Origin of the sequence: Jannaschia maritima (assembly GCF_030973515.1) — a bacterium.
GTDB lineage: Bacteria > Pseudomonadota > Alphaproteobacteria > Rhodobacterales > Rhodobacteraceae > Jannaschia > Jannaschia maritima.
Genome location: NZ_JARGZA010000018.1, coordinates 1 through 54823 on the forward strand (window position 1 = coordinate 1; position 54823 = coordinate 54823).

Consider the following 54823-nt stretch of genomic DNA (forward strand, 5'->3'; position numbering starts at 1 on the left):
CCCGCCGACTTCGTCAGGGCCGTGACCAGGGGGCCGGGGCCGCCCTTCTCCGGGTTCGCGCCCAGCACGAGGATGCCGATCTCCGGGTCCTCGCGCACCTGGGCCAGGATCTCCTCGACCACGACGCCCTCGCGGATCACCAGGTGCGGCTCCAGGCCGTGCCGGTCGCGCATCCACTTCGCGAACACCTCGAAATGGGCGACGATGCGCTCGCGGGCCTCCTCGCGCATGACCTCGCCCACGCCGATCCAGTGCTGGAACTCGTCGGGCGGGATGACCGACAGGACCTCCACCCCCGCGCCGGTCTTCTCGGCGCGCATGGACGCGAAGCGCATCGCGTTCAGGCATTCGCGGGTGTCGTCCAGGACGACCAAGAACTTGCGCATGTGGGCTCCCCCCGAACGTCACGCCACCGGCGACATTGGCGATGCCGCGCCGCGCATCACGCGCGGGCGGGACGCGCGGCCCATCGCAGCGCCGCGCCGCCCAGCCGGGCCGCGGCGATCGCCCCCGCCTGCAGGACGCACAGCCAAGCCAGCGCCAGCGTGCCCGCCGCCATCCGCGACAGGCGGACCGTCGCGCGGAACACGCGCGCGCGGCCCAGCACCGCCATCGCGCGCGGCGTGGCCGCCCCCGCGGCGTCGGCCACGCGCGCCAGCCGGGCGGCATCGGCGGGTCCGTCCACGTGGCGCATCAACGCCAGCGCCCCGGTCAGCCCCACCGCGTCGCGCACCCGCCCCATGTCCCCGGCCAGCGCCCCCAGCGTCGCCACGTCCCGGGCGCGCGCGGCATCGCCCACCGTGCGCACCAGGCCGGGCGTCAGCGTGCCCATCCGCCGCGCCGTCCGCAGGAGGGCCGCGCCCGCCTTGACCGTGGCGCTGCCGCCGCCCGTCGCCACCAGCGCGCCGGTCGCGCCCAGCCCGACGGCCGCGAAGCCCGCGTCCAGCCCGTCCACAGGCTCGTCCGCGATCCAGGCCATGCCCGCGCGGCGCAGGGCGTTCGCGTCCCCCAGGGGCGACATCTCGAACGGCACGGCGCAGACGGCCAGCGCGGTGGTCGAGGGACAGGTCGCGATGTCCGCCATGCAGGCCCCGCACGCCTTGGCCTGCACCAGCCAGTCGTCCCGCGACGCGACCAGGGCCTCCGCCGCCGCGCGGGGGACGCCCTGCAGATGCAGATCGTCCGCGAGCGACAGCAGCATCGCGGCGCGGTCCGCGTCCCCCGCCGCCACCGCGCGGTCCAACTCCCCTGCGACCCATCGGGGGGAGGCCCTCAGCCGCACGGCCCGTTCCAGCGCGAGGGCGAGGTCCGTCCCGGACCGCTCCACCCACGGGGCGGCCAGCGGGTTCGTGGACAGCGCCCAGAGCGTCGCGGCCAGCGTGGCCCCCAGGGGCGAAAGGCGCAGGAGGACGCGCAGGACGGCCCGCACCGCGCGTCAGCCCCCGCCCAGGGCCCAGTCCCAGTACATCTCGCGCACGCGCCGGGTGACGGGACCCACCTGGTAGGACCGGTCGTCGAACGCGGTCACGGGCGTCACTTTGGTCAGGTTGCCCGACAGGAACACCTCGTCGGCGTCGCGCACGTCGTCGAAGGTCAGCACCGTCTCGTGCACCCGGACCCCGTCCGCGCGCAGGTTGGCGATGTGGCGCGCCCGCGTGATCCCCGCGAGGAAGGTGCCGTTGGCGACCGGGGTGAAGACCTCGCCGTCCTTCACGGTGAACACGTTGGACGTGGCCGATTCGGCCACGTTGCCCATCGCGTCGGCCACCAGGGCGTTGCCGAACCCCTTGCCCTGCGCTTCGGCCAGCATGCGGGCGTTGTTGGGGTACAGGCACCCGGCCTTCGCGTCGCAGACCGCGTCCTCCAGCACGGGGCGGCGGAAGCGCGTCGTGGTCAGGGTCGTGGTCTTGTCGGGGGCGAACATCCGCACCGCTTCCAGGCAGATGGCGAAGCCCGTCTCCGCGTCCGACGGCACGAGTCCCAGCTCGCTGCCGTGGATGCCCCAGTACATGGGCCGGATGTAGATCGCCTCGTCCGGGGCGAAGCCCGACAGCCCGTCATGGACGATCTCCACCATGGTGGCGGGGTCCATCGTGGGGCGCAGCATCAGGGCCTCCGCCGAGCGGTTCACCCGCGCGCAGTGCCGGTCCAGGTCGGGGGTCACGCCCTCGAACCGCCGCGCGCCGTCGAACACGCTGCTGCCCTGCCACGTCCCGTGGTCGGCCGCACGCATCACGGGCACGTCGCCGTCGTGCCAGGCCCCGTCGAACCAAGTGCGGATGGTGGTGCCGAAGGCCATGGCGACGTCCCTTCCCTTCGCGAGTCGGGGGCAGCCTAACCCCATCCGCGGGGCTGTCCACCGCGCGCCTTGCCCCGGCCCCGCGTCCGCGTCATCACGTGGCACATGGACCCCTATCGCGATCCCGACGACGCCGCGCGCGCCACCGCCGCGGGGCTGACCGCAGCCCAGCATGGCGCCCTGGCCACCCTGCGCGACGGCGCCCCCCTCGTGACGCGGGTGGCCTGTCTGTGGGTCCCTGGCCGGGGGCCGTCGCTGCTGGTGTCGGACCTGTCGGACCACGCCCGCGCGCTCGCCGCCGACCCCGCCTGCTCGATCCTCCTGGGCGACCCGGGCGAACGGGGCGATCCCCTGACCCATCCCCGGCTCACCGTGTCGGGACGCGCGGTGGAGGACGACAAGGCGGCCCTGCGGACCGCCTGGGCGGCGGAACGGCCGAAGACGCGCCTCTACTACGACTTCACCGACTTCCGGGTGTGGCGGATCGAGGTCGCCGATGCGCTCCTGAACGCGGGCTTCGGGCGGGCCTATCGCCTGGCCGCGTCGGACCTGCCCTGACGGGCCGCGCCGCCGTCGTACTGGGCTGCGCCCTGCGCGCCGGTCGGCCCAGCCCCGCGATGCGGCTGCGGGTGGCTCATGCGGCGGTCCTGTTCCATGACCGTCGCGTGGACCGGATCGTCGTCACGGGCGGCGGCGGCCCCCCGTCGGAAGCCGAGGCGATGCGCGGCCTCCTGCGCGCCGCGGGCGTGCCGGACGGGGCCGTGATCCCCGAAGGCCGGGCCGCGAACACATTCGAGAACCTGATCTTCGCCCGCGCGCTCCTGCCCCCGGACACCGCCGTCACGATCGTCAGCAGCCGGTGGCACCTGCCGCGCGCCCGTCTGATCGCCGCGATCCTTGGCTGGCGCGTCGCCGCCTCCGGGCCCCGCGGCACCGCGCCCCGGCCCGCGGCGATCCGCGCCGCCCTGCGCGAGGTCGCGGCCGTGCCCCCTTCGGCGATGCGGGCGCTGGGGTGGCGGCTTCGGGGGACGGGGAAGGGGCTCTGACGGCGCGGACCGCGCCGCCGGCGGATCGTCGCGCAGGAAACCGGATCATCCCCGGGCCCGACCCGGGGCCCTTCCCCCGCCTCCCCCGACGGCGGCGGGCCGGCCCGCACCCTCACCCCCCGGCGGCGGCTTCCGCGCGCGCATAGGTCACCGTCGTGTCCCCGTACCGCCGCACGTCCAGCACCGCGAGGCCCGCCACGGGGTCGGGCGGGCCGCGATCCTCCCAGACCACCGCCGCGCCCGGCGCCAGCCATCCGTTCGACAGCAGCGCCGCCAGCGCCGCCTCGCCCAGCTTGCGGCCGTAGGGGGGGTCCAGGAAGACCACGTCGTGCGGGATGCCCGCGCCCGGCCGGGTCGCGTCCCGCGCCACGATCCGCGCCGTGTCGGGGGGCACGCGCAGCAGCGCCATGTTGGCCCGCAGCAGGGCCAGCCCCGCGCGGCCCCGTTCCAGGAACAGGGCCGTCGCCGCGCCCCGCGACAGCGCTTCCCACCCCAGCGCGCCGGTGCCCGCGAAGGCATCCAGGACCTTGGCCCCCTCCAGGTCCACCGCCAGGGGGCCGTGGGCCAGCGTGTTGAACACCGCTTCGCGCACGCGGTCGGTCGTCGGGCGCAGGTGGGCGTCCGCGTCCCCCGCCCCCACGGGGGCCAGCCTGCGCCCCCGCCACCGACCGCCCACGATGCGCACCGCGCTACAGCAGCGACTTGATCGGCGTGGCCGGGTCGCGCAGCGCGTCGCGGTCGGGCGACCGCCCCGCCTCGATCAGGCGCTTGCCCACCATGTAGTCCCGCGGCGCCGCGATGGCGTCCACGGCCAGGAGGTCGGGCCCGGCGAAGTACCAGTGCGACCGCGCCCCGTCCGCGTCGCGCACGACGACGTTGTCGAACCCGTCGTTCAGCCCCGCGATCTGCAGCTTCACGTCGTACTGGTCCGACCAGAACCAAGGCTTCGCCGCATAGGGCGCGTCCGCGCCCAGGAGGTTCGCCGCCACCGCCTCCGCCTGCTCGATGGCGTTGGGCACCGATTCCAGGCGCAGGCGGCCGTCGCGCCACGGAAACGACGCGCAATCCCCCGCGGCCCAGATCCCGGGCGCCGAGCTGCGGCCCATCGCATCCACCGCGATCCCGTCGTCGAGCGCCAGGCCCGCCCCTTCGGCCAGCGCGGTCGCGGGCGCGATGCCGATGCCGCAGACCACGGCGTCGACCTCCAGCACGGTGCCGTCCGACAGGTGCGCCCGCGCCACCGCGCCGTCCGGCCCCGCTTCCAGGCGGTCCAGCGCCGCGGCCTCGCGGATGTCGACCCCGTGGCGGCGGTGCAGGTCGGCGAACCATGTGGCCGTGTCCCAGCAGGCCACGCGCGACAGCAAGCGCTTGGCCGCTTCCAGCAGGGTCACGCGCATCCCCGACTTGCGCGCGACCGCCGCCGCTTCCAGCCCGATATACCCCCCGCCCACCACCAGCAGGTGGCCGCCGTTCCGCACGTAGGGGGCGAAGGCGTCGATGTCGTCCAGCGTGCGGATGGTGAACACGCCCGGCAGGTCGCCGCCGATCGCCGCGGGCAGGCGGCGCGGCACCGACCCCGTGGCCAGGACCAGCGCGTCCCACCCTTCCGCCCCGCCGTCGTGGGTCAGCGTGCGGGCCCTCGCGTCGATCGACCGCACGGGGTCCGAGACCCGCATCTCGACGTCGAGGTCGGCATAGAACGCCGCCGGACGCAGTTGCAGCCGGTCGCGCGTCACCTCGCCCAGCAGGTAGCCCTTCGACAGGGGCGGGCGCTGATAGGGCAGGCGCCCCTCGTCCCCCCAAAGGGTCAGGCGTCCCCCGAAGCCGCCCTTGCGCAGCCCCTCGACCAGGGTGGCGCCCGCCTGTCCGGCCCCCACGACGGCGATGTGATCCACTGCGCGCATCCTCCACTGGCCCGGCCGTTCCCCGCGGTATAGGGGATGCCCCGAGCGACGCAATCGATGGAGTGCCCCATGACCATAGCGCAAGGCGACCGCCTGCCCGAAGCCAGCCTGATCCGCATGGGCGACGGCGGGCCCGAACCCGTGACCCTGTCCTCCGTCACCGCCGGCAAGACCGTGGCGCTGTTCGGCGTGCCGGGCGCCTTCACCGGCACGTGCAGCAACGCGCACATGCCGTCCTTCGTGAACAACGCCGACGCGCTGAAGGCGAAGGGCGTGGACGCCATCGTGTGCGTCGCCGTGAACGACCCCTTCGTGATGCAGGCCTGGGCGAAGGACACCGGCGCCGATGGGGCCGGCATCCACATGCTGGCCGATGCGGACGGTGCGTTCACGAAGGCGATGGGCCTCGACTTCGATGCCCCGCCCGTAGGTTTCCACGGCCGCTCCCGCCGCTTCTCGGCCTTGGTGGAGGACGGCACCGTCAAGACCCTGTCCGTGGAGGAGAGCCCCGGCGTCTGCGACGTCTCGTCGGGCGACGCGATGCTCAAGGCCCTCTGACCCCGACCCGGGCCCACGACGCGGTCCGCCCCGGCGGACCGCCGGACACCACCCCCCGATCGGAACGGCTCAGCATACCGTCACGCCAACCGCAGACGGTGATTTCGCGTATGCACGGGGGGTGTACGGGGGGTGCATGCCCCGGACGGTGCCCTTCAAGCCATCGGCAGGTGCCTGGCGCGGGCGCCCCGTTCGATGGCCGCGGCATGCAGCGGGTCGAGGTCCAGCTCGTATGTCAGCTCCCGCAGGAGGCGCAGTTCGGACTGCCGCACGTCGCCGTCCGCTGCGGCCACGTCGCAGGCCAGCGCATACGCCGTCTCGAAGTGGCTGGGGGGCACGTACTCCCTGATGAGGCTGTATATCTGCTCCAGCCCGTCCTCGTCCTCCAGCAGGTCGAACACGATCTGCGCCACCGCCTCGATGCGGTCGTCCTCGTAGGCGGCGAACAGTGGCAGGTGGTTGACGATGGACTGGATCGTCAACAACTCCGCCGTGCGGATGTTGGCGTCCGACGCCGACACCGTGATCATCAGCGCCACCAAGGCGTCCTGCGGCGAGAAGGCGCTGTCCGGCGGCAGGTTGGTCATCGTTCACTCCTCGTTGACCGTGCCGATTTATTGACCCGGTCCCCGCCCCACAATAGGGGCGGCGGCCTACGCGACATTGGGGATTCCTTCCATGACCGACCTGCGCGACGCCGCCCTGCAATCGAAGGCCTGGCCGTTCGAGGAGGCCCGCCGCGTCCTGAAGCGGCTGGAGGCGGACCCCAAGCCGGAGGTGATCTTCGAGACCGGCTACGGCCCGTCCGGCCTGCCACATATCGGCACGTTCGGCGAGGTCGCGCGCACCACGATGGTGCGCCGGGCGTTCGGAGCTATGTCAGACGTGCCCACGCGCCTGATCTGCTTCAGCGACGACCTGGACGGCATGCGCAAGGTGCCCGACACCGTGCCCGACCCGGACGCCCTGCGCGAACACCTGCAGAAGCCGCTGACCGCGGTCCCCGACCCCTGGGGCACCCACTCCAGCTTCGGCGATCACAACAACGCGATGCTCAGGCGGTTCCTCGACACGTTCGGCTTCGAGTACGAGTTCGTCAGCGCCACCGAATTCTATCGCTCCGGCCGCTTCGACGACGTCCTGCGGCGCGCGGTCGAACGCTACGACGACCTCATGGCGATCATGCTGAAGTCCCTGCGCGACGAACGGCGCCGGACCTACAGCATCTTCCTGCCGATCCATCCGGAAACGGGTCGCGTCCTCTACGTGCCGATGAAGCACGTCGACGCCGCAAACCATACGGTGACCTTCGACGACGAGGACGGGCGCGAATGGACGCTGCCCGTCACGGGGGGGCAGGTGAAGCTGCAATGGAAGCCCGACTTCGGCGCCCGCTGGGCGGCGCTGGGCGTCGACTTCGAGATGTACGGCAAGGACCACTCGACCAACACGCCGATCTATGCCGGGATCTGCCGCAGGCTGGGCGTCCGCCCGCCGGAGAACTTCACCTACGAGTTGTTCCTCGACGAGAACGGCGAGAAGATATCGAAGTCGAAGGGCAACGGCCTGACCATCGACGAATGGCTGACCTACGCCACGGCTGAATCGCTGTCCTACTTCATGTACGGCAAGCCCAAGACCGCCAAGCGGCTATGGTGGGACGTGATCCCCAAGGCAGTGGACGAATACCATGGGCAACTGCGCGCCTATCATGCGGCCGACGATGTGGCGAAGCGGCTGGCGAACCCCGTCTGGCACGTCCACGGGGGCGACGTGCCCCGGTCCGACATGGTGGTCCCGTTCTCCATGCTGCTCAACGTCGCTTCCGTGTCGGGGGCCGAGGACGCCGCGACCCTGTGGGGCTTCATCCGTCGCTACGCCCCCGACGCGTCGCCCGAGGCGAACCCGCAGATGGCCCGCGCGGCGGAAGGCGCGGTCCGCTACTATCGGGACTTCGTGAGGCCCGCGAAGGTGTTCCGCGCGCCCGACGATCGCGAGGTCGAAGCGTTGGAGGATCTGCGCGATCGGCTGGCGTCCTATGACGGGCCGGTGGAGGACGAAGCCCTGCAAGCGGTCGTCTACGACGTCGGACGCGACCGGTTCGACCCGCTGCGCGACTGGTTCAAGGCGCTCTACCAGGTGCTGTTGGGCGCAGACCAGGGGCCGCGCTTCGGGGGGTTCGTCGCGCTCTACGGCGTGGACGCCACCGTGGCGCTGATCGACCGGGCGCTGGCCGGCGAATTGGTCGCAAGCGCGGACGGTTGATCGGGAGGGGCCGCCCGCTAGGCTTTCCCCTAGGACAGTTGGAAAGGGGACATGCCATGCGCTCGATCATCCTCGCGGCCCTGCTGACGGCGGCACCCGTCGCCGCCGCCGCCGACGAGACGGCCATCCGGGGCGTCATCGACGATCAGATCGCCGCGTTCGAAGCCGACGACTTCGACGGGGCGTTCGCCTATGCGGCGCCCAACATCCGCAGTCTGTTCGGCTCGCCATCCAACTTCGGGCGGATGGTGCGCGACGGCTATCCGATGGTGTGGCGCCCCGGATCGGTCGAGTATCTGGGCGCGGACGACCGCGGGCGCCTGTGGGATCAGGACGTGATGATCACCGACGACGCGGGGCGCCTGCACCGGCTGCGCTACAGCATGGTGCGGACGCCGGACGGCTGGCGCATCGCGGGGGTGCGCATCCTGGCCGAACCGGAGGTCGGCGCCTGACGATTTCGTGTCCGTCGTTAACGCGCCGTTAACCATTCCGGCGCTAAGGTCTTTCAAGGATGGAGAAAGCGCCATCCCAGGCAGTTCGAAATCGCTGCCGTCACTCACGGACCGGGGCGTCGTCGATCCTCCCCCACGGCGACGCCCCATCCCTGGGCCCCCTCCCTCCGCTTGATCCCGATTCCCCGGTATGGGAACAGGGCGTCCCATCCCTGGACCCGGGCCGTTCGATGGACAGCGACTCCACCTTTCCCGCCGACCCGATGCCCGTCCTCCGACGGGTGTTCGGCTTCGACGACTTCCGCCCCGGTCAGCGCGAGGTGGTGGACGCGGTGATGGCAGGCGGCGACGTCATGGCGATCATGCCGACGGGGGGCGGCAAGTCGCTGTGCTATCAGTTGCCCGCGTTGTGCACCGACGGCTTGACGGTCGTCATCTCGCCGCTGATCGCGCTGATGCGCGACCAGGTCCGCGCCCTGCACGAGGCGGGCGTCTGCGCCGGCGCCCTGACCTCGGGCAACACGGACGAGGAGACCGACGCCGTCTGGGAAGCCATCGAGGGCGCGCGCCTGAAGCTGCTCTACGTTGCGCCCGAACGACTGGCATCGGGCGGGACCGAGCGCCTGCTGCGTCGCGCGAACTGCACCCGCATCGCCGTGGACGAGGCGCATTGCGTCGCGCAATGGGGCCACGACTTCCGCCCCGACTATCTGCGGATTGGGGATCTCCGACGCGCCCTGGGCGTGCCCCTGGCCGCCTTCACCGCGACGGCGGACGCGGAAACGCGCGACGAGATTGCCGCGCGCCTGTTCGACGGCGACCCGCAGGTCTTCCTCTATGGCTTCGACCGACCCAACCTGGCCCTGGCCTTCGCCGCCAAGGACGGACCGCGGCGACAGGTCCTGTCCTTCGCCGCCGCGCGCCGGGGGCAGGCGGGCATCGTCTATTGCGGCACGCGCGCCAAGACCGAGACGCTGGCCCGCGCCCTGGCGGACGACGGCCACAGCGCGGCGCATTATCACGGCGGCATGGAGGCCGAGGATCGCCGCGCGGTGGAGGGGCGGTTCCAGCGCGAGGACGGGCTGATCGTGGTCGCGACGATCGCCTTCGGCATGGGCGTGGACAAGCCCGACATCCGTTGGGTGATGCATGCCGACCTGCCCAAGTCGATCGAGGCTTATTACCAGGAGATCGGGCGCGCAGGCCGCGACGGGGCGCCCGCCGACACGCTGACGCTGTTCGGCGCCGACGACATCCGCTTCCGCCGCCAGCAGATCGATGAGGGGCTGGCCCCGTCCGAACGCAAGTCCGCCGACCACGGGCGCCTCAACACGCTGCTGGGCCTGGCGGAGGCACAGGGCTGCCGGCGACAGGTCCTCCTGCGCTACTTCGGCGAAGGCGATGCCCGGCCTTGCGGCAACTGCGACCTGTGCGCCAAGCCGCCAGAACTGTTCGACGGCACCACCGCCGTGCGGAAGGCCCTGTCGGCCATGCTGCGCACGGACGAGCGATTCGGTACGGGCCACCTGATCGACGTCCTTCTGGGCGTCGAAACGGACAAGGTCCGCCGCTTCGGCCACGATCGTCTGCCGACCTTCGGTTGCGGGTCGGACATGCCCAAGGCGCAGTGGCAAGCTGTGTTCCGGCAGATGATGGGCCTCGACCTGGTGCGCCCCGATCCCGAACGTCACGGCGCGCTGCGCATGATGCCCGCCGCCCGCCCGATCCTGCGCGACGAGGCCACGATCACGCTGCGCAAGGACGCGATGGCGCGGGCGGAACGCCGCCCCGCCGTCAAGACGCTGGTATCGGAGGAAGACGCGCCCCTCCTGTCCGCTTTGAAGGCCAAGCGCCGCGCCCTGGCCGAAGCGCAGGGGGCGCCTGCCTACATCGTGTTCAACGACCGGACCCTGATCGAGATGGCCGAGCGCCGCCCCGCGACCCTGGACCAGATGGCGGGCATCACCGGCGTCGGCGCCGCCAAGCTGGAGAAGTACGGCGCCGCCTTCCTGTCCGTCATAACGGGCGAGGTGCCGGATCCCGTCCACCCCGCGCGGCGCAAGCTGGCCGGGCGGTCGCAGGGCGACGTCTACGATCGCCTCCTGGCGGCGCAGACGGATCTGATCCGGGGCAGCGACGGAACGGAGAAGCCGCTGTCCTGCTCGTCCTCGCTGTTGGCGAAGGTCGCGGGCGCGCGGCCCGACCGGGGCGACGTGGACCGCGTCCTGGGGCCGCGCTATGCGGACCGCTTCGGAGCGGCGTTCACCGCCATCCTGCAGGAGGCGGCGGAGGCCTGAGCGTAGGGGGATGGACGGAGCCGTCGATCCCGGACGGCCCGCGCCGCACGCCCGAACCGGCTAGATCGAGAAGGTCAGGTGGTTGCGACCGTCGGCACGTTCGTAGGTCATGTCGTCCACGAGGGTGTGGATGATGAACCACCCGAACCCGCCTTCGGGCATGGCGTCCGCGTCGACGGTCACGTCCGGGGCCTGCGCGCCCTGAAGCAGGTGCAGGGGCAGGGGACGGCCGTCGTCGGCGATGGCGACTTCCGCCCGGTCGGCGGGGTTCATGCGGATGATCATCTCGATCCAGCCGTCGGTCCGATCGGCCATGCCGTGCTCGACCGAGTTGTTCAGGACTTCGCCCAGAACGATGACCAGGTTGTCGCGCCGCTCGACCCCAAGCGGGCTCGCGCCCAGATCGGCCTGTGCACGCGACAGGGCGCCGCTCACGCCCGCTTCCGTTCCCGCGAAGCGGTCCCGGAACAGCACCCGGCCGCCGAGCGTCATGCGGCGTCGCGCGGTTCGAGCGCGGCATGCCGATCCACGTGCAGCACGAACACCTTGTCCATCTTGGTCAGCGCCAGCACCTTGCGCATGATGGGGCCGGCGCCCGCAAGCTCCAGCTTGCGGCCGGGGATCAGCTTCATCACGCCCACGAGCGCGCCCAGACCGGAGGAATCAAGGAACTCGACCTGCGTGACGTCGAGGACGACCCGTCCGGGATGGTCCGCGGTCGCGGCCCGCACGGCGTCCTTGAATCCGACCGCGCCGGCCGCGTCGATGCGCGGGGCGTTGACCGTCAGGACGATGACGTCACCCTCGATTTCATGATCGACCCGCATGCGGCCCTCCACGGCGTTGGACCGGCGGCGTGCCGGCGTCGGGGCGATCTAGGGGCCGAAGGCTTACGATTTCGCAAACGAGGTCGTGCCTGCCCGGGGGTCGGGCCGATCGGCTGCGCCATCGGTGGAATTGCGCGTTCGCATCCGCGCTTATCGCGCGGCCCGCGTCCGTGTCCTATCCTGTTCCGGGGTATTTCGGAGCGGGCGCATGGAAGAGTACGACCGGTTGAAGGCCAAGCTGCAGGAGCAACTCGGCAGCGAGGACGACGTGACGGCGCGCATGGCGACGATGGCCACGATGCTGCATGACTCGGATGGGCGGTTCGACTGGACGGGGTTCTATCGCGTCGCCTCGCCCGATCGGATGGTGGTGGGCCCCTATGCCGGCCCGGTGGCGCGGGTCTCGATCTCGACCGATGACGGGATCGTCGGATCCTGCCTGCGGACTGGCACGGCGCAGATGGTGGTCGACGGGTCCGCCGACGAGATGCGCACCGATGCCGGGCCGTCGGTCCGCTCTTCGCTGGCCCTGCCGGTGAAGGACACGCAGGACGACACGATCGCGGTCCTGGCCCTGGACAGCGACGAGCGCGACGCCTTCGACGAGGTCGACGTTTCCGGCCTGACGGACATCCTGGACCACGTCTTTCCCCGGTGAACGACGTCTCGGGGTTGCGCGCGCTGATGGCGCGGCACCACGCCGCCGGCGTGGTGCGGTGGATCGGCCTGCGCCCTGCCAGACGGGCCGAGGTGGTGTCCGTCGATCGCGCGACGATCCGGGCGCGGGGGCTCGACGGCGACCGCCATCCCAGCCCGGGCAAGCGGGCCGTCACGCTGATTCAGGCCGAGCATGTCCCCGTGATCGCCGCCCTGTGCGGGCGGGACGTCGTACCCGCCCTGCTGCGCCGGAACCTGGTCGTGTCGGGCCTGAACCTCGCCGCGTGCAAGGGGCGCGACGTCGCCGTGGGCACGGCGGTGCTGCACCTGACGGGCCCCTGTGCGCCCTGCTCGCGCATGGAGGAGGCGTTGGGACCGGGCGGCTACAACGCGGTGCGCCACCACGGCGGCTGGTGCGCGTGCGTCCTGGCGGAGGGTGTGGTTGCAATCGGCGATGCGGTGCGCCCGCTGTGATCCGCGATGCCCGCCCCGCCGACCGCGACGCCATCGTCGCCCTGCAGGTCGCCAGCTGGCGGCAGGCCTACGCCGCCTTCCTGTCGCCGGACTATCTGGCCCATGGGTTGCCGGACGATCTGGCGGCGATGTGGGCGCCGCGACTGGCGGGGGACGAGATCGCGCTGGTCCACGAGGACGGCGACGCCATTACGGGCATGATCTGCTGCCTGACCGATCGCGACCCCGCCTATGTCGACAACCTGCACGTCGATGCGTCCCGCCGCGGCGGGGGGATCGGCGCGGCGCTGTTGCGGGCCTGCTTCGATCGGCTGCGCGACCGGGGACGGACGGCTTGCGCGCTGACCGTCTGGGCGGGGAACCACCGGGGGCTTCGGTTCTACGAACGGATGGGCGGCGTGGCGGGCCCGGAGCGCGACGCGATGCTCGTCGGCCATCCGATCCGCGACATCCCCATCCGCTTCGCGCTCTAGCTGCCGGTCGCGGCGCGCAGGCGGTCCAACAGGCCCGGACCGGCATAGCCGTCGGGCGTCAGGCCACGCGCGGCCTGCCAGCGGCGGACCGCGTCAAGGGTCAAGGGCCCCACCTTGCCGTCCACGCCGCCCGGATCGAAGCCCGCGCCTCGCAGGCGGCGCTGTACCTCGCGCCGTTCCGCCCCCGTCAGGGCACGGTCGCCGCGGGGCCAGCCCGCCTGCCAGCCCGGTCCGCCCGCGATGCGGTCCGACAGGTGTCCGACCCCGATCACGTAAGCGTCCGCCGGGTTGTAGCGTTCGATCACCGCGAAGTTTGGATAGCGCGCGATGGCCGCGCCCTTCGCCCCCGCGGGCACCAGGATCGATACGCGGTTGTTCGCGGGCAGCGGCGAGCCGTCCGCCCGGCGAACGCCGCGCTCGGTCCAGAACGACGCGGGCCGGACCGTCACCTCGCCCGTCAGCGCATAGTCGAACCCGTCGGGCAACTGGACTTCCATCCCCCAGGGCTCGTCCGTCCGCCAGCCGAAGTTCGACAGGTAGGCCGCGGTGGAGGCCAGGGCATCGACGGGGTCGTCGGCCCAGATATCGCGCCGCCCGTCACCGTCGTGGTCGACCGCGTGGTCGAGGTACGACGTCGGCATGAACTGGGTGTGCCCCATCGCACCCGCCCAGGATCCCCGCATGGCGGCGGGGGTCACGTCGCCCGCCTGCAGGATGCGCAGGGCGGCGATCAGTTGCGCTTCGAAGAAGCGCGCGCGGCGGCCTTCGGCGGCCAGGGTCGCCAGCGCGGACAGGGTGTGGGTGTCGCCCCGGAACGTCCCGTAGGCCGATTCCAGCCCCCACACGGCGACCACGACCTCCGCCGGGACGCCGTGCGCCGCCTCGATGGCCTGCAGCGCGTCGTGGTGGCGGGCCAGCGCCTTGCGCCCGTTGGACACGCGCAGGTCGCTGACGGCGCTGTCCAGATAATCCCACAGCGTCTTCGTGAACTCGGATTGGTTGCGGTCGCGGCGCACCACGTCGGGCACGACGCGCACGCTCGCCACCGCCGCATCGAAGGTGGCCGCATCGATGCCCGCCGCCAGGGCCCGCGGCCGGAACGCGCGGGTCCAATTGTTCAGGTCGGGCAGGTCCGGAACGGCGGCGGCGCGCACCACATCCGGTCGGGCCTGGGGCCGCGGCGACGTGTCAAGGGCGTTCCCCGTCCCGGTCGCCAGGATCGTACATAGGATCGTCGTTCGGATCATCGCCGCCACCCCTTCCCGTGTTCCCCACTTGCACGATGCCAAACGCGGGGGCGTTGGGGAAGGGGGCGCGCGCGTCCTATCGCCGGCGTGCGACCCGGCGCGATCCCTTGCGCTTGACGGGGCGGGACCGCGCGTTGCGCCGGGGCCGGGCCACCGCTTCGCCGTCGGCCGACAGCAACTCCAACGTCAGCCCGCCCGTGACGGGCAGGGCTTCGGCCAGGCGCACCGTCACGGGCTGGCCCAACCCCAGGGTCAGGCCGCTGTCGGCGCCGGTCAGGGTGTTCGCCTCCCGGTCGTAGCGGAAGTATTCGTTCCCCAGCGAGCGCACGGGGATCAGGCCGTCGGCGCCCGTCTCGTCCAGCTTCACGAACAGGCCGAAGGGCTGGACGCCCGACACCCGGCCCGCGAACTCGGCCCCCACCTTGTCGGCCAGGAACGCTGCCAGGTAGCGATCCGTCGTGTCGCGCTCCGCCATCATCGAACGCCGCTCGGCGGCCGAGATCAGCTCGCCCGTCCGTTCCAGGTGCTCGACGTCCCCTTCGCTCAGACCATCGTCGCCCCAGCCGTGCTTCGCGATCAGCGCGCGGTGGACGACGAGGTCGGCATAGCGGCGGATGGGCGAGGTGAAGTGCGCATAGGACCGCAGCGCCAGTCCGAAATGGCCGAAGTTCCGCATGCCGTAATAGGCCTGCGTCATCGCCCGCAGGGTCGATATGCTTATCAGCTCGGACAGCTCCGTCCCCGCGGCGTCGTGCAGCAGCTTGTTGAGTTGCGCGGGCCGCAGCACCTGGCCCTTGGCCAGTTTGAAGCCCGACGCCTCCGCCGTTTCGCGCAAGCTGTCCAGCTTGTCTTCCGGCGGCTCCTCGTGGACGCGGTAGAGCAGGGGGGTGCCGTGCAGGGTTTCGGCGGCGGCGACGTTCGCCAGGATCATCGCCTCCTCGATTAGGCGGTGGGCATCCAGGCGGTCGCGGAAGGCCACGGAGGTGACGGTGCCGTCCTCGTCCAGCTGGATGCGCCGCTCGGGCAGGTCCAGGTCCAGCGGCTGGCGCTTGGCGCGGGCGCGCTTCAGCGCGCCATAGGCCGCATAGAGGGGGCGGATCACGCCGTCGAGATAGGGGGCGGTCCGATCGGTCGGCGCGCCGTCGATCGCGGCCTGCACCTCCTCGTAGTGCAGGCTGGCCGGTGACCGCATCAGGCCGCGCGCGAAACGGTGCGACAGCTTCTGCCCAGCGTCGTCCAGCACCATGCGGACCGCGATGCATGGCCGGTCCACGCCTTCGTGCAGCGAGCACAGATCGCCCGACAGCGCGTCGGGCAGCATCGGCACGACGCGGTCCGGGAAGTAGGTGCTGTTCCCACGCTCCCGCGCCTCCGCGTCCAGGGCGCTGCCCGGGCGGACGTAGTGGGCGACGTCGGCGATGGCGACCCACAGGACGTGGCCGCCCGGGTTCTTCGGGTCGTCGTCGGGCACCGCGCAGACGGCGTCGTCGTGATCGCGTGCGTCGCTTGGGTCGATGGTTATCAGCGGCAGGTTGCGCAGGTCTTCCCGCCTGCCCAGGTCTGTTACCGGCTCCGCCTGCGCCACCTCGTCCAGCACGGCGTCGGGGAACGTGTCGCGCAGGCCGTGCTCGTGGATGGCGATCAGGCTGACGGACTTCGCCGCGGTCGGATCCCCCAGGCGGGCGACGATGCGGGCCTGAGGCAGGCCCATGCGGCCCTTGCCGCCCGTCTGCTCCGCTTCCACCAGCTCGCCGTCGCGGGCGTCTTCGGTCGCGCCCGCGGGGATGCGCCATTCGCGATCGTCGCCCTTGCCCACGGGGATCAGGCGCCCCCCTTCCGAACCCCGGCGGAACACCCCCAGCATCCGGCGCGGGCCGGACGACAACTTGCGGATCAGGCGGCCGCGGTGGGTGTGGTCGTTCCCGCCCTCCACGGACTGGACGCGGACCAGCAGCCGGTCGCCTTCGGCCACGGCCGGGTCGCCATCGGCTGGGACGAACAGGATGCGCGGTTCTGGCGCATCGCCCTTCCAGTCGTGGGGGGCCAGGAACACATCGCCGTCGCGGTCGACCTCCGCCACCTTCAGGACGCTGACGGGCGGCAGGCGGTTCGGGTCTTCGAAGGTCTTCTTGCGCTTCGTCAGGTGTCCCTCGTCCTGCAACTCGCGCAGGACGCGCTTCAGGTCGATGCGCGCGGCTCCCTTTACGCCGAAGGCCCGGGCGATGTCGCGCTTCGACGTCTGGGCGGGGTTGTCGGCGATCCATTGCAGGATCTGCGGCTTGGTGGGGATCGGACTGCTCATGCGGGGGCAGCTAGCACGCGGGCGGGGCGGGTCACAGGCCGCGGCTCAACGACCGAACAGGCGCTCGATGTCCGCCAGCTTCAGTTCCACGAAGGTGGGGCGCCCGTGGTTGCAGGTGCCCGCCTTGGGCGTCGCCTCCATCTGGCGCAACAGCGCGTTCATCTCGGGCGCGGACAGGTGCCGGCCCGTGCGGACGGAGCCGTGGCAGGCCATGCGCGACAGCACCGCGTCGATCCGTGCCCGGACCGGCGCGGCATCCCCCCCGTCGTCGATCGCATCCATCACGTCACGCAGCAGGGCGCCCGCGTCGCAGGGCCCCAGGATGGCGGGCGTGGCGCGCACGGCGACGGCGCCCGGGCCGAACGCCTCCACCTCCAGGCCCAACCTCGCCAGAGGCAGGTCAAGAACCGCCGCCGCGCGGTCGCCCAACTCCACGATCTCGGGGATCAGCAGGGCCTGCGCCGGGACCCCGTGGTCGGCCTGCGCCTTGAGGCGTTCGTAGAGCAGGCGTTCGTGGGCGGCGTGGGCATCCACGATGACCATGCCGTCGTCGGTCTGCGCGACGATCCAGTTCGCGTGCAGCTGCGCCCGCGCCGCACCGAGGCGGCCCACGGGTTCGTCCGGGGACGAGGGCGCGTCATACCGGGCGGCGGCCTCCGCCATGCCGGACAGGCCGGGATCCTGCATCGCGTAGGCGGCGGACCGGGCGCCCGCCCCGGGCCGGTCCATCTGGTACCGGGGGGCCTCGGGCCGGGGTCGCATCGCCCCCAGGGCGTCCCCCGCCATCACGGTCGACCCGCGCAGGCCGACTTCCGCCAGCGCGTGCCGCAGCGCACCCACGATCAGGCCGCGCACGTCGCCGGGGGACCGGAACCGCACCTCCGTCTTGGCGGGATGGACGTTCACGTCCACCATGTCCAGCGGACAGACGAGGTAGAGGGCCGCGACCGGGTGGCGGTCCTTCGGCATGACGTCACCGTATGCCGCGCGCAGGGCGCCGGTCAGCATGCGGTCGCGTACGGGGCGGCCGTTGACGAACAGGAACTGATGGGTGGCGTTGCCGCGCCCCTGCGTCGGCAGTCCCGCATGGCCCGACAGACCCAGGCCGTCCCGGTCCGCGTCGATGGGAAGGCTGTCGGACGCGAAGCCCGCCCCAAGGATGCAGCGCAGGCGGGTCAGGCGGGCTTCGGCCCCTCCTTGAGCGTCCGCCCGCAGCAGGATGCGGGCGCCGTCGGTGACGTCGGTGACGACGAAGCCCACCCCGGGCACCGCCATCGCCAGCCGGCGCATCATGTCGGTGACGGCCATCGTCTCCGCCCGCGCGGTCTTCAGGAATTTCAATCGCGCGGGGGTGGCGAAGAACAGGTCGCGCAGCTCGACCACCGTGCCGGGCGCGCAGGCCACGGGGCGGACGTCCGACGCCATGCCGCCCGATAATTCCAGCACGGCGCCGTCCGCGTCCGCGACGCGCGACGCGATGCGCAGGCGCCCGACCGCGCCCATGGAGGCCAGCGCCTCGCCGCGGAAGCCGAAGGTGCGGATGGCGGTCAGGTCCGTGCCGTCGATCTTCGACGTCGCATGGCGCGCGACGGCCAGGGGAAGGTTGTTCGCGGCGATCCCGTGGCCGTCGTCGATCACGCGGATCAGGCGCCGGCCACCATCCGCGATGTCGACCGCGATGCGCGTGGCGCCCGCGTCGAGCGCGTTCTCCACCAACTCCTTCACCGCGCTCGCCGGACGCTCCACCACCTCGCCCGCGGCGATGCGGTTCACCGCCGCCTCGCCCAGGAGGCGGATGGCGGCGGGGCGCGGGGGGGCGGCGTCGGCGGCGTTCATGACGGGCAGGGTAGCACCCGGGCGTCACCCCGTCAGGGGGCGGAAGGGGTTGTCCACAGGAAAGGGCACCGGACCGGCGCCCTCAGCCTTCCGGCAGGGTCCCGCTTTCCACCCCCTCGGGCTGTCCGACAACGAGGAAGTGCAGATCTTCGGGGCGCATGATGCGCCGCGCGACGCGCTGCACGTCGTCCAGCGTGACGGCGTTCACCCGGTCGTTGCGCGTCTCGATGTAGGTGGTGGGCCAGCCCTGCGACTGCATCCCCACGAGGATCCCCGCGATGGTGCCGTTGCCGTCGAAGCGCAGCGGATAGGCCCCGGTCAAGAAGGTCTTCGCCCGGTCCAGCTCCTCCTGCGTGATGCCGTTCTCGGCGATGTCGGCCCATTGGTCGCGCACCACCGCGATGGCCTCCGCGACGCGGTCGTTGCCGGAACTGAACTGCCCCAGATGGGACGCGCCGTAATCGCGCGGCGACAGGTAGCTTCCGATCCCGTAGGTCAGGCCGCGCTCCTCGCGCACCTCGGTCATCAGGCGGGAATCGAAGCCGCGCCCTCCCAGAACGTGGTTCATGACGAAGGCGGGGAAGAAGTCGGGATCGTCCTGCATGATGCTGTCGTGCCCGAAGATCACGACCGATTGCGGCGTGGGGAACTCGGTGACGGTGACGCCGCCGTCCAGGGCATAGTCGGCCATCGGGATGTCCACCGCCTCGCCCTCGGGCAGACCGCCCAGCAGCTCGTCCAGCACTAGGCCCAACTCCTCGGCGGTGATGTCGCCCGTCGCGCCGACATGCATGCGCGACCTGACAAGCGTGCGCGCATGCGCGTCGACCAGGTCGTCCCGCGTCAACCCGGCGACGGACTCGGTGGTGCCGTCCACGGGCCGGCCATAGGGATGGTCAGGATAGGCCAGCTCGGACGCCTTGCGCCCCGCGATCGCCGACGGGTCGTTGTTGTCCTGCTCGATCACGGCCAGGACCTGCTCGCGGACGCGCTCGATGGCGTCCGGATCGAAGCGGGGCCGGGTCAGCGCGTCGCGCAGCAGCGCCACGCCTTCGTCGCGGTTCTCCGTCAGGAAGGCGGCGCTGACGTTCACCCCGTCGTGATACGCGTCGAAGCCGAACCGCGCGGCCAGCCCTTCCACGGCTTCCGCGAAGGCCTGGGCGTCGCGCTCGGCAGCGCCCTCCTCCAGAAGGGCCACCATCAGGTTGGTGGCGCCCACGGCGTCGTCGGGATCCAGGACGGCCCCGCCGTCGAACCGGATCTCCAGGGCGACGAAGGGAATGGACGATTCCTCGACCAGCCACGCCTCGATTCCGCCGGGGGAGGTCACCTCCTGTATCTCGACTGCGGCGTGGGCGCTGACGGGCAGGGCCAGGGCGGCCGCGGCCACCAGGATGCGAAGGGGATGGATCATTGCGTCGTCTCCTGCGGGTCGGCGGGCCGGGTCAAATACCCCGTGACCGACGTTTCCGGCCGCAGGACGGCGCGGGCGGCGGCCACGATGTCGTCGCCCGTCACCGCGTCGAGGATGCCGGGCCAGGCGGCCACGTCGCCCACGCCCAACCCGGCGGTGACGGCGTTGCCATAGGTGCTCGCGCGCTCCTGGAGGCTATCGCGGCCGTAGATCTCGGCCGCGCGGACCTGCGCCTTGATGCGGTCCAGCTGCACGGAGTCCACCCCGTCGGCGATCAGCGTCTCGATCATACGGTCCATGTCGGCTTCCGCCTCCGCCAGGGTGCGGTCGGGCGTGGGCACGACCAGGAGGCCGAAGGTCGTGTCGTCGAGCGACGTGCCGTTGTAGAACGCGGAGGTGTAGAGCGCGGTGCCCTCCTCCTGCTCCAGCGTGCGGCCCATCAGCGACGTCTGGGAGGAACCGCCCATCACGGCGGCCAGGAGCGTCAGCGCGGCCGCGTCCTCCTGCGCGCCGGGGTCGCGCTCGGGCGCCAGATAGGTCCGGATCACATAGGGGTTCGACACCCGCGGGTCGGCGTATTCCAGCCGCCGGGGCGCCAGTTGCGGCGGCTCCTGCGGACGCATTCGCGGGCCGATCGCCGGGTTGGCGGGAACGGGGCCGTAGTGTCGGCGCGCTAGGGCCTCCACCTCCGCGGGGTCGACGTCGCCCGCGACGATCAGGGTCGCGTTGTTGGGGCCGTAATGGTCGGCGTAGAAGTCCAGCGCGTCCTGCAGGCCCAGCTCCCGGATCTCGGCCTCCCATCCGATGATGGGAATGGCATAGGGGTGGTTGAGGTACTGCATGGCCTGGCGCTGCTCGCCGAACAGGGCGCCCGGATTGCTGTCGGTGCGCTGCGCGCGCTCCTCCAGGACGACGTCGCGTTCGGTCAGCACCTCCCCCTCGTCGAGGCGCAGGTTCGCCATCCGGTCGGCCTCCATCTCCATCATCAGCCCCAGCCGGTCGGCGGCCACGCGCTGGAAGTAGCCGGTGTAGTCCTGGCTGGTGAAGGCGTTGTCCGTGCCCCCCTGCGCCGCCACCGTGGCGCTGAACTCGCCCGGTTCCAGCGTTTCGGTCCCCTTGAACATCAGATGTTCCAGGAAGTGCGCGATGCCCGACCGTCCGGGCGGCTCGTCGGCGGCGCCGACATCGTACCAGACCATGTGGACGACGACGGGCGCGCGGTTGTCCTCGATCACGATGGCGTCCAGGCCGTTGTCCAACGTGAAGGTGGACACGGTGTCGTCCCCGAACGCGGCAGGATCCGCAGGGGCGTCCGTCTGCCCGGCGGCAGGCAGGGCGGCGGCCAGCAGGGCCGCGGTCAGAAGGCGTCGCAACGGCGTCTCCGTGGTTTCGAATGGGATCGCGTCTTCGTTAGGGCAGATAAGGCCGGGACACCCGGGTTTCCAACGGGGGGGCGGTGCGCCTGCTGGTCACGGTCGCGTGGGCACGTCTGGGCGGGGGACCGCACGAATTGTGTCAAGACGCCAGAACTGTTGATAAACTCCCGCGCATGCCCGATGCTGCCGGCGGGTGGACCGTGACCTCGTGGGGTATCGCAGGCGCGGTCATTGGGTTGCAGCGAAGGGGTGCGTGATGTCCGATCATCACGACGATGGCCATTGGAGCCGCCTTCTGGTGGCCGTTGGGGCGCATCGAGACCGGGACGCGTTCGAATCGCTGTTCGTCCAGTTCGGGCCGAGGGTGAAGATGTTCCTGCTCCGCACCGGCTTGACGGAGGGGGCGGCCGAGGATTGCATGCAGGACGTCATGGTCGCGATGTGGCGCAAGGCGCATCTGTACGACCCGGGGCGGGCGCACGTGGCGACGTGGCTGTTCACCATCGCGCGCAACCGCAAGATCGACCTGATCCGCCGGATCCGGCGCCCCGAGCCGGAGGATCTGCCCTGGGGGCCGGAACCCGATCCGGCGCAGGCCGACGTCATGGCCATGCAGGAGGACAGTCGCCGTCTGGCCGACGCCGTCGCGCAGCTGCCCCCCGCCCAGCGGGAGCTGATCGAGCACGCGTTCTATGGCGAGCTGACCCATTCCGAGATCGCCGCCACGACCGGTCTGCCGCTCGGGACGATCAAGTCGCGGATCCGGCTGGCCATCGATCGTCTCCGGTATGCCATGGAATCCGAGATCGCCCACGCTACGTCACGACGCGGAGACGAGAACGCGGGGTAAGCGTGCGATGTCCGTGACCCATCCGATCGGCGACGAGATCCTGCTGGGCTATGCCGCCGGCGGATTGCCGGCCGTCTATGACCTGCTGGCCGCCTGCGCGGTGTCGTTGGACGACGACGCGCGCGTGCGCTTGGGCGTGTTCGAGGCGATGGGCGGGGCGCTTCTGGCGCGCGAGCAGATCGCCCCCCTGCGCCACGACAGCTTCGAGGGGGTGTTGCGGCGCATCGGCGGCCTTCCCCCGGAGGAAACGGTGGATCCCGGACGCAAGGTGCCCATGCCCGACGCCGTCCTACCCCGGCCGCTGCGCGAGCGTCTGGGCGGGGATGCGGCCGATCTGCTTTGGACCTCCTGCGGTCTGGGACGCCGGGAGGTGGCCCTGGACCATGACGTCGACGGGGGGGGTTGCCTGATGGCGATCCCCGGGGGCGTGGTCGTGCCCGCCGTGGACGAGGACCGCACGGCGCTGGTGCTGCAGGGCGGGTTCCGCATCGGGGCGGATCGCTATGGTCGCGGCGACGTGGTCGCCCTGCGCGACCCGGACCACCGCGCCGTGGCGGAGGACGGACCCGACTGCATCTGCCTGGTGGTCGGTGACGGTTCCGCACCCATTCCGTCCCTGGGTCGCCGCCTGCGGGACCGCCTGCTGGCGGGCTAGGGGCGCGGCCGGTTCGGCACGCGGGCGCCTGCGGCGATCTCGCTCCCGGCTACCATGCAACCGAATCGACCCCGAACCGCGTTCGCCTGGGTCCCCCCGGCCCTGGAGCGCCCCGCGATGACCCCCGCACCCATCGACCCCCGCGACCACGACCTCCTGTTCGGTCGCGATGCATTGAAGCCCGGCGACGCCGTCGTGCACTTCGAGCATGGCCTCGCCCGTTACGACGGCATCGAACGGTTGGAGGTGGACGGTGCCGTGCACGAGCTGACGGCGCTGACCTATCGCGACGACGGACGGCTGAAGGTGCCTGCGCGGGAAGGGCGGGATTTCTGGGCCTATGGCGCCCCCGCGGCGGAGGTGACGCTTGACCGGCTGAAGGCAGGCGACTGGATCCGGCATCGCGATGCGATGATCGCCGAGCTGCGCGAGGCGGTGGACGCGCTGATGGCCGAGGATCGGGCGCGGCGGTCCCATGAGGCGCATCCGGTTCCCCGCGACCCCGATGGCCTGCAGGCCGTGGTCGACGGCTTCCGGTTCGAGCCGACGGAGGATCAGGTCCGCGCGATCGAGGCCGTGCTGGACGACATGGCGCAAGACGTGCCCATGGATCGCCTGCTGATCGGGGACGTGGGCTTCGGCAAGACGGAGGTGGCCCTGCGCGCCCTCGCCGCCACCGCCCTGTCCGGACGCCAGGCGCTGCTGGCCGCCCCCACCACCGTCCTGGCGCGTCAGCATTTCGACACGCTGTCCCGGCGGTTGGGGGCCGCGGGGATAGCGGTCGTGGAACTGTCGCGCTTGACGGACGACCGGGACGCCGCCCTCGCCGCCATCGCGGACGGCACGGCGCAGGTGATCGTGGGCACCACCGCCGTGCTGTCGGACGACGTGTTGTTCGATGGCCTGGGTCTGGTCGTGATCGACGAGGAGCAGCGCCTGGGCCGGGACGACAAGCAGGCGCTGCGCGCTCTGTGCCCCGGTTGCCACGTGCTGTCGATGACCGCCACGCCGATCCCACGGTCGCTGGCGGCCGCCGAGATCGGGCTGGTGGCCGTGTCGGTCCTGGCGACGCCGCCCCGTGCGCGCAAGGCCACCGAGACGACGGTGCGCACCACCTGCCTGGACGCCCTGCGCGAGGCCGTGGCGGTCGAGCGGGACCGTGGGGGACAGGTCTTCGTCGTGTGCCCTCGGATCGAGGGGCTGGCGGACGTGGAGGCGGCCCTGCGGGACGGGCTCGACGCGGAAGCGCTGACCGTGGTGCATGGCCAGTTGCCAGAGGACGAGTTGGAGGAGCGGATGCTGCGCTTCGCCCGCGGCGAGGTGGAGGTGCTGGTGTCCACGACCATCGTGGAGTCGGGCATCGACGTGCCGCGCGCGAACGCGATGATCGTGCTGGACGCCGATCGCTTCGGCTTGGCCCAGTTGCACCAATTGCGGGGCCGCATCGGGCGGGGGGACGTGGCCGCCGCGATGCTCCTGATGTCTGATGCGGACGAGGACGCCGTCGCCCGGCTGGACGCGTTCGCCGCATGCGACGAGATCGGCGCGGGCTTCCGCATCGCGCGCATGGATCGCGACCACCGGGGGTGGGGCGAGATCGACGGCGAGGCGCAGTCGGGGCATCAATCCCGGCTTGGGATAGGTCTCTACCGCCACCTGATCCGGCAGCACGCGCTGGGTCCGGTGGACGATGCCGTCGCGGCCTAGTTCGCCAGTTGCGCACCATAGAGGGGGACCGTCGAGACGGACATCTTGGCGGACCCTTCCGTCAATTCCCGGGCGTGGGCGAGATAGATCAGGGTCTGGTTCGCCTCGTCGTAGATGCGCTTGATCCGCAACGATTTCAGCACGATGGACCGGCGTTCGCGGAACACCTCCTCCCCGTCCTCGGACGTGTCGATGTCGCCCACGCGGATTGGGCCCGTCTGGCGGCACGCGATCGACGCGTTGGACGGATCCTCGAACCAGTTGCCCTGGCTCAGGCGGTCGAGGACGGAGCGGTCGAAATAGGCGACGTGGCAGGTCACGCCCTCGACCTTGGGATCGGCGATGGCCTCGATCACGATGTCGTTGCCGACCCAGTCGACGCCGACCTCGCCCACCTTTTCGGCTGTGGCGGGGCTGGCGATCAGGAGGGGAAGGGCGAGAAGGGCGGGAAGGGCGCGGCGCATTCGGGGGACTCCGGGTGTGGGGGTGGTGCCGGGACTCAACGGGGGATGGCGGGGGCGGTTCCGTTGGACGCGACGGCGGCCGTCCGATAGGGACGTCCCGCGAGGACGGGACCGGCGATGACGGCAGGCGACAGATTGGTGATCCTGGGATCGAAGGGCGGCCCCGCGATCCGTCCGGGCGGGCCCAACCCCACCGCGTCCCTGCTGTGCCTGGACGGGCGGCGGATCGTGGTCGATTGCGGCCTGGGCGTGACACGGGGGTTGGTCGATACGGGTATGGACCTGCGGGATCTGGACCTGATCGTCCTGACGCACCTCCATTCCGATCACTGCCTGGAATTGGGGCCGTTGATCCATACCGCCTGGACGTCCGGGCTGGCCACGCCGGTCACGGTGTGGGGACCGCGGGGCACGGCCGCGCTGTGGGATGGTTTCCTCTCGTCGCTGGCGTTCGACGTGGCGTTGCGGATCGACGACGAAGGGCGGCCGGATCTGGCCGCGCTGGTCGATATCCGCGAGTACGATGAAGGATCGGTAAACCTCGGCGGCATCGCGGCACGGACCCTCCGCGTCGATCACCCTCCGGTGACGGACTGCTTCGGGTGGCGGTTCGACGGGGCGTCGTGGTCGGTCTGCTTCAGTGCGGACACGGCGTATCATCCCCCGTTGATCGATCTCGCGCGTGGGGCCGACGTGCTGGTCCACGAGGCCATGCTGGAGGCGGGCGTGGACCGGCTGGTGGCGCGGACGGCCAACGGGACAAGGCTGAAGCAGCATATCGTGCGGTCTCACACCGAAGCCGCGGACGCGGCCCGGCTGGCCGCGCGGGCGGGGGTGCGGCGGTTGGTGCTGCATCATCTGGTGCCCGCCGACGATCCCGCCATCGGGGTGGCGGACTGGCTGGACGCCGTGCGGCCGCACTTCGCGGGCCAGGTGCTGGTCGCGCGGGACGGCCTGGTCGTGACGCCCTGATGCCGCCGCGCCATTCCGAAGGGTACGACCCGCCCACGGGTCCCATCCCGGTCGTCCACCGAGACGCCGATCTGCTGGTCGTGGACAAGCCCGCGGGGCTTCTGTCGGTGCCGGGCCGGGGGGCGCATCTGGCCGATAGCTTGTTGACACGATTGCAGGAATCCGAGCCGGAGGTGCTGCTGTGCCACCGGCTGGACCGGGACACGTCGGGGGTGATGGTGTTCGCGCTGACGAAGGCGGGGCAGCGGGGGATGGGCCGGCTGTTCGAGACGCGCAAGGTGGCGAAGCGCTACGTCGCGCGGGTCCATGGCCGGGTCGCGGAGGCCAAGGGAACCGTGGACCTACCGCTGATCGTGGATTGGGAGAACCGGCCCTTGCAGCACGTGGACCACGAGCGCGGGAAGCCGGCCGTCACGGACTGGAAGGTACTGGAATCAAAGGATTCCGAGACCCGGATGCGGTTGATGCCGCGCACGGGGCGGAGCCACCAGCTGCGCGTCCACATGCAGGCGATCGGGCATCCGATCCTGGGGGATCCGTTCTACGCCACGCCGGGCATGCCGCATATGGAACGGCTGATGCTGCATGCGGAAGGGTTGAAGTTCGCCCACCCCGTCACCGAGAAGGTCATGCGTTTCACGGTTCCCGCGCAATTCTAGCGAAATAAAACGGGCCGAAATCGGCGTACACCCCCCGTACACCCCCCGTGCACCCCCCGTGCATACGTTTCGGCATATTGGCACCGTACGTTGCGCCGGGGTTGCGTCGCGGCGGCGTTCCGTGCGGGGGGTGGTCCAGCGGGCCGCCCGTGCGACCCGCGCTTCGGACCTCGGAACGGTCCCCCGGACCGGCCCGGCGCTGCGCGATCGGTCCTGCGCCCCCGTGCATACGCGCGGGCGCATCGGCACCGCGCGTCGCGCCGGGGTTGCCGTCCGTGGGCGTTCCGTGCGCCCGGCGTTTCGCGGGACGCCCGGACCGGTCGGATCGTGCAGGACGAAACGGCGTCCCGCTTTCCGCCGGCGACCTTCCGCATTCCGAACGGTCCGCCTAGATCGGTCGTCGACAGACGACGCCACCCGGGGAGAAACCACCATGTCGCTTCGCATCAACCAGACCGTGCCCGACTTCGAAGCCGAGACGAGCGACGGGCCCATCCGCTTCCACGACTGGATCGGGGACAGCTGGGCCATCCTGTTCAGCCACCCGAAGGACTTCACCCCCGTCTGCACGACCGAGTTTGGGGCCGTGGCGCAACTGCGCCAGGAATGGGAGCAGCGCGGGGTGAAGGTCATCGGCATCTCGATCGACGACGCCGAAAGCCACCGCCGCTGGAAGGGCGACATCGAGACGTTCGGGGGCGCCGAACCGACCTTCCCGATCATCGCGGACACGTCGCTGGAGATCTCCAAGGCCTATGACATGCTGCCCGCGGATGCGTACCTGCCCGACGGACGCACGCCCAACGACACGGCGACCGTCCGGTCGGTCTACGTCATCGGGCCGGACAAGCAGCTGAAGCTGTCCATGACCTATCCGATGAACGTGGGCCGCAACTTCGCCGAGGTCCTGCGCGCGGTTGATGCGTTGCAGGCCGCGGCCAAGCACGGCGTCGCCATGCCCGCCAACTGGGAGCGCGGGCGCGACGTGGTGATCCCCGCCACGGTCAGCGACGACGACGCGACGGCCAAGTTCGGGACGTACCAGACGCATTTCCCGTACTTGCGCACCACGGCGGACCCGTCCGCGTGACAGGAGGCGTGACCGGGGGCGTGCCCGGCGCCCGGCTGGGGCACGGCCACCTTCGGGTGGCCGACCTGGACCGGGCGGTCGCGTTCTATACCGGGCCGATCGGGATGCGGGTCACGGCGCGGATCGGGCGGCAGGCGGCGTTCCTGTCCTTCGACGGCTATCACCACCATCTGGGCCTGAACGTGTGGGGATCGCGCGGTGGCACGCCCCCGCCGCCGGGACATACGGGGCTGTTCCACCTTGCGCTGCTGTATCCGGACCGGGCCGCGCTGGGCCGGGCGGTGGCGCGGCTGGCCGATGCGGGCCATCCGCTGACGGGCGCGTCCGACCACGGCGTGTCGGAGGCGGTGTACCTGGACGATCCCGACGGCAACGGGTTGGAGCTGTACCGGGATCGCGCGGAGGCGGACTGGCCCCGGCACCCCGACGGATCCCTCGCCATGGTGACGGATCCGCTGGACGTGGCGGCGCTGCTGGCGGAGGGGCGCGCCGCCGTCTAGGATCGTTTCGGGGCGACGCGTGGTGGGGCCATGTCGGGAAGCGTGACACGCGTCGAGCGGGCGCTGGCCGAGCTGGGGCTGCCGACGCGGGTCGTGCGGATGCCCGCATCGACCCGCACGGCGGCGGAGGCGGCGGCCACCTGTGGCTGCGCGGTCGCGCAGATCGTCAAGTCGATGGTGTTCGAGGGGCGGAGCAGCGGGCGGCTGGTCCTGCTGCTCGTGTCCGGCGCGCACGACGTCGACCTGGACCGCGCGGCGGCGGCGGTGGGCGAAGGGCTGTCGCGCGCGGATCCCAAGCGGGTGCGGGCGGAGACGGGCTTCGCCATCGGGGGCGTGTCGCCGGTCGGGCATCTGGCCCCCATCGGGGCGTGGATGGACGCGTCGCTGCTGGAGCACGAGGTGGTCTGGGCCGCCGCGGGCGCGCCCGACGCGGTGTTCGCCGCACCGCCCGCCGCCCTGCGGGACGCGACCGGGGCCGCGGTGTTCGCCGTCGCCTGAATGGGCGGGCCCCGGGGCGAGGCGGTCGGGCGCGGGGGGACGACCGTGCGGCGACCGTCAGCCCAGCTTGTCCAGGACGGCGCGGCAGACCTTGGCGAAGGCGGCGCGGTCGGACTTGGACAGGTCGTCGAACAGGGCGGCGAGGGTCTGGGTCCGCTGGGCACGGGCGTCGCGCAGCTGTTCGGCCGCATGGTCGTTCAGGCGGATCAGGGTCTTGCGGCGATCGGTCGGGTGGCGTTCGCGCGTGACCAGGCCGTCGGCTTCGAGCACGTCCACGAGGCCCGTCACCGCCTGGGGCGAGACGTGCAGCGCCCGGGCGAGGTCGCGCATGGTGGCCGGCCCGTCGTCCGACAGCCGCGCCATCAGGACCACGCGCGGCGCCCGCGCGGCGCCCGCCCCCTGCAGGCGGCGCAGGGCGGGGGCCAGTTCGTCCAGCAACTGGGCCAGGTGCTTGGGTGACGAGGTCTTCACAGCTTCCCGGGTAGGCCGTCGCGGCGCGGAACGTCAAGACCCGGACCGTTCGCCGACGGGGCACCTTGGACCAGGGCCGCGGGCGTGACGCGGCAGGGGGTGGTGATGGCGCCGCTTTCCAGGATCGCCTCCGCCCCGCTGCGATACCAGTTCAGGTCGTCGCGCCCATAGGCCGCGCGATCGGGCCGGTGGTCGCGGCTGTCGAACGGGTATCGCGGCCCGTCGAGGCCCCGCAGCACGGCCACGCGGCCGTCGATGGTCAGCTGCACGCGCTCCTCGCCTGCATAGCGGGCGCCGACGACGCGGCCGTCCGTGCAGATGTAGGTGTAGGTCCGCCCGAGATAGGGCAGCACCCCGTCGGGGTCGTAGACGACGGGCGCCTGCAGGCTGAGCGGGTTGCGCTGCGGGTTGCAGGCGGCGAGGCCCGCGAGGGCGAGGAGGATCAGTGCGCGCATGGCGGAGGTCATGGCAGGGGAAGGTTAGCGAAGGGTAAGGATGGGCGGGGGCCACCTCGTCGGGTGGTCGTGGCGGGGGACGTGTACGGTCGGGGGGCGTTCCTGCGATAAAGGTGTAGAGCGCTTCGGTCGCGTTTCGCGACGGAGGGACGGCGGAAGCCGCGCCCGACATCCTGGCGCGCCTTCGGCCGGGGACGCCTGGTCGAAACGGATGGATCGAAGGGCGTCCGGGACGAGCGGGCCGAGGGCATCGGATGCCTGTCGGAGCGTGGGTCGCCCGGCGCGGCTGGGACCTCCCCGTCGTACATCGGACTATCGGCAGGGATGTTCGCCGCCTCCGTGAGAACCGAGTAGCCGACGGTGAACTGCGTCGGGGCGAGCGCTTCGGCGCAGGGGTGACGATCTCCGCGAAGGCGGCATGGCTTTCCAGCGGATCGGAATCCTCGAAGAGCAGGATCCACACCGCGAACACCCCCATAGGGGTCCTGTTGCTCGCCTTTGGCCTCCTGCCACACGTCCCCCTCGCGCGCCGCGTGCCGCGCACCAGTCGGAGGTGGTCCGGGCTTCGTCGCCGGCCACCTCCTCCGCCTGCTGGACGGCATCGCTGGCGGAAAGGACGGCCGCGCCGGTGGCGGCGGGCGCGGCGCCCTGGATCGCCCCCAAGGTCTTCCGGAACATCGGGAGCGCCGGTCCGGGATCACGTGGATCGCACGCGAACGGGCGTATCCCATAGCGGTCCCTGCGAGGGTCGGGCCGCGCGCGGGTGTCGCGGCGCGGATGCCGTAGCGGCGCGGAGCATTCCCCGACCCCGAACGCAAAAGGCCGCCCGGAGGGCGGCCCGTCACGCGTGCGCGCGGGTCTTCAGCCCTGGCGGGCCTTGAACCGGCGCTGGGTCTTGTTGATGACGTAGACCCGGCCCTTGCGGCGCACGACGCGGCAATCGCGGTGGCGCTGCTTGAGCGAGCGGAGCGAGTTGCGGACCTTCATGGCCGTCTCCCATTCTGTTCGCGGCGCGGCGATGCGCCTTGCTGGTTGCGTCGCGTCCCGGCGGGGGACTGGACCTTGCGTGCCCCTGGGGGCGGTGATGGTGGGCGATACAAGGTTCGAACTTGTGACCCCTTCGATGTCAACGAAGTGCTCTACCGCTGAGCTAATCGCCCCGCCGCGCGGGCGGACCCGCGGAACCCGCGATGCCGTCCGTGCATTGGTGGCGCGTCGGATAGATCCAATCGCACGGGCGTGCAAGGGGGCTTTCGGCAGGGTCCGGATCGGCCTATATCCGCACGCAATCGGGAAGGCGCGCGCCCATGTCACCACCCCCCTTCCGGCTGACGATGCCGGCGCGCCAGACCGCGCCGCTGGTGGTCGCTTCGCCGCATTCGGGGCGCGATTACGGGGACCCGTTCCTGGCCGCCACGGTGCTGGACCGTCAGGGCATCCGCTCGTCGGAGGACGCCTTCGTCGACCTGTTGCTCGAGAACGTGCCGCAGCTGGGCGTGCCGCTGCTGGCCGCGACCGTGCCGCGCGCGTACCTCGATCTGAACCGCGCGCCGGAGGAGCTGGACCCCGCCCTGGTCCACGACGTGCCGCGGGGGGGCATGAACCCGCGTATCTCGTCCGGCCTGGGGGTGATCCCGCGCGTCGTGGCGCAGGGGCGCGCGATCTATCGCGGCAAGATCACCCGGGCGGAGGCGCGCGCCCGGATCGACGCCGTTTGGCGCCCGTACCACGCGCAGCTGGCCGCGCTGATGGATGCCGCCCACGCGGCGTTCGGGCAGGCGGTGCTGCTCGACGTCCATTCCATGCCGCACGAGGCGATCGAGGGCACGTCGGCCCGGGGTCGCCCGCCGGAGGTGGTGCTGGGCGACCGGTTCGGCGCGTCGTGCCACGCGCGCATCGTCGACGCCCTGGAGGCGGCGCTGGCGGATCTGGGGTTCCGGGTCGCGCGCAACGCGCCCTTCGCGGGGGCGTACATCGCGCAGACCTACGGCGCGCCCGACCGGGGGCGGCACGTGATCCAGATCGAGCTGGATCGCGCGCTCTACATGGACGAGGCGACGCTGGAGGTGCATCCCGACTTCGCCGCGATGCGCAACCTGCTGACGGAGGCCGTAGCGCGGGTCGCGGCGCACCTCGCGGGGGGGCGCGGCACGGGGGCCGTCGCGGCCGAGTGATCCGGGGACGGGCATCGCCCTAGCCCGACCGCATCAGCATGCCGAACAGGTCGCGGGGGTCGTCGGGGTCGGCCAAGAGGTCCAGGCGTTCGTGGGCGGCGCCGTCCCGCACGGCGTCGTGGACCCACGTCAGGGCGGCGAAGTCCTCCACCGCGAAGCCCACGGAGTCGAACAGCGTGATCTGGTCGCGCCCCGTGCGCCCAGGGGCTTGTCCGGTGACGACGCGCCAGAGCTCGGTGACGGGATGGTCGGGATCGAGCTGCTGGATCTCGCCCTCCACCCGGGTCTGCTCGGGGTGCTCCACGAAGATGTCGGCGCGCAGGAGGATGTCGCGGGCCAGCTCGGTCTTGCCGGGGCAGTCGCCGCCGATGGCGTTCAGGTGGACGCCCGCGCCCACCATGTTGTCCGACAGGACGGTGGCGTTGCGCTTGTCGGCGGTGCAGGTCGTCACGATCTGCGCGCCGGCGACGGCATCCTCCGGCGTGGCGCATTCCACGACGCGCAGGCCCGTGCCCTGGAGGTTGCGCGCGGCCTTGGCGGTGGCGGCGGGGTCGACGTCGTGGAGGCGGATCTCGCGGATGCCCAGGACGTGGTGGAAGCCCAGGGCCTGGAACTCGCACTGCGCGCCCGCGCCGATCATGCCCATGACGGTGGCGTCCTTCGGGGCGAGGTGCTTCGCCGCCACCACGGACGTCGCCGCCGTCCGCAGCGCCGTCAGCACCGTCATCTCGGACAGCAGCACGGGATAGCCGGTGTCGACGCGGGCCAGCACGCCGAAGGCCGTCACGGTCTGATAGCCGCGCGCCATGTTGGCCGGGTGGCCGTTGACGTATTTGAACCCGTAATGGTCCCCATCGGATGTCGGCATCAGCTCGATCACGCCGTCGCGCGAATGGCTGGGGACCCGGGCGACGCGGTGGAAATCGGGCCAGCGGCGGAAGCAATCCTCGATCCGGTCGGCCAGGGCGGCGATGGTCCGTTCGATGCCGCGGGACCGGACCAGGGCCATCATGTCGTGGACGGACACGAACGGGACGTAGGCCAGTTCGGACGGTTCGGGGGGCGTGACCGGGGCGGGGAGCGTGACGGAGGTGGGGGCGGTCATGTCAGATCCTTCGGGTCTGGCGGTCGAGCACGGTCTTGCCGAAGAGCGAGGCGGCCAAGTCGACGGCCACCCGCGCGGTACGGCCATGCTCGTCCAGCATGGGGTTCAACTCGGCCAGGTCGAGCGACGTGACCAGGCCGGATTCGTGCAACAGCTCCATCACCAGATGCGCTTCGCGGAAGGTCGCGCCGCCCGGGACGGTGGTGCCCACGGCGGGGGCTATGGCGGGATCCAGGAAGTCGACGTCGAGCGAGACGTGGACGTCCGCCCCGGCGCGCGCGGCGCGGTCCAGGAAGGCGCGGACGGGAGCCGCGACGCCGTCCTCGTCCACCGCGCGCATGTCGTGGACGCGTACCCCCGCCTGGCCCAGACGAGTGCGTTCCTGGGCATCGACCGATCGCAGGCCCAGCATCAGCACGTCCTCCGGCGCGACGGCGTGACCCAGGGGTGGGAAGGCGTCGAACCCCGACTGTCCGGTGGCATAGGCGGCGGGCGTGCCGTGCAGGTTGCCGCTGTCGGTGCTGCCCAGGTCGTGGAAGTCGCTATGCGCGTCCAGCCACAGCACGTGCAGGGGGCGGCCGCGGTCCGCCGCCCGCGCGGCCATGGCGGGCACGGTGCAGGCAGCCATGAAGTGATCGCCGCCCAGGAAGACGGCCGTGCCGTCGATGCGGGGCATGGCGCGTGCGGCGTCCAGCCAGCCGAAACAGGCGCCCAGGTCGTGGATGGCCGCGTTCGGGTGCGCGGGGGCGCCGATGGACACGGGTGCCAGGTCGCCCCGGTCGGTCACGGCGTGGCCCAGGTCGCGCAGGGCGCGGGGCAGGCCGGCGGTGCGAAGGGCGGCGGGGCCCATCGCGCAGCCGGCGATGCCCGCGCCCTCGCCGACGGGCAGGCCGAGAAGTGTGATATCGGTCATGTCCGCCCGTATCGCCCTCGGACCGCTGGCGGGGAACCATGCAGATGTGTCATCCTGCGTGCCAGACCGGACATATCGACGGCGGACGGGGCGCAAGATGGACGATACGGACCGTAGGCTGATCGCGCTGCTGCGCCACGACGGGCGGATGCCGGTGGCGAAGCTGGCGGGGGCGTTGGGCTTGGGCCGGGCGGCGGTGGCTTCGCGGATGGACAGGCTGCGACGCGACGGCACGATCGAGGGGTTCACGGTCGTCCTGCGCGATGCGGCCGCGCCCGCGCCGGTCCGCGGCATCGTGATGATCGAGTTGCAGGGTCGGCTGATGCCAGAGGTCACGGCCAGCCTGGACCGCATGCCGGAGGTGCGGGCGATCCACACGACGGCCGGGCGCTGGGGCCTGATCTGCGAGATCGGGACGGAGGATCTGGCCGCGTTCGACGACCTGTTGTGGCGCATCGAACGCCTGCGCGGCGTCACCCGGTCGGAGACCAACCTGTACCTGACGACGAAGCGCAGTGCGCGCTGAGGCGGGGGATTAGGTAAGGATACCCCGCCTTGCCCGGCCCAGTCCTCGCGCGGTAGCTTCCGCGCGTTTCCAAAAGGAAAGGTCCGGGCGGATGGCATTGGCGAGCAGGTACTTCTCGGGCGTCGAAGGGCTCCAGGCGGCGGCGGCGAGCCGTCCGGCCTTGAAGCGCGGGTCGCGGGGCGAGGCCGTGCGCCGCCTGCAGGTCGGGCTGAACGCGATGGGCCACCACATGCCGCGCTCGACCATCCCCGGCGGCGGGTTCGACGGCGCCTATGGGCGCGAGATGGACGGGATCGTCACCGCGCTGCAGCGATCCACAGGGCTGACGGTCGACGGCATCGCGGGGCGTCAGGTGGTGGGCCACGTGGACGCAAAGATGCGCGACTTGGAAACCGCGCTAGCGAGCTTGGCGCCGGCGCTGGATCAGGGAACCGCCCGTTGGGACGGCCCGCCGATCCGTGCGAATGCGGGCCGGCTATCGCCCGAGTCCGTGGCGCGTGGGACGTCGCCGCAATGCATTGTCCAAGCCCGCACCCGCCTGCTGGCGTTGCGGCAGGGCAACGTCTCTTACCGGAAGCCCGTCTGGACTCATCTGGCGCAAACCACGTCGCACGATATGGTCAACGGCGCCGCGGCCTTACCGGTCTTGGTCGGTCTTGCCGCCGCATTGTTCGAGGCGCTCGCGGGGGTGCAGCAGGCGCTATGGGTCTGGACCGCGCTTTGCGCGGCCGCAACGGTGACCGTGGCGGTCGTGCCGAAGGCCATAGACGAGATCGCCGCGATGGCGTCGCAAGCCGAACGGATGGTGCGCGACGCCGTAGGAGAGCTCGAAGCTTTGCTTGCGGCATACGAGGGTGCGCTTGGGCCTTGCGCCCACCACCTCAAGGACCTGATCGGCACCCTTTGGCTGATGATCAAGCGCACGGCGAGAGAAGGCGCGACCCGCCCCAAGCGCATGTGTAGACCGGGCGATCAGTGGGAAGTGGACCGCAACGTCCTGAAGGATATCAAAGACCTGACTAACAAGGCGATCAGGCACATAGAGGCGCTTCTGAATTGCTTGGCTGACCGCGGAATCATCACGGATGACGCCGCGACCGCGATCTTTCGCTGGCTCGAACGTAACAAGCGTCTATCGTTGAAGGTCGGCTGGACGCGAAAGGTTTTCCAAGAACTTACCAAGCTGCTCTGGTAGTCCGCGCGCGCCGGCCATCTATCGCAGCGCGCGTCCCTTGATGATCGCATCGTCGCCGTAGCGGCCGCGGATGGCGTCGGTGGCGCGTTCGGCGCGGGCGCGGCGGGCGGCGCCGGGGTCGAGCAGGTCGTCCACGCGGTCGGCGCGGTCGGCGGGGGTCAGGTCGGACAGGCCCACCCCGATCAGGCGCATGTCCGCCAGGGGCCCCTGCGCGCCCAGCAGCGCGCGGGCTGTGCGATAGATGCGGTCGGCCATCTGCGTGGGTTCCGGCAGCCCCGTGCGGCGCGTGAGAAGCTGGAAGTCCGCCCGCTTCAGCTTCAGCGTCACGGTCCGGCCCGCGAGGCCCTTGGCCTTGGCGCGCGCGCTGACCTGCTCCGCCAGGCGCCAGACATGGCCGTCCAGGATGTCGGCGTCGTGGGTGTCGTCGCCGAACGTCGTCTCCTTGCTGATGGATTTCGGGATGCGGTCGCGCTTGACCGGGCGGGCGTCCAGGCCCCGCGCCAGATGCCACAGCCGGTCGCCGGTCGATCCGAACCGGTCGGCCAGGTCGCGGCGGGACCAGCGCTTCAGGTCGTGGATCGTGCGGATGCCCGCGCGTTCCAGCGACGCGCGGCCCGCCGCACCCACCCCCCAGATCAGGGATACGGGCTTGGGGTCGAGGAACGCGTCCGTTTCCGCCCGCCCGATCACGGAGAAGCCGTTGGGCTTGTCGAGGTCGGATGCGATCTTCGCGAGGAACTTGTTGTGCGACAGGCCGATGGAGCCGGTGATGCCGAGCTCGTCGCGCATCCGCTTCGTCAGCCCGGCCAGCATCACGGCGGGCGGGGCGCCGTGCAGCTTGGCGGTGCCGGTCAGGTCGAGGAACGCCTCATCCAGCGACAGGGGCTCGATGGCGGGGGTCAGGTCCTCCATCATCGCGCGGATGGCTTGGCTGACCTCGACATAAAGCGACATGCGGCCCTTGATGACGACGGCGTCGGGGCACAGGCGCAGGGCCTGGAACATGGGCATCGCGGAGCGCACGCCCCGGATGCGCGCCACGTAGCAGCAGGTGGACACGACGCCGCGTCGTCCGCCGCCGATGATCACCGGCTTGTCGGCCAGGTCGGGGCGGTCGCGCTTCTCGACGCTGGCATAGAAGGCGTCGCAGTCCATGTGGGCGATGGACAGGTCCCACAGCTCCGGGTGGGTCGTGACGCGGGGCGAGGCGCAGGTCGGGCAGCGGGTCCCGCCGCCGAAGGCGTTCAGGCAGGCGCGGCAGAGGGCGGGCATCGGACCGGTCCTTCGGGCTGGTGCGGGCGGGTTGGAACGGGCGCGCCGCGCGGCGCGTTCACCGTCCATAGCCCATTCGGGACCCCCCGTCAGGGGGTGTCCCGTGGCGTCGGGTCGCCGGGATCAGATCGTCCCGGTGGCTGGCCCAGGGCCAAGGGGCGGCGCCCGGGGTGGGGCCGCCCCGATCCCGCTTCCCGCCCCCTTCCAGGAGGTCCGCCATGCCTGCCGATCCGACCCGCACCACCCAGCCCGGAACCACCACGCCCGTGGAGGCCGACGCGCCGGAGGACCGGACCCATCCCGCCGGGCCGAACGACACCGACGACACGTACCGCCCGGAGACCGCGCAGGAGCGCGCGTCCGACGCGACCATGAACCCCACGCCCCATGCGGCGGCGGGCGCCAGCGGCACCGCCCCCGCGGGCGTCGAGACGCCGAAGGACGGCAAGTCGCGCACGCTGCTGATCGGGGCGGTCGTGGCCGTCGTGGTCATCCTGCTGGCGTTCCTGCTGCTGTCGGGCGGTGCCACGTGACCGAGGAAAAGGTCGGCCGCACCCCGCCCGAACGGTCCCGCCGCGGCGCGTGGGGCATCTGGGTCGGGGTGGGCGTGATCGCGATCCTGGCCGTGTCGCTGTTCGGCTTCGCGCTCGATCCCGGCGAGGCGGAGATCGAGGAGGCGCCGACCGGCGTGATGCTGGACACGGAGGAAGACCTGGGGAACTGACCTGCACCCCCCGCGCCGCCGCCGATCGCACCCATCGGTCATGCCGCGCTGCGGCGAAGGGTTCTCCGGTCCGTGTGCCGTGGGACCCTTCCGTCGCGATCAGTTTGGGCCGGAGCGGGCCGCGACGCAACCGGGACGATGATCAATGGAACGAGGGGTCCGAGCGGTCCGCCGGGCACCGGCGGCACGTCGCGCCGCGCCGACTGGGCCGCAACGACGCCCGTCTGCGTCGCGTCTGCGCTGCGTCTGCTCCGCGTCGGACAGGTTTGCGATTCGCGGCGGCGGTCGCCCGACCGGGGGCGTTCCCCGACCGATCCCCTAGGGCAGGTCCGCCAGCACGGCGCGCAACGCCGCGACCGGGTCGGAGGCGGCGTGGATCGGGCGTCCGATGACGACGTGGTCGGCGCCCGCCTCCAGCGCCGCGCGGGGCGTGGCGATGCGCTTCTGGTCGCCCGCATCAGCGCCCGCGGGACGCACCCCGGGGGTGACGACGAGCTTACCCGCCGCTTCGGGCAGGGCGCGGATCGCGGCGGCCTCCCAGGGGGAGGCGATCACGCCGTCGGCGCCCGCGTCGAAGGCGCGCCCGGCGCGGTCCACCACCAGATCGGCCACCTCGCCCGGCCGCATGAGGGCCGCGTCCAGATCGGCGCGGTCGAGCGAGGTCAGGATCGTGACGGCCAGGATGCGCGTGTCGCCCTTCGCCTGGGCCGCGGCCCCCACCACGTAGGGGTCGCCGTGGACGGTCAGGAGGTCGTGGCCGAAGGCGGCCAGCCCGCGGACCGCGGCCTCCACCGTGGCGCCGATGTCGAACAGCTTCATGTCGAGGAAGGTGCGCTTGCCGTGCTCGTCCTTCAGCTCGTTCGCCAGCGCCAGGCCGCCGCCGGTCAACATGCCCAGCCCGACCTTGTAGAAGGTCGCCGCGTCGCCCAGCCGGGCGGCCATCTCCAGCCCCGCCAGGGCGTGGGGGACGTCGAGCGCGACGATGACGCGGTCGTCGCCCGCGGTCACGGGTCGACCCCGGCCAGGGCGCAGACGATGCGCCATTCGTCGGGCGTCACGGGCTGAACCGACAGGCGGCTCTGACGGATGAGGGCCATGTCCCCCAGCCCGTCGGTGGCCTTGATCCGGGCCAGCGTGACGGGCGTGGCGACGGGGCGGAGGGCGCGGATGTCCACGCAGTCCCAGCGGTCGTCGTCCGCGGTGCTGTCGGGGTGCGCTTCGGCGCAGACCTCCACGATGCCGACGACGGCCCGCTGGTCCTGCGAATGGTAGAAGAAGCCGCGGTCGCCCAGCGCCATCTCGCGCATGACGTTGCGCGCCTGATAGTTGCGCACGCCGTCCCATTCCTCGCCCGCGTCGCCCTTCGCGACCTGATCGTCCCAGGACCAGACGGAGGGTTCGGACTTGAAGAGCCAGTGCCTCACCTGTCGACGACCCGGTTCCAGGACTCGATCCGCACGCTGTCGAACAGGCCCGCCTTCGCGTAGGGATCGGCGGCGGCCCAGGCCTCGACATGGGCGCGGTCGGGGGTGTCGAACACGATCAGGCTGCCGGCCATCTCGCCCGCCGCGTTCACCAAGGGGCCGGCCTGGCGCACGAGGGGATCGGCGTTCAGGTGATCCAGATGCGCTTCGCGGTTGTCCATGCGGACCTGGAGGTGGCCGGGTTTGTCGTGGCAGATCAGGACGGTCATCATGGGGGTCGTCACTCCGTGGTGGGCGGGCGGGAGAGCAGGGCGTCCATCGCGTCTGTCACGTCCGCGCGCCCGGCGGCAAGGTCCGCCACGGCCCGCGTGATGGGCAGGTCGATCCCGTGACGGCGGGCTAGCGCCAGGGCGGCGGTCGCGGTGGCCACGCCTTCGGTGGTGGCGTCCGGCCGCGGGGCGCCGGCGCCGATGGCGTGGCCCAGGGCGAAGTTGCGCGATCCCGGGCTGGCGCAGGTCAGGGCCAGGTCGCCCAGGCCCGACAGGCCCGACAGCGTGTCCGCCTGCGCGCCCAGGGCCGTGGCCAGGCGCGTCATCTCGGCCATGCCGCGGGTCATCAGCGCGGCGCGGGCCGATTCGCCCAGGCCCGCCCCCATCGCGGCCCCGCAGGCGATGGCCACGACGTTCTTGAGCGCGCCGCCCAGTTCCACCCCCGCGACGTCCGCGGCGCGATAGAGGCGAAGGGCGGGGGTCGACAGGACGTCCTGGATCCGCCTGGCCGCGGCGTCGTCCGCGCAGCCCAGCGACAGGGCCGTGGGCAGGCCGCGCGCGATGTCGGCGGCGAAGGACGGGCCCGACAGGATCGCGACGGCGGCCCCCGGCCAGCGGCGGGCGAGGATCGCGGTGGGGCCCAGGCCGGTGGTCAGGTCGATCCCCTTGCAGGCCGCGACGGCGGCGGCGGGGGACAGGTCGAGCGCCTCGATGGCCCCGGCCAGGGTCTGCATGGGCAGGGCGAGGACGGTCACCTCGGCCCCCCGCAGGGCCCGCGCGTCGCCGGTGCAGCGGATGCGGGGGGGCAGGGCCACGTCCGCCAGGCGGGGCGTCGCGCGATCGGCCTGGGCGCGGTCCATTGCGGAGGCGTCGCGGCCCCACAGCACGACGTCGCGTCCGGCCTGCGCCCAGGCGCAGGCCAGCGCGGTCCCGAACGCGCCCGCGCCGACGACGCCGATCATGCCTTGGCCCCCCGCTTGCCCGATCCCAGCATGGGCGCGGCATCCCCGTCCAGGGGCCAGCGGGGGCGGGCGGCCAGGTCCATGCCGTCGCGCAGCCCGAGCGCCAGGCGCACGCCGCCGGCATAGGCGATCATCGCGGCATTGTCGGTGCACAGCGCCAGGGGCGGGGCGATCAGGGGCAGGGCGGTGGCCCCGCGCAGGGCGTCGCGGACGGCGCCGTTCGCCGCGACCCCGCCCGCCACGCAGATCGCCCCGACGCCCGGCGCGGCATGGAGGGCGGCGCGGGTCTTGGCGGCCAGGATGTCCGCCACCGCCGCCTGGAAGCTGCTGCACAGGTCGGCCCGCACGGACATGCGCAGGCCCCCGTCGCGGGCGCTCGCGGCGTCGCGCGCGCGCAGCACGGCGGTCTTGAGCCCCGAGAACGACATGTCGCAGCCGGGCCGGTCCAGCAGGGGGCGGGGCAGGGGGATCCCGGGGGCGCCGTTTCGGGCGCAGGCCTCCACCGCGGGGCCGCCGGGCTGCGGCAGGCCGAGGAGGCGGGCGACCTTGTCGAACGCCTCGCCCGGGGCGTCGTCGATCGTGCCGCCCAGCCGAACGAAGGCGGTGGGGCCGTCCACGCGCAGGAACTGGCAATGTCCGCCCGATACCAGCAGCAGGAGGTAGGGGAACGCCACAGCGTCGGTCAGGCGCGGGGTCAGGGCGTGTCCCGCCAGGTGGTTGACGCCCACGAGCGGCAGGCCGCGCGCGGCGGCGATGCCCTTGGCGCACATCACGCCCGACAGGACGCCCCCGATCAGGCCGGGTCCCGCCGTGACGGCGACGGCGTCCACCGCGTCGAGGGTCAGGTCCGCGTCCGACAGGGCGCGCAGGACGGCGAGGTCGATCTTCTCGGCATGGGCGCGGGCCGCGATCTCGGGGACGACGCCGCCGAACGCCGCATGGAGGTCGTCCTGCCGCAGCACGACGTCGGACAGGATCGCCCGCCCCCGCACCAGGGCGGCGGCGGTGTCGTCGCACGACGTCTCGATCCCCAGGATCGTGGGCTCTTGCACCATCGCCGCGATCTATGCCCCGGTCGCGCCCATGTCCACGCCACCCGTCCTGCTGACGCGGCCCCTGGCCGACGCGCGCCACTTCGCGGCGTATCTGGGCGTGCCCTGCGTGCTGTCGCCCTTGTTGAAGGTCGCGTTCACCGCCACCCCGCCGGGGGACGCGCGCGCCGTGCTGTTCACGTCGCAGAACGGGGTGCGGGCCTGGACCGCCGGGGGCGGGCCGGTCGGCCTGCCCTGCTGGTGCGTGGGGCCCCGCACGGCGGCGCTGGCGCGCGAGGCCGGGTTCGACCTGCGGGGGTGGGCCGCGGACGCGGCGGGCCTGGTCCGCTTGGTGCCCTCGGACGCCCCGCCGCTGGTCCACGTGCGCGGCGCGCAGGCCCGGGGCGGCGTGGCGGCCGGCCTGCGGGCGCGCGGGCTGAGCGCGGCGGAGGCGGTGCTCTACGAGGCGTGCCCCCTGCCGCTGACGGCGGAGGCCGCGGCGCTGCTGCGCGCGGGACACGTGGTGGCGCCCGTCTTCTCGCCGCGCAGTGCGCGCCTGTTGGCGGAGGCGGTGCCGGAGGGGGCGCTGCCACATCTGCGCGCGGTGGCCATCAGCCCGGCCGCGGCGGCGGCGCTGCCCGTTCCGGCGGCAGCCGTCGCGGCGACGCCCGACGCGGCGGCGATGCGCGACGCGATCCTGTCCGTGTTGGACGAATCGGGCGGCATCGCGTGCGTTTAGGTTGAGGGGGCGGCGGTGTCGGTCTAGTTAGGTCGGGGAAGACGCCGGTTCGGCGCGGACGGGGAGAGTGCGGTGGCGCGTAAGACGACTTCGAACAGGGGCGGCAACCGGGGCGGTCCGTCCAAGCCGCAGGCGACGCCCAAGGCCGATGGCGACGCGCCCGCATCCACGCCCGACCCGAAGTCCACGACCCTGCCGGGCGACAAGATCGAGGATGCCGTCGTCGTGTCGGAAACGGGCGGCGCCAATGCGTCCGGGCCGGACGATGCGAAGGATGCGTCGAAGCCCGCGGCGGCCGGAGCGGGCGCGTCGAAGCCGCCCGAGGGTGCCGGGCGGGACGGCGCGACGCCGGACGGGACCGCGAAGGACGATGCCAAGCGGGACGATGCGAAGGCGGATGCGGCGAAGACGGACGCCCCGAAGGCGGACGGGACGGCGAAGGATGGCCCGGAGGCGGGCGGCGCGAAGAGCGATGCGGCCAAGACGGATGCGCCGGGGAAGGACGCGACCGACAAGGCTGCCGGCGCGACCGTCAAGGCCGCCGGTGCGGCGAATGCGGCCGGTGGCGCGACGGGGACCGGCCCCGCCGCCGGCACGCCCGCGACCGCGGGGGGCGCCGCGCCCGCCAAGCCCGTGACGGCCGTGCCGCCCGTGGCGAAGACGTCGGTCGCCGCTGCCGCGGCGTCGGGAAAGGGCGCCGATGCCGGGACGGCTGCGGACGCCCCCGGGTCGGGCGGTCCCGGAAGGGGCGCCGCCGGTTCGGACGCGTCCGGATCGACGGGCCCTTCGGGTGGATCGGGCGGCGGGGCGCCCCCGACGGGCGGCGGGGCTTCGTCCCCCGTGCCCGCCGCCGCACCGCCCCCGCGGGCGCCCGAGCGGTCCGGACCCGGCTTCCTGCCCCTCGTGCTGGGCGGCCTGGTCGCCGGGGCGATCGGCTATGCCATACCGACCTTCCTGTTGACCGACGACACCGCCTTCGCGGAGGCCGAGCAGGTCACGGCCCTGCGCTCGGAGGTGGAAGCGCTGGAAGCGCAGGTCGCGGCCAACGGGTCCGTGGTCGAGGGGATCGACCTGGCCCCGCTGAACCAGGCCCAGACCGCGCTGGACGAGCGCATCGCCGCGCTGGAGGGGCGCGACTTCAGCGGCCTGGCCCAGACGGTCGAAGGAAACGCCAGCCAGTTGGAGCGCATCGCCGGAAACGAGGGCGCCATCGCCGAGCTGCGCGAGCGGGCGGATGCCGTGACCGGACGGCTGGACGAGCTGGGCGCGGGATCGGACGGCCTGGCCGGCCGGTTGGACGAGATGACCGCCCGGCTGGACGACCTGGGTGGCCGGGTGGACGAGGCCGTGGCCCGCGTCGACGACCTGGCCGCGCAGGTGGAGGGGATCGCCCCCCTGTCCGACGAGTTCGCGTCCCTTCGCGACACCGTCGAGACCCGCCTGTCCGACGCGGAGGCCCGCGTGGCCGAGATCGAGACGCTGTCCAACGACGTGGAGGCGGAAGCCGAGGCCCTGGCCCGGGAGGCCGCGATCAACCAGATCCGCGTGGCCGTGCAGGCGGGCGGCGTGCCGTACGCCGAATCGCTGCAGACGCTGGGCGGGTCCATTCCGGTCGTCCTGAACAACAGCGCCAACGCGGGCGTCCCCGACGCGGAGGCCCTGCGCGAGGACTTTCCGCCCCTGGCGCGCGAGGCGATCCGCACCGCGCGGGCCGAGACCACGGAGGAGGCGGGGTTCCGCAACTTCCTGGCCCGCGCCACGGGCGCGCGCAGCGTCGAGCCGCGCGAAGGGAACGACGCCGACGCCATCCTGAGCCGGGCGGAGGACGCGATCCGCCGCGGCGACCTGGCCGCGGCCCTGGACGAGGTCCGGTCCCTGCCGGACGGCCCGCGGGCCGCGTTCGACGATTGGATCGCGCGGGCGGACACCAGGGTGCGGGCCACGGCCGCGCTGCAGGACTATCTGTCCGCCGCTTCCTCCTCCGACCCCAACTCCTCCTCAGACGGCTAAGGACGACGCATGCTTTGGTCCCTTTTCAAGATCCTGCTCTTCGTCGCGATCGTCGTGGCGTTGGCCTATGGGGTTCAGTGGATCCTGTCCCTGTCGGGCGAGGTGCTGATCACCTTCGCGGGAAGCGAATACGTCCTGTCGCCCCTGATGGTGGTGATCGCGGCGCTGATCGGCCTGGTTGTCCTGTGGATCGTGTTCAAGCTGCTGGGATTGCTGGTCGGCTTCTTCCGGTGGCTTTCGGGCGACGAGAACGCGTTCGACCGGTATCGCGCGCGGTCGCGCGAGCGAAAGGGCTACGAGGCGCTGTCCGACAGCCTCATCGCGCTCGCCGCCGGCGAGGCGCGGGAGGCCACGACGAAGGCGCAGCGGGCGGAGAAGTACCTGAACCGGCCGGAGGTCACGGACGTCGTGGTCGCGCAGGCCGCGGAGGCGGCGGGCGAGCGGGACACGGCCTCGGACGCCTACAAGCGGTTGCTGCGCAACGACCGGACGCGGTTCGTGGGCGTGCGCGGGCTGCTGCACCAGGAGCTGGAGGCCGGGCATACCGACACCGCCATGAAGCTGGCCGAGAAGGCGTTCGCCCTGAAGCCCCGCCACCGCGAGGTGCAGGACACCCTGCTGAAGATGCAGGCCCGGCAGGAGGATTGGGAGGGCGCGCGCCGCGTGCTGACCGCCAAGCTGAAGTCGGGCGCGCTGCCCAAGGACGTCTACAAGCGCCGGGAGGCCGTGCTGGGCCTGGCCGAAGCCCGCGCAAAGCTGGCCGCGGGAAAGCCCGACGAGGCCCGCGCCGAGGCGTTGGAGGCCAACCGTCTGTCGCCCGAGCTGGTGCCCGCCGCCGTTCTGGCCGCGCGCATGCACATCGAGGCCGGCGAGAAGCGCCGCGCCGCGAAGGTCCTGCGCGCCGCCTGGACCAAGCACCACCATCCCGACCTGGCCGCCACCTATGCCGGGATCGAGCCCGACGAGACGCCGGGGCAGCGGATCAAGCGGTTCGGCGCGCTGTTGAAGATCGACCCCGACGCGCCCGAGACCCGGATGCTGGAAACGGAGCTCCACCTCGCCGCCGAGGACTTCCCCGCCGCCCGCCGGTCGCTGGGCAAGCTGGCGGAAACGCATCCCACGGCGCGGTCCCTGTCGCTGATGGCCGCCATCGAGCGGGGCGAGGGCGCGTCGGAGGCCGTGGTCCGCGGCTGGCTGGCCAAGGCACTGGGCGCGTCGCGGGGGCCGCAATGGGTCTGCGACAATTGCGGCACGGTGCACGGCACCTGGGTCCCGGTCTGCACGTCCTGCGACGCGTTCGATTCGCTCACCTGGACCGAACCGGCGCGCGCGGAGACGGCGACGGCGGCCCTGCCAACCGACATGCTGCCCCTGCTGATCGGCGAAGGGGAGCCGGACGCCGAGGTGCCCGCGCCGCCGCCCACGCTGGCCGCCGCGGAACGGGAGGCGTCCGCGCCGCAGGACGCGCCCGGCGGCGGCGGGGACGACACGACCTTCCGGGAGCCCAAGGTCACGCCGCCGGAGGCGCAGACCCCCAGGACGGTGCCGAACATGGCCGTCGTGGGCACCACCCGCGACGTCGACGAGGCCGTGACCCTGCCGGCTGCCGACGCGCCGCCCGCCCCCCAGGACGAGACGCCGACCACGGCGGGCACGTCGCGGATGTGACGGGGCCGGACCGCGCCTGGGCGGGGACGTGGTCGAACCCGCCCGCGGCGCATTCCGTGGAGGACGACGGAATCCTGCATGCCACGTCCGGCGATCGGACGGACTTCTGGCAGGGGACCTTCTATGGGTTCCGGCGCGACGACGGTCATGCGCTGCTGCGGGACGCGCCGGACGCGTTCGAGGCGACCCTGCGCTTCGACGGCGCGTACCGCCATCTCTATGACCAGGCGGGGCTGATGCTGCGGGTGGGTCCGCGCGACTGGATCAAGTTCGGGGTCGAGCATACGGACGGCGTGCCGCACCTGTCGGTGGTCGTGACGCGCGACGGCGCATCGGACTGGTCCGCGCAGCCCGTCGCCCTGGATGGCCCGATGAACGTCCGGGCGATCCGCACGGGCGATGCCGTGCTGCTGCGGCACCGGACGAGCCACGACCGGGATTGGGCGATGGCCCGCCTGGCCCCCGCGCCGGCGGGACCCGTCCGCGTCGGTCCCTATCTCTGCTCGCCCGAACGCGCGGGGTTTCGGGCGGCCTTCCATGCCATGACGGTGACGGTTCCCGAAGCGGTGGACCTGCACGGCTGAACCATCGGCCGCGCCGGTCCCCCGTTCGGACGCGGGGGAGGCTGGAGAGAGCGGGACGCGGGGCGCGGAGGTTCCGGCATCTCGGGGACGATGCGCCGGCCGCTGCGTGCCGTGGCCATTCGGGGGAGGCAGGGGTCGCGCGCACCCGTGCGGGGCGTCCCCGGTTCCGGATCCTTTCGAACGGACCATGGCATGTCCCACCCCGGCCCGGAACGGGGGGTCGCCGCGGTCGGCGTGGTCGGATCACGGGCCGCCCCCCACCCGGAAAGACAGGGCGCGAATGGGGACATGCGCCGCGGTGGCCGCCGCGCAGGGCGGGGGCACACCCGGAACGCCGGGCGCGGGACGACGTGGGGGGGGCCGCGCCCGTGCATGGATCGGAATTTCCTCTGGCCCGCCCCGGAGCCCTCTGCTAAGGGCGCGCACACGGTGCCGCTGTAGCTCAGCTGGTAGAGCACGTCATTCGTAATGATGGGGTCGGGGGTTCGAGTCCCTTCAGCGGCACCAGTTCCCCACAGCCCGGGCCTTCGAACAGACGCGGCCGCGTCACGCGGCGCGCAGGCGGATGCTGCCGGGGGACAGGCGGTCCAGACCTTCGAGATGCGCGACCACCTCGCCGTCGACCAGGACGGTCAGGCCGTCGCGCGTGGTCCGCGTGGTGACCGCCCCCGCCGCGCCCGGCGTCAGCGCGATCTCGAGCACGTCGACATCCGGATCGAAGCCGGGGATCCGGGCATCCGCGACGACGGACGCGGGATCGGGCCGCGGCGCCGTGGCCGGGTCCGGCCGCGAGGGCGTCGCCCGGTCGGGGCGGGACCCTTCCACGGGCGATGATCGGGGCGTTCGGCGGGCCGGCTTCGGATCGCGCAGGAAGTCGGGCAGGGTTCCCCGCTCCAACTGCTTGGCGATGCGGTCCTCCTGCACCCGGGCGGGGCGGGACGGACGCGTGCTGCGGGGGCCGACCTTGCGGCGCGGGCGGCGCAGCAGACAGTCGCGGTCCAACTCCCCCTCCACCGCGTCGATCTCGGGTGGCGGGGCCGTCCCGCGATCGGGCCGGTCGCCGGCATCCGGGGCGATCCGGTCACGTCGCAGGGCCATCGGGCGCACGAACAGAAGCGCGCTTCCCACGATCACCCCGAGCGCGGACAATCCGAGCAGCATCGAGCACTCCTGTCGTGCCGCCCGCACCGGGGCCGCACGGGACCGGCATAGCATCCCGTCCGCCGCGCATCCTAGCGCCGCGTGGCATGGCGGTTAAGGAACACCGAACGGCATCGGTCGCGGTTGTCGACCGGCCCTTTCCTTCGTTTCCGCGATGCGCTAGGCGCGCGGCTCTCCAAGGGCCTCGCTGGACGACATCCCGGCCTGCGCCATGACACCAACCCCATAGGAGCCCCCGATGTCGATCACCGTCGAAGAGAAGAACCGCCTGATCCAGGAATTCGCCACGAAGGAAGGCGACACCGGCTCGCCGGAGGTGCAGATCGCGATCCTGACCAGCCGGATCACCACGCTGACCGAGCATTTCAAGACGCACAAGAAGGACAACCATTCGCGCCGTGGCCTTCTGATGATGGTGGCCCAGCGCCGCAAGCTGCTGGACTACGCCCGCAAGAAGGACGAGGCGCGGTATCAGGACATCATCAAGCGCCTGGGCATCCGCCGCTGATCGGGACGCCCGGTCGAACGGTCCGGACGCCCCCCGGCCGCGGGGGCGTCACGCGGTTCGCGCACCCCGCCGCACCGCGGCCGCCGCACCCAGCGCGATCAGGGCGATGCCGCCCAGTTCCATCACCCCGTTGACGCGGAGGGGTCCGACCGGGAGCCCGATGAACCGGTCGACGTGATGGAAGCTGGCGGCGCGGGTCCCCACGAAGGCCAGCAGCAGCGCGAAGCCCGTCAGCGCGAGCCATACCCGCCCAACCTCCCGCCGCATGGTCCACAGCGCCGCCACCAGCGTCGCCACGCAGATCGCGGCGACGCCCAGGATGAACCGCAACTGCACGCCGCCCCGTTCGGCGTACCAGCCCTGCGCGCGGGCCAGGCATCGTCCCGCCTCCGTCAGTGCGGATTGCAGGTCCAGCTGCTTGTTCAGGCACAGCATCGCCAGGATCGCGGCCAGAAGGATCCAGAAGGCGCGGACCCGCCCGCCGGTCCGGACGGCCGCGGCGGCGCACAGGATCGCGGCGAGCGCATAGGCCGCGACCGTGGACCACCCCAGCGCGGACGGATCGCCGATGACGGGGGACCAGCCGTCGGCGGTGCAGGCGGCCAGCGCGGCGGGTCCCATGGCGTCAGCCATCCCTGACGCGGTCGTAGATCGCCGCCACCCGGTCGGCCTTCGCGCGCCAGGTATAGTCCGTCCAGGCGCGGTCGTGCGCGGCGCGCGCCATCGGGGCCAGGGCGTCCGGCGCGGCGGCCAGGTCGGCCAGCGTGGCGGCGAAGGCGTCCCGCAGGGCAGCGCGCCCGCCCCCCAGCGGTATCCGGATGCCCGTGCCGTCGTCCACAAGCTCCGCCGGTCCGGCATAGTCCGCGACGACCGGCACGACGCCCAGCGCCATCGCTTCCAGGACGACGCCGCCGCCGAACTCGCGGATCGACGGGAAGACCAGCACGTCCGCCCCGCCCAGGATGCGCTGGACGTCCGCGTGGGGGACGTTGCCGTGCAGGGTGACGGCGTCGCCCACGCCTTCGCGGTCGATCAGGACACGCAGGTCGCCGCGCATCGGCCCTTCGCCCACGATGTCCAGCGTCATGCGTCCGTCGCGCAGGAGCGGCAGGGCGGCCTGGATCGCCAGATCCGGGTTCTTGTAGGGCACCAGCCGCCCGACGAAGCATCCACGCAGGGGGCCGTCCGCACGGGGCGCCACCGGATGGCGGGTGAAGCGCGCGGGGTCGATGGCGTTCTCGGGCAGCCAGACGACCTTGTCGGCCTCGTCCGGGGGCAGTTGGGCCCGAAGCTCCGCCTGCGTGTGGCGGGACCCCGCCAGGATGGCGCTGGCGGCGCGCAGCATGCGCCCCCGCCCGGGCTGCAGCCTGTAGAGGGACCGCACCCGGCTGAGCCCTTCGCCTTCCCGCGCGCGGGCATCCTCGAACCCCCGGGGCCAGGGGACGCCGCCGTTCAAGGGGCCCATGACGAAGGGCACGCCCGCACCTGCCGCTCGGGGCGCGATGGACGACACGGTGGTGGGCGTCAGCGGCGTGACCCTGTGGACGAGGTCGAAGCGCCCCCGTCGCAGGTCGTCGCGGAACCGCTGCCACACCAGGCGCTCGAAATAGGGATAGCCGATGGACTGGATCGCGGTGGCGACCGTCCAACTCTGGTTGTCGCCCCGACGCAGCAGGCCGGCCAGCTTCCACAGCGGCGCGGTCACGGCTTCGGAATCGATGGCCGTGAAGTCCTCGCCTTCGATCAGCCCCGCCCGCACGATCGCGTCGCGGTTGCGGATCTGGGTCACCAGATGGACGTCCGCGATCTTCCGCAGGGCCTGGGCCATGGACCAGCCGACCAGGGGCACGGACACCCATTCCGGGTTCGCCGCTTCGGCAATCACCAGGACGCGGGGGCGGGCTTGCGGCATCGGGCGGATCCTCCGGGGGTGGGGCTGGTCGGCGTGGGCGGGACCGTAGCGGCGCGGCAATCGCGCGCAACGGGTTTCCCTTCACGGCGAAACCCGGTAACCCCACGCGCATCTGCGACGTGACGCCCGGGCCCCGGCGTCGTGCGAAGGACAGGGGCCGGCGGCAATGGGGCCGCCAACAGGACAGGGACACCCGGAGGGCCGGGCCGGTCCCGGATAGGATACGACATGTTCGACATCGTGAAGAAAGAGATGGAGTGGGGGCACGACACCCTCACCCTGGAAACGGGGCGCATCGCGCGCCAGGCCGACGGCTGCGTCGTCGCCACCTATGGCGAGACCAGCGTCCTGGCCGCCGTCACCTATGCCAAGCAGCCGAAGCCGGGGCAGGACTTCTTCCCCCTGACGGTGCACTACCAGGAGAAGTACTATGCCGCGGGCAAGGTCCCCGGCGGCTTCTTCAAGCGGGAAGCGCGTCCCACGGAAAAGGAGACGCTGACCTCGCGCCTGATCGACCGGCCGATCCGCCCCTTGTTCGTGGACGGGTTCAAGAACGAGGTCCTGGTGATCTGCCAGGTCCTGTCCCACGACCTGGAGAACGACCCCGACATCGTCGCCATGATCGCGGCCTCCGCCGCGCTGACGATCTCCGGCGCGCCGTTCCGCGGGCCCATCGCGGGCGCGCGCGTGGGCTTCGTGGACGGCGAGTACGTCCTGAACCCCGCCGTGGACGACATGCAGGGCCTGAAGTCCGACCCCGAGCAGCGTCTGGACCTGGTCGTCGCCGGCACCAAGGACGCCGTGATGATGGTCGAATCGGAAGCCTACGAGCTGTCCGAGGCCGAGATGCTGGGCGCCGTGAAGTTCGGCCACGAGCAGATGCAGGGCGTGATCGACCTGATCGTTGACCTGGCCGAGGACGCGGCGAAGGAGCCGATGGACTATCAGGCGCCGGACTATTCCGCGCTGCTGGAGGCGGTGACGAAGGTCGGCGAGCAGGGGATGCGCGACGCCTATGCCATTACCGACAAGCAGGAGCGGACAAGCGCCGTGTCCGCGGTCAAGGACGCCATCAAGGCGGAGCTGTCCGAGGAACAGCTGAACGATCCGGATCTGGGCACCGCGCTGAAGAAGCTGGAATCGAAGGTCCTGCGCGGCGACGTCGTGAAGAACGGCAAGCGCATCGACGGGCGCGCGCTGGACAAGGTCCGCGCCATCGACTGCCAGGTCGGCCTGCTGCCGCGCACGCATGGCTCCGCGCTGTTCACGCGGGGCGAGACCCAGGGATTGGTCGTGACCACGCTGGGCACGGGCGACGACGAGCAGATCATCGACGCGCTGCACGGCAACTTCCGGTCCAACTTCCTGCTGCACTACAACTTCCCGCCCTATTCGGTCGGCGAGGTCGGGCGCTTCGGTCCTCCGGGCCGCCGCGAGATCGGGCACGGCAAGCTGGCCTGGCGCGCGCTGCAGGCGGTCCTGCCCGCCGCCACCGACTTCCCCTATACCATCCGGCTGGTGTCGGAGATCACCGAATCCAACGGGTCGTCGTCCATGGCCACGGTCTGCGGATCGTCCTTGTCGATGATGGATGCAGGCGTTCCGCTGAAGGCCCCCGTGGCCGGCGTCGCCATGGGCCTGGTGCTGGAGGACGACGGCGAGTACGCGGTCCTGACCGACATCCTTGGCGACGAGGATCACCTGGGCGACATGGACTTCAAGGTCGCGGGCACCGAGGCCGGGATCACGTCCCTTCAGATGGACATCAAGGTTGCGGGCATCACGCCCGAGATCATGGAGACCGCGCTGGAGCAGGCGAAGGCCGGTCGCCTCCACATCCTGGACGAGATGGCCCAGGCCCTGTCGGAAGGTCGCAACGAGTTCTCGGCCCACGCACCCCGCATCGAGACGATGCAGGTGCCCACCGACAAGATCCGCGAAGTCATCGGGTCGGGCGGCAAGGTCATCCGCGAGATCGTGGAAGTGTCGGGCGCCAAGGTCGACATCCAGGACGACGGCACGATCAAGATCGCGTCGGCCAACGCGGATTCGATCCAGAAGGCCTACGACATGATCCATTCGATCGTGGCGGAGCCCGAGCAGGGGAAGGTCTACAAGGGCAAGGTCGTCAAGATCGTCGACTTCGGCGCCTTCGTGAACTTCTTCGGCAAGCGCGACGGTCTGGTCCATGTGAGCCAGATCAAGAACGAGCGCCTGAACCATCCCAGCGACGTGCTGAAGGAGGGCCAGGAGGTGTTCGTGAAGCTTCTGGGCTTCGACGATCGCGGCAAGGTCCGCCTGGCGATGAAGATGGTCGACCAGGAGACGGGGACCGAGTCCCAGTCCGAGGACGCCTGACGAACGGGACCCGTCCGGCGGGGGGCGTTCCTCCCGCCGGACGGAAACGAGCGCCTTACAGCGCCAAGACCCACCGTCCGCGGTCCGCCGTCGCGGGTGGCCGTCAGGCGGCCCGCGTCCGGGCCGCCGTCGCAGGCGATCCTCCGAACCGGTCGAGCGAACGGCTGAGCCGTTCGGTGCCGTCGCGCAGATCGGCGGCCGCGGCACTCGTCGCGGCGATGCGTTCCACCTCCGCGATGGCGGTCCGGTCGAGCCAGCCGATGGCTTCCGTCACCTCGCCCACGCCCTCCGCCTGCTGGTTCGCCGTCTGCGCGATGTCCTGGAGGTTGCGCGCCACCGTCTCGACGCCCGCGGTGATCGAGACCAGGACCTCGCCCGTCTGATCCACGAGGCTCGCGCCCGACTTCACATGCGCCTCCGACCGTTCCAGCAGGGCGGCGATGCGACCCGCGGCCTCCGCCGAGCGCCCTGCAAGCGCCCGGACCTCGGACGCGACGATCGAGAAGCCGCGCCCGGCCTCGCCCGCCCGCGCCGCCTCGACCCCGGCGTTCAGGGCCAGCAGGTTCGTTTGGAAGGCGATGTCGTCGATGACGGCGGTGACCTTCCGGACCTCCGCGGAGGCGGCTTCGATCGTGGTCATCGCCTCGACGGTCTGACGCATGACGTCCGTGCCCTTCGCGGCCTGCCGCTGGGTTTCCGTGGCGGTCCGTTCCGCATCGCGCGATTCGGTGGCCGTCTCGGCGATCATGGCGTTCAGGCGGGCGATCTTGTCGCCCAGGTCCTTCGTGCGCTCCGCCCGCTCGGCGTCGCGGTCGACATGGCCACGGGCCGCCTCGGCGATGGCGCCGGTTTCGCGGCTGATCGCCTTCATGTGGCCGTCGACATCCTGCAGAAGCGCCTGCAACGCATCCGCCGCGGTGTTGAAGTCCCGCGCCAGGGGATCGTACCCGTCGGGCAGGTCGGCCGCGATGCGTGCCGTCAGGTCGCCCGTCGCCAAGCGGTCCAGGGCCTCGCCCAACGCGTCCAGGGCGATCCGCAGCGCGGCCTCGCGATCGGCTTCCTGATGCTGCTCGCGCGTGCGGGCGGCGGCGGCAGCATCCTCCGCGGCCTTCGCGCGGGCGGCGTCGGCGGTTGCGGCGCGGGCGGCGTCCTCCGCGGCCGCGGTGGCGCGACGTGCGGCCTCGCGCTCCGTTTCCACCTCGGCCAGGGCGGCCTCGGCGGCCTGCCGGCTCGCCGTCGCGGTGTCCAGCGCGGCCGCCATCTCGCCGCGCTGCGCCAGCTCGCGACGCCTGTGGATCCGGCGGGAGTTGATGATCAGGAACGCTGCCGTGAAGATCGCGACCAGCCCGACGCCGTACATCAGCGTCTTCAGGACGTCGAAGGGGGGCTGGGCCGGGTCGTTCCAGAACTCGGTCGTCTCCAGCAGGACGCTATGGATCAAAAGGTTCGGAAGCAGCGCCAGAAGGGCGGGGCGGTCCACCAGGATGATCGAGAAGGCGATCATGGGAAAGATGAACAGGTGCGCCGCCTCGCGGTACAGGGTCCCGTCCAGCGCCAGCATCACGGCATAGATCTGGAACAGCAGCGCCTGCGTCGCCCAGATCGCCTGATGCCGGGGCACCAGGCGGGACAGGGACCAGCCCGCGGCGATGGTCCCGCAGGACAGCAGGATCACGGGCAGCACCGCGTTGCCGAACAGGTGGGCCAGCAGCATGGCGCACAGCCCGACGCCCTGTCCCGTCAGAAGGATATGGCGGATCAGCACCCGCCGGGCGGGTGACAGGGGATCGAACAGCGGCGCATGGCGTCGGCGTCCCCGTGGGAGGGTCGGATGGGCGGTCATGGCCGTCGCCTTATGCTCGGGAAGTTATCGTCACGTTAAGGCCAGGTCGCGTCCCGCGTCCCGTGGGTCAGGCGGCCCGGACCGGACGGGCGGGGGCCGGCGGGCCGTCGTCGCGTCCCGCGAACCGTTTGAGCGTCTTGCCCAGCCGCGCGGTGCCGTCGCGCAGGCTGGCGGCGGCATCGCTCGTCTGCGCGATGCGCTCCACCTCCGCCCGGGCGGTCCGGTCCAGCCAATCGACCGCTTCGGTCGCGGCGCCCACGTGGTCCGCCTGCGCGGCGGCGTTCCCTGCGATGTCCTGCAGGTTGCGGGCGACCGTCTCCACGCCGGCCGTGATGGCGACGAGGCGTTCCCCCGTCTGATCCACCAGCGTGACCCCGGCCTTCACGTGCTCCTCCGATCGGCTCAGCAGTTCCGCGATGCGGCCCGCGGCATCCGACGACCGCCCGGCCAGCGCCCGAACCTCCGACGCGACGACCGAGAAGCCGCGCCCGGCCTCGCCCGCGCGCGCCGCCTCGACCCCGGCGTTGAGGGCTAGCAGGTTCGTTTGGAAGGCGATGTCCTCGATGACGGCGGTGACCTTGCGCACCTCCGCCGACGCGGCGTCGATCGTGCCCATGGCCTCCACGGACCGTCGCATCACGCCCGCGCCCGCCTCCGCCTGGCGGCGCGTCTCCTCCGCGGCCTCCTCCGCCCG

General features: G+C 72.1%; 58 protein-coding genes and 2 tRNA genes (1 of these 60 cut by a window edge). 29 read left to right on the top strand and 31 right to left on the bottom strand.

Features of this window, described 5'->3' with window-relative positions; genetic code table 11:
- The 3 genes from P0084_RS15295 to P0084_RS15305 form a co-directional block, all read right to left on the bottom strand.
- Window positions 1-386 (bottom strand): universal stress protein (locus P0084_RS15295; protein WP_308917745.1); only part of this gene is annotated, 386 nt, incomplete at its 3' end.
- Window positions 387-442: 56 nt separating this feature from the next.
- Window positions 443-1429, bottom strand: coding sequence for a hypothetical protein (locus P0084_RS15300; protein WP_308917746.1), 987 nt, complete (start codon window positions 1427-1429; stop codon window positions 443-445).
- Window positions 1430-1435: 6 nt separating this feature from the next.
- Window positions 1436-2299, bottom strand: a complete 864-nt coding sequence (locus P0084_RS15305) for a branched-chain amino acid aminotransferase (RefSeq protein WP_308917747.1) — start codon at window positions 2297-2299, stop codon at window positions 1436-1438.
- Between the two features lie 105 nt (window positions 2300-2404).
- On the opposite strand from P0084_RS15305, the gene P0084_RS15310 reads away from it, so the two are divergent.
- Together P0084_RS15310 and P0084_RS15315 are read left to right on the top strand one after the other, a co-directional pair.
- A complete protein-coding gene (locus P0084_RS15310; protein ID WP_308917748.1) occupies window positions 2405-2857 on the top strand; it encodes a pyridoxamine 5'-phosphate oxidase family protein in 453 nt (150 codons plus the stop codon).
- Window positions 2776-3345, top strand: coding sequence for a YdcF family protein (locus P0084_RS15315; RefSeq protein WP_308917749.1), 570 nt, complete (start codon window positions 2776-2778; stop codon window positions 3343-3345). Before P0084_RS15310 ends, P0084_RS15315 begins: the two co-directional genes overlap by 82 nt.
- Window positions 3346-3457: 112 nt before the next feature.
- On the opposite strand, the gene rsmD is transcribed toward P0084_RS15315, so the two are convergent.
- The gene (gene rsmD / locus P0084_RS15320; protein WP_308917750.1) at window positions 3458-4030 is read right to left on the bottom strand and encodes a 16S rRNA (guanine(966)-N(2))-methyltransferase RsmD; all 573 of its coding nucleotides are present in this window, start codon (window positions 4028-4030) and stop codon (window positions 3458-3460) included.
- A 4-nt stretch (window positions 4031-4034) separates the two neighbouring features.
- The gene (locus P0084_RS15325; RefSeq protein ID WP_308917751.1) at window positions 4035-5240 is read right to left on the bottom strand and encodes an NAD(P)/FAD-dependent oxidoreductase; all 1206 of its coding nucleotides are present in this window, start codon (window positions 5238-5240) and stop codon (window positions 4035-4037) included.
- A gap of 78 nt (window positions 5241-5318) precedes the next feature.
- Between P0084_RS15325 and P0084_RS15330 the strand changes: the two genes are divergently transcribed.
- On the top strand, window positions 5319-5807 hold the full coding sequence (locus P0084_RS15330; RefSeq protein ID WP_308917752.1) for a peroxiredoxin: 489 nt from the start codon (window positions 5319-5321) through the stop codon (window positions 5805-5807).
- A 155-nt stretch (window positions 5808-5962) separates the two neighbouring features.
- Here the strand turns inward: P0084_RS15330 and P0084_RS15335 are convergent, their stop codons facing one another.
- Window positions 5963-6394 carry a tellurite resistance TerB family protein gene (locus tag P0084_RS15335; RefSeq protein WP_308917753.1) on the bottom strand — a complete coding sequence of 144 codons (432 nt, stop codon included), beginning with the start codon at window positions 6392-6394 and terminating at the stop codon, window positions 5963-5965.
- A gap of 91 nt (window positions 6395-6485) precedes the next feature.
- Here P0084_RS15335 and P0084_RS15340 point away from each other — a divergent pair, with 91 nt between their 5' ends.
- From P0084_RS15340 to recQ, 3 genes are all read left to right on the top strand, one after another.
- On the top strand, window positions 6486-8072 hold the full coding sequence (locus tag P0084_RS15340) for a lysine--tRNA ligase (protein ID WP_308917754.1): 1587 nt from the start codon (window positions 6486-6488) through the stop codon (window positions 8070-8072).
- A gap of 56 nt (window positions 8073-8128) precedes the next feature.
- Window positions 8129-8527 (top strand): DUF4864 domain-containing protein, encoded by a 399-nt coding sequence (locus tag P0084_RS15345; protein WP_308917755.1) that lies wholly within the window; start codon window positions 8129-8131, stop codon window positions 8525-8527.
- A 230-nt stretch (window positions 8528-8757) separates the two neighbouring features.
- On the top strand, window positions 8758-10824 hold the full coding sequence (gene recQ / locus P0084_RS15350; RefSeq protein ID WP_308917756.1) for a DNA helicase RecQ: 2067 nt from the start codon (window positions 8758-8760) through the stop codon (window positions 10822-10824).
- Between the two features lie 60 nt (window positions 10825-10884).
- Here recQ and P0084_RS15355 read toward each other — a convergent pair whose 3' ends face one another.
- Together P0084_RS15355 and P0084_RS15360 are read right to left on the bottom strand one after the other, a co-directional pair.
- Window positions 10885-11316, bottom strand: a complete 432-nt coding sequence (locus tag P0084_RS15355; protein WP_308917757.1) for an ATP-binding protein — start codon at window positions 11314-11316, stop codon at window positions 10885-10887.
- Entirely contained in the window at window positions 11313-11651 is a 339-nt protein-coding gene (locus P0084_RS15360; protein ID WP_308917758.1) for an STAS domain-containing protein, read from the bottom strand. The genes P0084_RS15355 and P0084_RS15360 overlap by 4 nt, the downstream gene beginning before the upstream one ends.
- A 208-nt stretch (window positions 11652-11859) precedes the next feature.
- Here P0084_RS15360 and P0084_RS15365 point away from each other — a divergent pair, with 208 nt between their 5' ends.
- From P0084_RS15365 to P0084_RS15375, 3 genes are read left to right on the top strand one after another with little or no spacing between them, the layout of a single operon-like run.
- Entirely contained in the window at window positions 11860-12309 is a 450-nt protein-coding gene (locus tag P0084_RS15365) for a GAF domain-containing protein (RefSeq protein ID WP_308917759.1), read from the top strand.
- Window positions 12310-12335: 26 nt separating this feature from the next.
- Complete coding sequence (locus tag P0084_RS15370) at window positions 12336-12782, top strand: MOSC domain-containing protein (RefSeq protein ID WP_308917809.1); 447 nt, start codon at window positions 12336-12338, stop codon at window positions 12780-12782.
- Window positions 12779-13255: a GNAT family N-acetyltransferase gene (locus P0084_RS15375; RefSeq protein ID WP_308917760.1), complete on the top strand. Its 477-nt coding sequence runs from the start codon at window positions 12779-12781 to the stop codon at window positions 13253-13255. Before P0084_RS15370 ends, P0084_RS15375 begins: the two co-directional genes overlap by 4 nt.
- Here P0084_RS15375 and P0084_RS15380 read toward each other — a convergent pair.
- The 5 genes from P0084_RS15380 to P0084_RS15400 all read right to left on the bottom strand — a co-directional run bounded on the left by P0084_RS15380 (window position 13252) and on the right by P0084_RS15400 (window position 21427).
- Complete coding sequence (locus P0084_RS15380; RefSeq protein WP_308917761.1) at window positions 13252-14502, bottom strand: lytic murein transglycosylase; 1251 nt, start codon at window positions 14500-14502, stop codon at window positions 13252-13254. The genes P0084_RS15375 and P0084_RS15380 overlap by 4 nt on opposite strands.
- Window positions 14503-14578: 76 nt before the next feature.
- Window positions 14579-16804 (bottom strand): ribonuclease R, encoded by a 2226-nt coding sequence (rnr, locus tag P0084_RS15385; RefSeq protein ID WP_308917762.1) that lies wholly within the window; start codon window positions 16802-16804, stop codon window positions 14579-14581.
- Between the two features lie 45 nt (window positions 16805-16849).
- A complete protein-coding gene (gene mutL / locus P0084_RS15390) occupies window positions 16850-18640 on the bottom strand; it encodes a DNA mismatch repair endonuclease MutL (RefSeq protein ID WP_308917763.1) in 1791 nt (596 codons plus the stop codon).
- Between the two features lie 82 nt (window positions 18641-18722).
- Window positions 18723-20054 (bottom strand): M16 family metallopeptidase, encoded by a 1332-nt coding sequence (locus tag P0084_RS15395; RefSeq protein WP_308917764.1) that lies wholly within the window; start codon window positions 20052-20054, stop codon window positions 18723-18725.
- Entirely contained in the window at window positions 20051-21427 is a 1377-nt protein-coding gene (locus P0084_RS15400) for a M16 family metallopeptidase (RefSeq protein WP_374213684.1), read from the bottom strand. Before P0084_RS15400 ends, P0084_RS15395 begins: the two co-directional genes overlap by 4 nt.
- 259 nt (window positions 21428-21686) lie before the next feature.
- Between P0084_RS15400 and P0084_RS15405 the strand changes: the two genes are divergently transcribed.
- The 3 genes from P0084_RS15405 to P0084_RS15415 all read left to right on the top strand — a co-directional run bounded on the left by P0084_RS15405 (window position 21687) and on the right by P0084_RS15415 (window position 24642).
- Window positions 21687-22280: a sigma-70 family RNA polymerase sigma factor gene (locus P0084_RS15405; protein ID WP_308917765.1), complete on the top strand. Its 594-nt coding sequence runs from the start codon at window positions 21687-21689 to the stop codon at window positions 22278-22280.
- A gap of 7 nt (window positions 22281-22287) precedes the next feature.
- On the top strand, window positions 22288-22935 hold the full coding sequence (locus P0084_RS15410; RefSeq protein ID WP_308917766.1) for a cupin domain-containing protein: 648 nt from the start codon (window positions 22288-22290) through the stop codon (window positions 22933-22935).
- 117 nt (window positions 22936-23052) lie between these two features.
- Window positions 23053-24642 (top strand): helicase-related protein, encoded by a 1590-nt coding sequence (locus P0084_RS15415; protein WP_308917767.1) that lies wholly within the window; start codon window positions 23053-23055, stop codon window positions 24640-24642.
- Here P0084_RS15415 and P0084_RS15420 read toward each other — a convergent pair.
- Window positions 24639-25106 carry a CreA family protein gene (locus tag P0084_RS15420; protein ID WP_308917768.1) on the bottom strand — a complete coding sequence of 156 codons (468 nt, stop codon included), beginning with the start codon at window positions 25104-25106 and terminating at the stop codon, window positions 24639-24641. The two genes, P0084_RS15415 and P0084_RS15420, sit on opposite strands and share 4 nt — an antisense overlap.
- A gap of 117 nt (window positions 25107-25223) precedes the next feature.
- Between P0084_RS15420 and P0084_RS15425 the strand changes: the two genes are divergently transcribed.
- The 5 genes from P0084_RS15425 to P0084_RS15445 all read left to right on the top strand — a co-directional run bounded on the left by P0084_RS15425 (window position 25224) and on the right by P0084_RS15445 (window position 28825).
- The gene (locus P0084_RS15425; RefSeq protein ID WP_308917769.1) at window positions 25224-26078 is read left to right on the top strand and encodes an MBL fold metallo-hydrolase; all 855 of its coding nucleotides are present in this window, start codon (window positions 25224-25226) and stop codon (window positions 26076-26078) included.
- Entirely contained in the window at window positions 26078-26737 is a 660-nt protein-coding gene (locus P0084_RS15430; protein WP_308917770.1) for an RluA family pseudouridine synthase, read from the top strand. The genes P0084_RS15425 and P0084_RS15430 overlap by 1 nt, the downstream gene beginning before the upstream one ends.
- Window positions 26738-27170: 433 nt before the next feature.
- A complete protein-coding gene (locus tag P0084_RS15435) occupies window positions 27171-27827 on the top strand; it encodes a peroxiredoxin (protein ID WP_308917771.1) in 657 nt (218 codons plus the stop codon).
- Between the two features lie 8 nt (window positions 27828-27835).
- Complete coding sequence (locus P0084_RS15440) at window positions 27836-28327, top strand: VOC family protein (protein ID WP_308917772.1); 492 nt, start codon at window positions 27836-27838, stop codon at window positions 28325-28327.
- 42 nt (window positions 28328-28369) lie between these two features.
- On the top strand, window positions 28370-28825 hold the full coding sequence (locus tag P0084_RS15445; protein ID WP_308917773.1) for a YbaK/EbsC family protein: 456 nt from the start codon (window positions 28370-28372) through the stop codon (window positions 28823-28825).
- Between the two features lie 57 nt (window positions 28826-28882).
- On the opposite strand, the gene P0084_RS15450 is transcribed toward P0084_RS15445, so the two are convergent.
- The 4 genes from P0084_RS15450 to P0084_RS15465 form a co-directional block, all read right to left on the bottom strand.
- Complete coding sequence (locus tag P0084_RS15450; RefSeq protein ID WP_308917774.1) at window positions 28883-29296, bottom strand: MarR family winged helix-turn-helix transcriptional regulator; 414 nt, start codon at window positions 29294-29296, stop codon at window positions 28883-28885.
- Window positions 29293-29751: a hypothetical protein gene (locus tag P0084_RS15455; RefSeq protein WP_308917775.1), complete on the bottom strand. Its 459-nt coding sequence runs from the start codon at window positions 29749-29751 to the stop codon at window positions 29293-29295. The genes P0084_RS15450 and P0084_RS15455 overlap by 4 nt, the downstream gene beginning before the upstream one ends.
- An 861-nt stretch (window positions 29752-30612) precedes the next feature.
- The gene (ykgO, locus tag P0084_RS15460) at window positions 30613-30738 is read right to left on the bottom strand and encodes a type B 50S ribosomal protein L36 (protein ID WP_010141322.1); all 126 of its coding nucleotides are present in this window, start codon (window positions 30736-30738) and stop codon (window positions 30613-30615) included.
- A gap of 98 nt (window positions 30739-30836) precedes the next feature.
- Window positions 30837-30911: transfer RNA gene (locus P0084_RS15465), tRNA-Val, on the bottom strand.
- Window positions 30912-31058: 147 nt separating this feature from the next.
- On the opposite strand from P0084_RS15465, the gene P0084_RS15470 reads away from it, so the two are divergent.
- Window positions 31059-31925, top strand: a complete 867-nt coding sequence (locus P0084_RS15470) for an N-formylglutamate amidohydrolase (protein WP_308917776.1) — start codon at window positions 31059-31061, stop codon at window positions 31923-31925.
- A gap of 19 nt (window positions 31926-31944) precedes the next feature.
- Here P0084_RS15470 and P0084_RS15475 read toward each other — a convergent pair whose 3' ends face one another.
- Both P0084_RS15475 and rocF read right to left on the bottom strand, forming a co-directional pair.
- Window positions 31945-33030, bottom strand: a complete 1086-nt coding sequence (locus tag P0084_RS15475; protein WP_308917777.1) for an ornithine cyclodeaminase — start codon at window positions 33028-33030, stop codon at window positions 31945-31947.
- Between the two features lies 1 nt (window position 33031).
- On the bottom strand, window positions 33032-33943 hold the full coding sequence (gene rocF, locus P0084_RS15480; RefSeq protein WP_308917778.1) for an arginase: 912 nt from the start codon (window positions 33941-33943) through the stop codon (window positions 33032-33034).
- A gap of 97 nt (window positions 33944-34040) precedes the next feature.
- Here rocF and P0084_RS15485 point away from each other — a divergent pair, with 97 nt between their 5' ends.
- Window positions 34041-34469 carry an Lrp/AsnC family transcriptional regulator gene (locus tag P0084_RS15485; protein ID WP_308917779.1) on the top strand — a complete coding sequence of 143 codons (429 nt, stop codon included), beginning with the start codon at window positions 34041-34043 and terminating at the stop codon, window positions 34467-34469.
- A gap of 187 nt (window positions 34470-34656) precedes the next feature.
- A complete protein-coding gene (locus P0084_RS15490; RefSeq protein WP_308917780.1) occupies window positions 34657-35664 on the top strand; it encodes a peptidoglycan-binding domain-containing protein in 1008 nt (335 codons plus the stop codon).
- An 18-nt stretch (window positions 35665-35682) separates the two neighbouring features.
- On the opposite strand, the gene P0084_RS15495 is transcribed toward P0084_RS15490, so the two are convergent.
- Entirely contained in the window at window positions 35683-36936 is a 1254-nt protein-coding gene (locus P0084_RS15495; RefSeq protein ID WP_308917781.1) for a DNA polymerase IV, read from the bottom strand.
- Window positions 36937-37154: 218 nt separating this feature from the next.
- Between P0084_RS15495 and P0084_RS15500 the strand changes: the two genes are divergently transcribed.
- A complete protein-coding gene (locus P0084_RS15500) occupies window positions 37155-37469 on the top strand; it encodes a hypothetical protein (protein WP_308917782.1) in 315 nt (104 codons plus the stop codon).
- Window positions 37466-37660, top strand: coding sequence for a hypothetical protein (locus P0084_RS15505; protein ID WP_308917783.1), 195 nt, complete (start codon window positions 37466-37468; stop codon window positions 37658-37660). Before P0084_RS15500 ends, P0084_RS15505 begins: the two co-directional genes overlap by 4 nt.
- A 318-nt stretch (window positions 37661-37978) precedes the next feature.
- On the opposite strand, the gene pyrF is transcribed toward P0084_RS15505, so the two are convergent.
- The 5 genes from pyrF to tsaD are packed head-to-tail and all read right to left on the bottom strand — an operon-like array spanning window position 37979 to window position 41370.
- Window positions 37979-38668, bottom strand: coding sequence for an orotidine-5'-phosphate decarboxylase (gene pyrF / locus P0084_RS15510; RefSeq protein WP_308917784.1), 690 nt, complete (start codon window positions 38666-38668; stop codon window positions 37979-37981).
- Window positions 38665-39084 (bottom strand): EVE domain-containing protein, encoded by a 420-nt coding sequence (locus tag P0084_RS15515; protein ID WP_308917785.1) that lies wholly within the window; start codon window positions 39082-39084, stop codon window positions 38665-38667. The genes pyrF and P0084_RS15515 overlap by 4 nt, the downstream gene beginning before the upstream one ends.
- Complete coding sequence (locus tag P0084_RS15520; protein ID WP_308917811.1) at window positions 39081-39356, bottom strand: YciI family protein; 276 nt, start codon at window positions 39354-39356, stop codon at window positions 39081-39083. The genes P0084_RS15515 and P0084_RS15520 overlap by 4 nt, the downstream gene beginning before the upstream one ends.
- A gap of 8 nt (window positions 39357-39364) precedes the next feature.
- Window positions 39365-40315 (bottom strand): NAD(P)H-dependent glycerol-3-phosphate dehydrogenase, encoded by a 951-nt coding sequence (locus P0084_RS15525; RefSeq protein ID WP_308917786.1) that lies wholly within the window; start codon window positions 40313-40315, stop codon window positions 39365-39367.
- The gene (gene tsaD / locus P0084_RS15530; protein WP_308917787.1) at window positions 40312-41370 is read right to left on the bottom strand and encodes a tRNA (adenosine(37)-N6)-threonylcarbamoyltransferase complex transferase subunit TsaD; all 1059 of its coding nucleotides are present in this window, start codon (window positions 41368-41370) and stop codon (window positions 40312-40314) included. The genes P0084_RS15525 and tsaD overlap by 4 nt, the downstream gene beginning before the upstream one ends.
- A gap of 28 nt (window positions 41371-41398) precedes the next feature.
- Between tsaD and P0084_RS15535 the strand changes: the two genes are divergently transcribed.
- The 5 genes from P0084_RS15535 to P0084_RS15555 all read left to right on the top strand — a co-directional run bounded on the left by P0084_RS15535 (window position 41399) and on the right by P0084_RS15555 (window position 46854).
- The gene (locus P0084_RS15535; protein ID WP_308917788.1) at window positions 41399-42085 is read left to right on the top strand and encodes a uroporphyrinogen-III synthase; all 687 of its coding nucleotides are present in this window, start codon (window positions 41399-41401) and stop codon (window positions 42083-42085) included.
- 72 nt (window positions 42086-42157) lie between these two features.
- Window positions 42158-44095 carry a COG4223 family protein gene (locus P0084_RS15540; protein WP_308917789.1) on the top strand — a complete coding sequence of 646 codons (1938 nt, stop codon included), beginning with the start codon at window positions 42158-42160 and terminating at the stop codon, window positions 44093-44095.
- Window positions 44096-44104: 9 nt separating this feature from the next.
- On the top strand, window positions 44105-45763 hold the full coding sequence (locus P0084_RS15545) for a heme biosynthesis protein HemY (protein WP_308917790.1): 1659 nt from the start codon (window positions 44105-44107) through the stop codon (window positions 45761-45763).
- Window positions 45760-46347, top strand: coding sequence for a DUF1349 domain-containing protein (locus tag P0084_RS15550; RefSeq protein ID WP_308917791.1), 588 nt, complete (start codon window positions 45760-45762; stop codon window positions 46345-46347). The genes P0084_RS15545 and P0084_RS15550 overlap by 4 nt, the downstream gene beginning before the upstream one ends.
- A 431-nt stretch (window positions 46348-46778) precedes the next feature.
- A tRNA-Thr gene (locus P0084_RS15555) sits at window positions 46779-46854 on the top strand.
- 39 nt (window positions 46855-46893) lie between these two features.
- On the opposite strand, the gene P0084_RS15560 is transcribed toward P0084_RS15555, so the two are convergent.
- Window positions 46894-47508, bottom strand: a complete 615-nt coding sequence (locus tag P0084_RS15560; RefSeq protein WP_308917792.1) for a hypothetical protein — start codon at window positions 47506-47508, stop codon at window positions 46894-46896.
- 238 nt (window positions 47509-47746) lie between these two features.
- Between P0084_RS15560 and rpsO the strand changes: the two genes are divergently transcribed.
- Window positions 47747-48016, top strand: coding sequence for a 30S ribosomal protein S15 (rpsO, locus tag P0084_RS15565; RefSeq protein ID WP_308917793.1), 270 nt, complete (start codon window positions 47747-47749; stop codon window positions 48014-48016).
- A 48-nt stretch (window positions 48017-48064) separates the two neighbouring features.
- Here rpsO and P0084_RS15570 read toward each other — a convergent pair whose 3' ends face one another.
- Together P0084_RS15570 and P0084_RS15575 are read right to left on the bottom strand one after the other, a co-directional pair.
- Window positions 48065-48649 carry an isopropylmalate isomerase gene (locus tag P0084_RS15570; protein ID WP_308917794.1) on the bottom strand — a complete coding sequence of 195 codons (585 nt, stop codon included), beginning with the start codon at window positions 48647-48649 and terminating at the stop codon, window positions 48065-48067.
- Window positions 48642-49928, bottom strand: a complete 1287-nt coding sequence (locus P0084_RS15575) for a glycosyltransferase family 4 protein (protein ID WP_308917795.1) — start codon at window positions 49926-49928, stop codon at window positions 48642-48644. The genes P0084_RS15570 and P0084_RS15575 overlap by 8 nt, the downstream gene beginning before the upstream one ends.
- Before the next feature lie 228 nt (window positions 49929-50156).
- Between P0084_RS15575 and pnp the strand changes: the two genes are divergently transcribed.
- Window positions 50157-52286, top strand: coding sequence for a polyribonucleotide nucleotidyltransferase (gene pnp, locus P0084_RS15580; protein WP_308917796.1), 2130 nt, complete (start codon window positions 50157-50159; stop codon window positions 52284-52286).
- 103 nt (window positions 52287-52389) lie between these two features.
- On the opposite strand, the gene P0084_RS15585 is transcribed toward pnp, so the two are convergent.
- Window positions 52390-54129 (bottom strand): methyl-accepting chemotaxis protein, encoded by a 1740-nt coding sequence (locus P0084_RS15585; protein ID WP_308917797.1) that lies wholly within the window; start codon window positions 54127-54129, stop codon window positions 52390-52392.
- Window positions 54130-54196: 67 nt separating this feature from the next.
- Window positions 54197-54823, bottom strand: the 3' portion of a protein-coding gene (locus P0084_RS15590; protein ID WP_308917798.1) for a methyl-accepting chemotaxis protein. 1092 nt of this gene lie beyond the right edge of the window; only the last 627 of its 1719 coding nucleotides appear in the window; its start codon lies beyond the right edge, outside the window; it ends in the stop codon at window positions 54197-54199.

Bases quoted from the DNA above. Each gene is read 5' to 3' on its own strand.
- P0084_RS15305 (WP_308917747.1), bottom strand. From the start codon at position 2,299: ATGGCCTTCGGCACCACCATCCGCACTTGGTTCGACGGGGCCTGGCAC.
- P0084_RS15310 (WP_308917748.1), top strand. From the start codon at position 2,405: ATGGACCCCTATCGCGATCCCGACGACGCCGCGCGCGCCACCGCCGCG.
- P0084_RS15330 (WP_308917752.1), top strand. From the start codon at position 5,319: ATGACCATAGCGCAAGGCGACCGCCTGCCCGAAGCCAGCCTGATCCGC.
- P0084_RS15335 (WP_308917753.1), bottom strand. From the start codon at position 6,394: ATGACCAACCTGCCGCCGGACAGCGCCTTCTCGCCGCAGGACGCCTTG.
- P0084_RS15340 (WP_308917754.1), top strand. From the start codon at position 6,486: ATGACCGACCTGCGCGACGCCGCCCTGCAATCGAAGGCCTGGCCGTTC.
- P0084_RS15345 (WP_308917755.1), top strand. From the start codon at position 8,129: ATGCGCTCGATCATCCTCGCGGCCCTGCTGACGGCGGCACCCGTCGCC.
- recQ (WP_308917756.1), top strand. From the start codon at position 8,758: ATGGACAGCGACTCCACCTTTCCCGCCGACCCGATGCCCGTCCTCCGA.
- P0084_RS15355 (WP_308917757.1), bottom strand. From the start codon at position 11,316: ATGACGCTCGGCGGCCGGGTGCTGTTCCGGGACCGCTTCGCGGGAACG.
- P0084_RS15360 (WP_308917758.1), bottom strand. From the start codon at position 11,651: ATGCGGGTCGATCATGAAATCGAGGGTGACGTCATCGTCCTGACGGTC.
- P0084_RS15365 (WP_308917759.1), top strand. From the start codon at position 11,860: ATGGAAGAGTACGACCGGTTGAAGGCCAAGCTGCAGGAGCAACTCGGC.
- P0084_RS15370 (WP_308917809.1), top strand. From the start codon at position 12,336: ATGGCGCGGCACCACGCCGCCGGCGTGGTGCGGTGGATCGGCCTGCGC.
- P0084_RS15380 (WP_308917761.1), bottom strand. From the start codon at position 14,502: ATGATCCGAACGACGATCCTATGTACGATCCTGGCGACCGGGACGGGG.
- rnr (WP_308917762.1), bottom strand. From the start codon at position 16,804: ATGAGCAGTCCGATCCCCACCAAGCCGCAGATCCTGCAATGGATCGCC.
- mutL (WP_308917763.1), bottom strand. From the start codon at position 18,640: ATGAACGCCGCCGACGCCGCCCCCCCGCGCCCCGCCGCCATCCGCCTC.
- P0084_RS15395 (WP_308917764.1), bottom strand. From the start codon at position 20,054: ATGATCCATCCCCTTCGCATCCTGGTGGCCGCGGCCGCCCTGGCCCTG.
- P0084_RS15405 (WP_308917765.1), top strand. From the start codon at position 21,687: ATGTCCGATCATCACGACGATGGCCATTGGAGCCGCCTTCTGGTGGCC.
- P0084_RS15410 (WP_308917766.1), top strand. From the start codon at position 22,288: ATGTCCGTGACCCATCCGATCGGCGACGAGATCCTGCTGGGCTATGCC.
- P0084_RS15415 (WP_308917767.1), top strand. From the start codon at position 23,053: ATGACCCCCGCACCCATCGACCCCCGCGACCACGACCTCCTGTTCGGT.
- P0084_RS15420 (WP_308917768.1), bottom strand. From the start codon at position 25,106: ATGCGCCGCGCCCTTCCCGCCCTTCTCGCCCTTCCCCTCCTGATCGCC.
- P0084_RS15425 (WP_308917769.1), top strand. From the start codon at position 25,224: ATGACGGCAGGCGACAGATTGGTGATCCTGGGATCGAAGGGCGGCCCC.
- P0084_RS15430 (WP_308917770.1), top strand. From the start codon at position 26,078: ATGCCGCCGCGCCATTCCGAAGGGTACGACCCGCCCACGGGTCCCATC.
- P0084_RS15435 (WP_308917771.1), top strand. From the start codon at position 27,171: ATGTCGCTTCGCATCAACCAGACCGTGCCCGACTTCGAAGCCGAGACG.
- P0084_RS15455 (WP_308917775.1), bottom strand. From the start codon at position 29,751: ATGCGCGCACTGATCCTCCTCGCCCTCGCGGGCCTCGCCGCCTGCAAC.
- ykgO (WP_010141322.1), bottom strand. From the start codon at position 30,738: ATGAAGGTCCGCAACTCGCTCCGCTCGCTCAAGCAGCGCCACCGCGAT.
- P0084_RS15470 (WP_308917776.1), top strand. From the start codon at position 31,059: ATGTCACCACCCCCCTTCCGGCTGACGATGCCGGCGCGCCAGACCGCG.
- P0084_RS15475 (WP_308917777.1), bottom strand. From the start codon at position 33,030: ATGACCGCCCCCACCTCCGTCACGCTCCCCGCCCCGGTCACGCCCCCC.
- rocF (WP_308917778.1), bottom strand. From the start codon at position 33,943: ATGACCGATATCACACTTCTCGGCCTGCCCGTCGGCGAGGGCGCGGGC.
- P0084_RS15485 (WP_308917779.1), top strand. From the start codon at position 34,041: ATGGACGATACGGACCGTAGGCTGATCGCGCTGCTGCGCCACGACGGG.
- P0084_RS15495 (WP_308917781.1), bottom strand. From the start codon at position 36,936: ATGCCCGCCCTCTGCCGCGCCTGCCTGAACGCCTTCGGCGGCGGGACC.
- P0084_RS15500 (WP_308917782.1), top strand. From the start codon at position 37,155: ATGCCTGCCGATCCGACCCGCACCACCCAGCCCGGAACCACCACGCCC.
- P0084_RS15520 (WP_308917811.1), bottom strand. From the start codon at position 39,356: ATGATGACCGTCCTGATCTGCCACGACAAACCCGGCCACCTCCAGGTC.
- P0084_RS15525 (WP_308917786.1), bottom strand. From the start codon at position 40,315: ATGATCGGCGTCGTCGGCGCGGGCGCGTTCGGGACCGCGCTGGCCTGC.
- tsaD (WP_308917787.1), bottom strand. From the start codon at position 41,370: ATGGTGCAAGAGCCCACGATCCTGGGGATCGAGACGTCGTGCGACGAC.
- P0084_RS15535 (WP_308917788.1), top strand. From the start codon at position 41,399: ATGTCCACGCCACCCGTCCTGCTGACGCGGCCCCTGGCCGACGCGCGC.
- P0084_RS15545 (WP_308917790.1), top strand. From the start codon at position 44,105: ATGCTTTGGTCCCTTTTCAAGATCCTGCTCTTCGTCGCGATCGTCGTG.
- P0084_RS15560 (WP_308917792.1), bottom strand. From the start codon at position 47,508: ATGCTGCTCGGATTGTCCGCGCTCGGGGTGATCGTGGGAAGCGCGCTT.
- rpsO (WP_308917793.1), top strand. From the start codon at position 47,747: ATGTCGATCACCGTCGAAGAGAAGAACCGCCTGATCCAGGAATTCGCC.
- P0084_RS15570 (WP_308917794.1), bottom strand. From the start codon at position 48,649: ATGGCTGACGCCATGGGACCCGCCGCGCTGGCCGCCTGCACCGCCGAC.
- P0084_RS15575 (WP_308917795.1), bottom strand. From the start codon at position 49,928: ATGCCGCAAGCCCGCCCCCGCGTCCTGGTGATTGCCGAAGCGGCGAAC.
- pnp (WP_308917796.1), top strand. From the start codon at position 50,157: ATGTTCGACATCGTGAAGAAAGAGATGGAGTGGGGGCACGACACCCTC.
- P0084_RS15585 (WP_308917797.1), bottom strand. From the start codon at position 54,129: ATGACCGCCCATCCGACCCTCCCACGGGGACGCCGACGCCATGCGCCG.